The 56807-nt window shown below is 70.4% G+C and carries 56 protein-coding genes and 1 pseudogene (1 of these 57 running past the window's edge); 29 read left to right on the forward strand and 28 right to left on the reverse strand.

The features are described from left to right. Positions 1-320: 320 nt before the first annotated feature. From ACFYTE_RS13710 to ACFYTE_RS13720, 3 genes are all read right to left on the reverse strand, one after another. Positions 321-1157 (reverse strand): PrsW family intramembrane metalloprotease, encoded by an 837-nt coding sequence (locus ACFYTE_RS13710; protein ID WP_388709132.1) that lies wholly within the window; start codon positions 1155-1157, stop codon positions 321-323. Between the two features lie 185 nt (positions 1158-1342). Then, positions 1343-3703: an FdhF/YdeP family oxidoreductase gene (locus ACFYTE_RS13715; protein WP_388709656.1), complete on the reverse strand. Its 2361-nt coding sequence runs from the start codon at positions 3701-3703 to the stop codon at positions 1343-1345. 369 nt (positions 3704-4072) lie between these two features. Beyond that, positions 4073-4957, reverse strand: coding sequence for a MurR/RpiR family transcriptional regulator (locus ACFYTE_RS13720; protein WP_388709134.1), 885 nt, complete (start codon positions 4955-4957; stop codon positions 4073-4075). Between the two features lie 392 nt (positions 4958-5349). On the opposite strand from ACFYTE_RS13720, the gene ACFYTE_RS13725 reads away from it, so the two are divergent. The 4 genes from ACFYTE_RS13725 to ACFYTE_RS13740 all read left to right on the forward strand — a co-directional run bounded on the left by ACFYTE_RS13725 (position 5350) and on the right by ACFYTE_RS13740 (position 9370). Further along, entirely contained in the window at positions 5350-6471 is a 1122-nt protein-coding gene (locus ACFYTE_RS13725) for a pyridoxal phosphate-dependent aminotransferase (RefSeq protein ID WP_388709658.1), read from the forward strand. 97 nt (positions 6472-6568) lie between these two features. Further along, positions 6569-7540, forward strand: coding sequence for an amino acid ABC transporter permease (locus ACFYTE_RS13730; RefSeq protein ID WP_388709136.1), 972 nt, complete (start codon positions 6569-6571; stop codon positions 7538-7540). A gap of 95 nt (positions 7541-7635) precedes the next feature. Continuing rightward, the gene (locus ACFYTE_RS13735) at positions 7636-8352 is read left to right on the forward strand and encodes an amino acid ABC transporter ATP-binding protein (RefSeq protein WP_388709660.1); all 717 of its coding nucleotides are present in this window, start codon (positions 7636-7638) and stop codon (positions 8350-8352) included. 46 nt (positions 8353-8398) lie between these two features. Beyond that, the gene (locus ACFYTE_RS13740) at positions 8399-9370 is read left to right on the forward strand and encodes an ABC transporter substrate-binding protein (protein WP_388709138.1); all 972 of its coding nucleotides are present in this window, start codon (positions 8399-8401) and stop codon (positions 9368-9370) included. 132 nt (positions 9371-9502) lie between these two features. On the opposite strand, the gene ACFYTE_RS13745 is transcribed toward ACFYTE_RS13740, so the two are convergent. The 5 genes from ACFYTE_RS13745 to ACFYTE_RS13765 all read right to left on the reverse strand — a co-directional run bounded on the left by ACFYTE_RS13745 (position 9503) and on the right by ACFYTE_RS13765 (position 13858). After that, positions 9503-9730 carry a hypothetical protein gene (locus ACFYTE_RS13745; RefSeq protein WP_388709140.1) on the reverse strand — a complete coding sequence of 76 codons (228 nt, stop codon included), beginning with the start codon at positions 9728-9730 and terminating at the stop codon, positions 9503-9505. 276 nt (positions 9731-10006) lie between these two features. Continuing rightward, on the reverse strand, positions 10007-11584 hold the full coding sequence (locus ACFYTE_RS13750; protein ID WP_388709142.1) for an MFS transporter: 1578 nt from the start codon (positions 11582-11584) through the stop codon (positions 10007-10009). Next, positions 11581-12774: an MAB_1171c family putative transporter gene (locus ACFYTE_RS13755; RefSeq protein ID WP_388709144.1), complete on the reverse strand. Its 1194-nt coding sequence runs from the start codon at positions 12772-12774 to the stop codon at positions 11581-11583. Before ACFYTE_RS13755 ends, ACFYTE_RS13750 begins: the two co-directional genes overlap by 4 nt. A gap of 10 nt (positions 12775-12784) precedes the next feature. After that, entirely contained in the window at positions 12785-13312 is a 528-nt protein-coding gene (locus tag ACFYTE_RS13760; RefSeq protein ID WP_388709146.1) for a hypothetical protein, read from the reverse strand. Between the two features lie 21 nt (positions 13313-13333). After that, a complete protein-coding gene (locus ACFYTE_RS13765) occupies positions 13334-13858 on the reverse strand; it encodes a hypothetical protein (RefSeq protein WP_388709148.1) in 525 nt (174 codons plus the stop codon). A gap of 196 nt (positions 13859-14054) precedes the next feature. Between ACFYTE_RS13765 and ACFYTE_RS13770 the strand changes: the two genes are divergently transcribed. From ACFYTE_RS13770 to ACFYTE_RS13865, 20 genes and pseudogenes are all read left to right on the forward strand, one after another. Beyond that, the gene (locus ACFYTE_RS13770) at positions 14055-15725 is read left to right on the forward strand and encodes a class I adenylate-forming enzyme family protein (protein ID WP_388709150.1); all 1671 of its coding nucleotides are present in this window, start codon (positions 14055-14057) and stop codon (positions 15723-15725) included. Positions 15726-15730: 5 nt separating this feature from the next. Beyond that, on the forward strand, positions 15731-15982 hold the full coding sequence (locus ACFYTE_RS13775) for an acyl carrier protein (protein ID WP_388709662.1): 252 nt from the start codon (positions 15731-15733) through the stop codon (positions 15980-15982). Positions 15983-16020: 38 nt separating this feature from the next. After that, on the forward strand, positions 16021-16638 hold the full coding sequence (locus tag ACFYTE_RS13780) for an SIS domain-containing protein (protein WP_388709152.1): 618 nt from the start codon (positions 16021-16023) through the stop codon (positions 16636-16638). Next, complete coding sequence (locus ACFYTE_RS13785) at positions 16635-17261, forward strand: class I SAM-dependent methyltransferase (protein ID WP_388709154.1); 627 nt, start codon at positions 16635-16637, stop codon at positions 17259-17261. The genes ACFYTE_RS13780 and ACFYTE_RS13785 overlap by 4 nt, the downstream gene beginning before the upstream one ends. A gap of 25 nt (positions 17262-17286) precedes the next feature. Then, positions 17287-18633 (forward strand): glycosyltransferase family 4 protein, encoded by a 1347-nt coding sequence (locus ACFYTE_RS13790; RefSeq protein WP_388709156.1) that lies wholly within the window; start codon positions 17287-17289, stop codon positions 18631-18633. A 780-nt stretch (positions 18634-19413) separates the two neighbouring features. Next, the gene (locus ACFYTE_RS13795) at positions 19414-20538 is read left to right on the forward strand and encodes a DegT/DnrJ/EryC1/StrS family aminotransferase (RefSeq protein ID WP_388709157.1); all 1125 of its coding nucleotides are present in this window, start codon (positions 19414-19416) and stop codon (positions 20536-20538) included. A gap of 323 nt (positions 20539-20861) precedes the next feature. Continuing rightward, on the forward strand, positions 20862-21359 hold the full coding sequence (locus ACFYTE_RS13800; protein ID WP_388709159.1) for an NUDIX hydrolase: 498 nt from the start codon (positions 20862-20864) through the stop codon (positions 21357-21359). Continuing rightward, a complete protein-coding gene (locus ACFYTE_RS13805) occupies positions 21356-22099 on the forward strand; it encodes a sugar phosphate nucleotidyltransferase (RefSeq protein WP_388709161.1) in 744 nt (247 codons plus the stop codon). The genes ACFYTE_RS13800 and ACFYTE_RS13805 overlap by 4 nt, the downstream gene beginning before the upstream one ends. Before the next feature lie 81 nt (positions 22100-22180). Continuing rightward, positions 22181-23449 (forward strand): B12-binding domain-containing radical SAM protein, encoded by a 1269-nt coding sequence (locus tag ACFYTE_RS13810; RefSeq protein ID WP_388709163.1) that lies wholly within the window; start codon positions 22181-22183, stop codon positions 23447-23449. Positions 23450-23488: 39 nt separating this feature from the next. After that, a complete protein-coding gene (locus tag ACFYTE_RS13815) occupies positions 23489-24394 on the forward strand; it encodes a glycosyltransferase (RefSeq protein WP_388709165.1) in 906 nt (301 codons plus the stop codon). Further along, positions 24379-26232: an alpha/beta fold hydrolase gene (locus ACFYTE_RS13820; RefSeq protein ID WP_388709167.1), complete on the forward strand. Its 1854-nt coding sequence runs from the start codon at positions 24379-24381 to the stop codon at positions 26230-26232. The genes ACFYTE_RS13815 and ACFYTE_RS13820 overlap by 16 nt, the downstream gene beginning before the upstream one ends. Then, positions 26222-26716: an indolepyruvate ferredoxin oxidoreductase subunit alpha gene (locus tag ACFYTE_RS13825; protein ID WP_388709168.1), complete on the forward strand. Its 495-nt coding sequence runs from the start codon at positions 26222-26224 to the stop codon at positions 26714-26716. The genes ACFYTE_RS13820 and ACFYTE_RS13825 overlap by 11 nt, the downstream gene beginning before the upstream one ends. 27 nt (positions 26717-26743) lie before the next feature. Further along, positions 26744-28483 carry a methyltransferase gene (locus ACFYTE_RS13830; protein WP_388709169.1) on the forward strand — a complete coding sequence of 580 codons (1740 nt, stop codon included), beginning with the start codon at positions 26744-26746 and terminating at the stop codon, positions 28481-28483. Between the two features lie 42 nt (positions 28484-28525). Then, positions 28526-29491, forward strand: a complete 966-nt coding sequence (locus tag ACFYTE_RS13835; RefSeq protein ID WP_388709170.1) for an FkbM family methyltransferase — start codon at positions 28526-28528, stop codon at positions 29489-29491. A 94-nt stretch (positions 29492-29585) separates the two neighbouring features. Continuing rightward, positions 29586-30314 carry an HAD family hydrolase gene (locus ACFYTE_RS13840; protein ID WP_388709172.1) on the forward strand — a complete coding sequence of 243 codons (729 nt, stop codon included), beginning with the start codon at positions 29586-29588 and terminating at the stop codon, positions 30312-30314. A 74-nt stretch (positions 30315-30388) separates the two neighbouring features. Continuing rightward, entirely contained in the window at positions 30389-31468 is a 1080-nt protein-coding gene (locus ACFYTE_RS13845) for an NAD-dependent epimerase/dehydratase family protein (RefSeq protein WP_388709174.1), read from the forward strand. Next, positions 31461-32114: a D-glycero-alpha-D-manno-heptose-1,7-bisphosphate 7-phosphatase gene (locus ACFYTE_RS13850; protein ID WP_388709176.1), complete on the forward strand. Its 654-nt coding sequence runs from the start codon at positions 31461-31463 to the stop codon at positions 32112-32114. The genes ACFYTE_RS13845 and ACFYTE_RS13850 overlap by 8 nt, the downstream gene beginning before the upstream one ends. Next, the gene (locus tag ACFYTE_RS13855) at positions 32111-33142 is read left to right on the forward strand and encodes a GDP-mannose 4,6-dehydratase (protein WP_388709178.1); all 1032 of its coding nucleotides are present in this window, start codon (positions 32111-32113) and stop codon (positions 33140-33142) included. The genes ACFYTE_RS13850 and ACFYTE_RS13855 overlap by 4 nt, the downstream gene beginning before the upstream one ends. Before the next feature lie 218 nt (positions 33143-33360). After that, positions 33361-33630: pseudogene (locus ACFYTE_RS13860) on the forward strand (ATP-binding cassette domain-containing protein); the annotation flags it as partial. 107 nt (positions 33631-33737) lie between these two features. Continuing rightward, entirely contained in the window at positions 33738-35096 is a 1359-nt protein-coding gene (locus ACFYTE_RS13865) for an ATP-binding cassette domain-containing protein (RefSeq protein WP_388709180.1), read from the forward strand. Here ACFYTE_RS13865 and ACFYTE_RS13870 read toward each other — a convergent pair. The 3 genes from ACFYTE_RS13870 to ACFYTE_RS13880 all read right to left on the reverse strand — a co-directional run bounded on the left by ACFYTE_RS13870 (position 35042) and on the right by ACFYTE_RS13880 (position 36338). After that, positions 35042-35716 (reverse strand): beta-ketoacyl synthase N-terminal-like domain-containing protein, encoded by a 675-nt coding sequence (locus tag ACFYTE_RS13870; protein WP_388709182.1) that lies wholly within the window; start codon positions 35714-35716, stop codon positions 35042-35044. The genes ACFYTE_RS13865 and ACFYTE_RS13870 overlap by 55 nt on opposite strands. Next, positions 35682-35915: an acyl carrier protein gene (locus ACFYTE_RS13875; protein ID WP_388709184.1), complete on the reverse strand. Its 234-nt coding sequence runs from the start codon at positions 35913-35915 to the stop codon at positions 35682-35684. The genes ACFYTE_RS13870 and ACFYTE_RS13875 overlap by 35 nt, the downstream gene beginning before the upstream one ends. Positions 35916-36089: 174 nt before the next feature. Further along, a complete protein-coding gene (locus ACFYTE_RS13880) occupies positions 36090-36338 on the reverse strand; it encodes a cupin domain-containing protein (protein WP_388709664.1) in 249 nt (82 codons plus the stop codon). A 145-nt stretch (positions 36339-36483) separates the two neighbouring features. Between ACFYTE_RS13880 and ACFYTE_RS13885 the strand changes: the two genes are divergently transcribed. The 3 genes from ACFYTE_RS13885 to ACFYTE_RS13895 all read left to right on the forward strand — a co-directional run bounded on the left by ACFYTE_RS13885 (position 36484) and on the right by ACFYTE_RS13895 (position 39349). Next, positions 36484-37464, forward strand: coding sequence for a GlxA family transcriptional regulator (locus ACFYTE_RS13885; RefSeq protein ID WP_388709186.1), 981 nt, complete (start codon positions 36484-36486; stop codon positions 37462-37464). Positions 37465-37580: 116 nt separating this feature from the next. Beyond that, positions 37581-38972 carry a DJ-1/PfpI family protein gene (locus tag ACFYTE_RS13890; protein WP_388709666.1) on the forward strand — a complete coding sequence of 464 codons (1392 nt, stop codon included), beginning with the start codon at positions 37581-37583 and terminating at the stop codon, positions 38970-38972. A gap of 179 nt (positions 38973-39151) precedes the next feature. After that, the gene (locus ACFYTE_RS13895) at positions 39152-39349 is read left to right on the forward strand and encodes a hypothetical protein (protein WP_388709188.1); all 198 of its coding nucleotides are present in this window, start codon (positions 39152-39154) and stop codon (positions 39347-39349) included. Positions 39350-39440: 91 nt separating this feature from the next. On the opposite strand, the gene ACFYTE_RS13900 is transcribed toward ACFYTE_RS13895, so the two are convergent. The 12 genes from ACFYTE_RS13900 to phnG form a co-directional block, all read right to left on the reverse strand. Further along, positions 39441-39890, reverse strand: coding sequence for a hypothetical protein (locus tag ACFYTE_RS13900; protein WP_388709190.1), 450 nt, complete (start codon positions 39888-39890; stop codon positions 39441-39443). Positions 39891-40051: 161 nt separating this feature from the next. Next, positions 40052-41098 carry a hypothetical protein gene (locus ACFYTE_RS13905; protein WP_388709192.1) on the reverse strand — a complete coding sequence of 349 codons (1047 nt, stop codon included), beginning with the start codon at positions 41096-41098 and terminating at the stop codon, positions 40052-40054. Between the two features lie 57 nt (positions 41099-41155). After that, on the reverse strand, positions 41156-42229 hold the full coding sequence (locus tag ACFYTE_RS13910) for an alpha/beta hydrolase family protein (RefSeq protein WP_388709194.1): 1074 nt from the start codon (positions 42227-42229) through the stop codon (positions 41156-41158). 251 nt (positions 42230-42480) lie between these two features. After that, positions 42481-43692, reverse strand: a complete 1212-nt coding sequence (gene phnN / locus ACFYTE_RS13915; protein WP_388709196.1) for a phosphonate metabolism protein/1,5-bisphosphokinase (PRPP-forming) PhnN — start codon at positions 43690-43692, stop codon at positions 42481-42483. Next, complete coding sequence (locus ACFYTE_RS13920; protein ID WP_388709198.1) at positions 43689-44861, reverse strand: alpha-D-ribose 1-methylphosphonate 5-triphosphate diphosphatase; 1173 nt, start codon at positions 44859-44861, stop codon at positions 43689-43691. Before ACFYTE_RS13920 ends, phnN begins: the two co-directional genes overlap by 4 nt. Continuing rightward, positions 44858-45571: a DUF1045 domain-containing protein gene (locus tag ACFYTE_RS13925; protein ID WP_388709200.1), complete on the reverse strand. Its 714-nt coding sequence runs from the start codon at positions 45569-45571 to the stop codon at positions 44858-44860. The genes ACFYTE_RS13920 and ACFYTE_RS13925 overlap by 4 nt, the downstream gene beginning before the upstream one ends. Continuing rightward, positions 45568-46287, reverse strand: a complete 720-nt coding sequence (gene phnL / locus ACFYTE_RS13930; RefSeq protein WP_388709668.1) for a phosphonate C-P lyase system protein PhnL — start codon at positions 46285-46287, stop codon at positions 45568-45570. The genes ACFYTE_RS13925 and phnL overlap by 4 nt, the downstream gene beginning before the upstream one ends. A 2-nt stretch (positions 46288-46289) precedes the next feature. After that, on the reverse strand, positions 46290-47069 hold the full coding sequence (gene phnK, locus ACFYTE_RS13935; RefSeq protein WP_388709202.1) for a phosphonate C-P lyase system protein PhnK: 780 nt from the start codon (positions 47067-47069) through the stop codon (positions 46290-46292). Then, the gene (locus ACFYTE_RS13940; protein WP_388709204.1) at positions 47066-47929 is read right to left on the reverse strand and encodes an alpha-D-ribose 1-methylphosphonate 5-phosphate C-P-lyase PhnJ; all 864 of its coding nucleotides are present in this window, start codon (positions 47927-47929) and stop codon (positions 47066-47068) included. The genes phnK and ACFYTE_RS13940 overlap by 4 nt, the downstream gene beginning before the upstream one ends. Next, positions 47926-49011 (reverse strand): carbon-phosphorus lyase complex subunit PhnI, encoded by a 1086-nt coding sequence (locus ACFYTE_RS13945; protein WP_388709206.1) that lies wholly within the window; start codon positions 49009-49011, stop codon positions 47926-47928. The genes ACFYTE_RS13940 and ACFYTE_RS13945 overlap by 4 nt, the downstream gene beginning before the upstream one ends. Continuing rightward, positions 49011-49637 carry a phosphonate C-P lyase system protein PhnH gene (phnH, locus tag ACFYTE_RS13950; protein WP_388709208.1) on the reverse strand — a complete coding sequence of 209 codons (627 nt, stop codon included), beginning with the start codon at positions 49635-49637 and terminating at the stop codon, positions 49011-49013. The genes ACFYTE_RS13945 and phnH overlap by 1 nt, the downstream gene beginning before the upstream one ends. Further along, a complete protein-coding gene (gene phnG, locus ACFYTE_RS13955; RefSeq protein ID WP_388709210.1) occupies positions 49634-50107 on the reverse strand; it encodes a phosphonate C-P lyase system protein PhnG in 474 nt (157 codons plus the stop codon). The genes phnH and phnG overlap by 4 nt, the downstream gene beginning before the upstream one ends. Before the next feature lie 157 nt (positions 50108-50264). Between phnG and phnF the strand changes: the two genes are divergently transcribed. Both phnF and ACFYTE_RS13965 read left to right on the forward strand, forming a co-directional pair. Beyond that, entirely contained in the window at positions 50265-51032 is a 768-nt protein-coding gene (phnF, locus tag ACFYTE_RS13960) for a phosphonate metabolism transcriptional regulator PhnF (protein WP_388709212.1), read from the forward strand. Between the two features lie 63 nt (positions 51033-51095). Beyond that, on the forward strand, positions 51096-51956 hold the full coding sequence (locus ACFYTE_RS13965; RefSeq protein ID WP_388709214.1) for an endonuclease/exonuclease/phosphatase family protein: 861 nt from the start codon (positions 51096-51098) through the stop codon (positions 51954-51956). 154 nt (positions 51957-52110) lie between these two features. Here ACFYTE_RS13965 and ACFYTE_RS13970 read toward each other — a convergent pair whose 3' ends face one another. The 5 genes from ACFYTE_RS13970 to ACFYTE_RS13990 form a co-directional block, all read right to left on the reverse strand. Further along, positions 52111-52989 carry a MurR/RpiR family transcriptional regulator gene (locus ACFYTE_RS13970; protein WP_388709216.1) on the reverse strand — a complete coding sequence of 293 codons (879 nt, stop codon included), beginning with the start codon at positions 52987-52989 and terminating at the stop codon, positions 52111-52113. Positions 52990-53055: 66 nt separating this feature from the next. Beyond that, positions 53056-54741 (reverse strand): ATP-binding cassette domain-containing protein, encoded by a 1686-nt coding sequence (locus tag ACFYTE_RS13975; RefSeq protein WP_388709218.1) that lies wholly within the window; start codon positions 54739-54741, stop codon positions 53056-53058. Then, the gene (locus tag ACFYTE_RS13980) at positions 54738-55631 is read right to left on the reverse strand and encodes an ABC transporter permease (protein ID WP_388709220.1); all 894 of its coding nucleotides are present in this window, start codon (positions 55629-55631) and stop codon (positions 54738-54740) included. The genes ACFYTE_RS13975 and ACFYTE_RS13980 overlap by 4 nt, the downstream gene beginning before the upstream one ends. Continuing rightward, positions 55628-56629: an ABC transporter permease gene (locus ACFYTE_RS13985; protein WP_388709222.1), complete on the reverse strand. Its 1002-nt coding sequence runs from the start codon at positions 56627-56629 to the stop codon at positions 55628-55630. Before ACFYTE_RS13985 ends, ACFYTE_RS13980 begins: the two co-directional genes overlap by 4 nt. Positions 56630-56709: 80 nt before the next feature. Beyond that, positions 56710-56807, reverse strand: partial view of an ABC transporter substrate-binding protein gene (locus tag ACFYTE_RS13990; protein WP_388709224.1) — the end only. Its footprint extends 1363 nt past the window's final position; only the last 98 of its 1461 coding nucleotides appear in the window; its start codon lies beyond the right edge, outside the window; the stop codon is at positions 56710-56712.

Genomic DNA, 56807 nt, shown 5'->3' on the forward strand with positions numbered 1-56807 from the left:
AACGCTCGGCTGGGAAACCCCAGCCGAGCGCCTGCATAAACTACTCACAGCCTGACCAACACGACCAAGTGTTGCGACGATCCCTAGAAACCGCCCCCCGAGCAGGTACGAGGGTTCGTCTTCGCCGGACAACGCCCTGCACCAGCCTGATGGCGCTCCGCCGTAAGACATGCTTCCAAGCCTCGCCGATCCTGGCCAGAGCCAATCTGACGCGAACTGGTCTCTGCACCCGAGGCTGCACTCGGGCGACGCCGACCTCGACTGATGAACTGCGGGCTGTCCGCGGCCTGGTCCACGGTCAGCACGAACGCCAGCCGGTGTCATGCGGGCGCAGGGATCCGCGTGGTGGCCTCGCGACGGCTGCCCAGCAGGCGGGTGCTGATGATCAGCAGCGACAGACTGATCACCGCGAGGGCGATGTACGACACGTCGCTGTCGAAGCTGTCCCACGCGGTGTGCAGACCGACCGCGACTGCGTACACCAGCACGAACGTGGCGACGGAGCGCCGGCGCCAGTGCTGTGCCGCCGCTGACCACAGTGCCGCTGCCGTCAGCCCGGTCCACGCCATGTGGGCGGCGGGGCTCAGCAGCCCCCGGAAGACCAGCAGGTCGTCCACCGCCGTCAGGTCACCACGGGAGTTGATGAGTTCGACGAAGGCGTAGCCCATGGTTTCGAACACCGCGAAGCCGGCGCCGGACGCCACCCCGATGAGCAGGCCGTCACCGGGGTGCCGGTCACGGATGGCCAGCAGCAGAAGGAGCGGCATGATGAGCTTCGCGGCCTCCTCGATCACTCCGACGGCGACCATCGGCAGGAAGTCCATCAGGCGCAGGGTCCGGTACTCCAGGAACCCGGCCGTGGTGACCCCGATGGCACCGCCCACCAGCGCGGTGGTCACCACGACGGGGAAGCGCACACCGAAGTCGAGCCGCCGGCCGGACACGAACACGACGAACACCGTCGGCACCAGGGCCGCGCCGAAGAAGATCAGGGCGGGGACCAGGTTGGGGTTGCCCGTGGATATCAGGGTCGAGTGGATGAGCCAGAACAGCAGCAGGCCGACAGCCAGGACGGCAAGCCACCCCCAGCGGCGGCCGGCGCGGACCAGTCTGTCGCTGGTGGTGCGCGCGGGAAGCCGGGCGAAGGGCTCAGACACGGATCTCCTCCTCGGAGCGGAAGCGGGGGCCAGTCTTCAAACGACGGCGTCTGCTGGTGCGGCAGCCAACGGCACCAGGATGACGGGGAAGCCCAGCGTGAACGCCATCTGCTCGCGGGCCGGGAACAACTGCGCGGAATCCGCCTCCGCCGGCGCGGTGGGCGGCGGGAGCGGAACGGCTGGGATCAAGACGGGCTTTCGGGGCTCGGGGCGATACGCACCTTGATGTTCTTCATCAGAGGCTGGTTGCTCTGCCGGCTGTAGTCGCTTGCCGCGATCAGCACGTTCATCTCCGGCATGTAGCCCGCGGCGCAGCCACGGGGCGTGCTGTACTCGATCGCCGTGTAGCCCCTCAGATGACGCTGGCTGCCGTCGCGGGCGGTGGCGGTGATGTCGACGAGACTGTCGGGCGCGATACCGCGAGCACGCATGTCGTCGCCGTTCATCAGGACGAGAGTGCGCAGGTTGCTGATGCCGCGGTAGCGATCATTGTCGGAGTAGATCGTGGTGTTCCACTGGTCGTGGCTGCGCATGGTCTGGAGGACCAGCACGTCGTCGCGGGGCGGCACCTTGGGCAGCGGCGCGGCAGAGAACTCCGCGCGTCCGGACGGGGTGAGGAAGACCAGTTCGCGCGCCGGCTGCTTGATACGGAATCCGAGCGGCCGCCGTACCCGACGGTTGAAGTCCTCGAATCCGTTGAGGACTTGGGCCATGGTGTCGCGGATGCGGTCGTAGTCCTCGATGTACGACTCCCACGGGGTCTCGCTGCCCGGGAGGGTGGCCCGTGCCATGCCCGCGATGATGGCCGGCTCGGAGAGCAGGTGTGGGGAGGCCGGCTTCTTCATGCCGACCGACAGGTGCACCATGCTCATGGAGTCCTCCACGGACACGGACTGCAGTCCGCGCCGCTGGTGGTCCTTCTCTGTGCGGCCGAGGCACGGCAGGATCAGTGCCTTCTTGCCGTGCACCAGGTGGCTGCGGTTGAGCTTGGTGCTCACCTGCACGGTCAGCTCGCAGTTCCGCAGGCCCTTGGAGGTGTATTCGGTGTCGGGCGCGGCGAGCACGAAGTTCCCGCCCATGCCGACGAAGACCTTCACCCGGCCCTGGTTCATGGCCTCGATGGTGTCGACCGTGTCCATGCCGTGCTCGCGGGGCGGGTCGATGCGGCAGGCGTCGGCGAGCCGGTCCAGGAACTCCGGTCCGGGCCGGTGGTCGATGCCGCAGGTGCGGTTGCCCTGCACATTGCTGTGCCCGCGCACCGGGGAGGGACCGGCGCCCTCACGACCGATGTTGCCGCGCAGCAGCAGGACGTTGACGATCTCGCGGACGGTGTCCACGCCGTGCTCGTGCTGGGTGAGGCCGAGGCACCAGCTGATCAGGGTGCGGTCGGAGCGGGAGTAGATCTCCGCGGCCTTGAGGATGTCGGGACGCGACAGCCCGGACTGCTCCTCCAGTTCCTCCCAGGGGGTGGCTTCGCACAGGGCACGGTATTCCTCGAAGCCGTGGGTGTGGCGTTCGATGAACTCCTTGTCGAGGGCCTTGGGATCGGTGCGGCTCTCCTCCAGGACCGCCTTGGCCATGCCGCGCAGCAGGGCCATGTCGCCGCCCACGCGCACCTGGAGGTTGAGGGTGCTGGTGCGGGTGGCCTTGAACAGCGCCATGTCGGTGAACTCGTGCGGCACGATCGTACTGGTTGCCGCCGCCTCCACGAGCGGGTTCACATGGACGATCTGCGCGCCCCGCCGGTAGGCCTCGGCCAGCGCGGTGAGCATGCGGGGTGCGTTGGACGCGGCGTTGACGCCCATGATGAACAGGGCGTCGGCGGTCTCCCAGTCCTTGAGGTCGGCGGTGCCCTTGCCGGTGCCCAGGGCCGCTTGCAGGGCCCGGCCGGACGCCTCATGGCACATGTTGGAGCAGTCCGGCAGGTTGTTGGTGCCGAACTCGCGGGCCATGAGCTGGTACAAGAAGGTCGCCTCGTTGCTCAGCCGGCCCGAGGTGTAGAAGGCGGCCTCGTCGGGGCTGTCGAGCGCGCGCAGTTCGCGGCCGACGAGGTCGAAGGCGTCCTGCCAGCTGATGGGCGTGTACCGGTCGGTGGCGGCGTCGTAGACGAGGGGTTCGGTCAGCCGCCCCTGGTCCTCCAGGGCGAAGTCGGACCAGGTATCCAACTCGGTGACGGTGTGCTCGGCGAAGAAGTCGGCCCCTACCCGCTTGCCCGTCATCTCCCAGGTGACGTGCTTGATGCCGTTCTCGCAGATGTCGAGCTTGAGGCCCTTGGTGTCGTCCGGCCAGGCGCAGCCAGGGCAGTCGAACCCACCGTTCTCGTGGTTCATTTTGAGGATCGCACGGGGGCCGTCGAGGAGCGCGCGTTCGCGCACCAGCACCCGGGAGACGCTCTTGGCGGCCCCCCAGCCCGCCGCGGGATGGTGGTACGGGCGGTGCGACGGGCGCTTGTCGTCGGCGGGGCCGTCGCCTCCGGTGGCCGAACGGCCGACTGCGCCGCCGCCGTCGTCGGGGAACGGGGTGCGGTTCACGTCGGGTGCGGTCATCTGGCGCTCCTGGGCGGTGTCAGGTCTTCGACGGCAGCGGGGTGTGCGGCGGGGCACCCAGGTGGCCTCCGTCCTGAGTCCTCCCCTCAGCCTAGGAGGCGCCGGTCGAGGGGCTTGCCCACCAGCGCACCGCTTGATGCCCGACAGCGCGCCCGCGCCTACGTGACATATGTAGGGGAAACGGACGTGGTCCGGGGGCCGGGTGCGGAACGCGGTCAGCTGGGTGTCCAGGTCGGCGCGGATCCGGGACAGGGCTTCGTCCGCAACCCGTTCGACGGTGCCGTTGTCGGCGATGGGTGTGTCGGCCATGCCGGGGACGCCAGGTCGATGACTCGGGAGTGGTCGCGGTGGGGCACTGGCGTGTGCCCTCTACAGGGAGTGTTCGATCGTGATGTCGGCCATCACGTCGAGCGCCTTGGCCGATGCTTTGGGGCGGCGGACCGCGATGCCGACGAAGAGCGCGTCGACGATGCCCAGGTGGGCGAGGCGGCTTGCCATGGCTTCGAGCCGGAAGCCGTACTCGGGCCCTCCCGCGATCAGCGCGGCGTCCGCGACGCGGGTCAGGGGCGAGTTGATGAAGCTGGTGACGGCGACGACGAAGGCGCCCGCCGCCCGGGCCGCCTCGGCGACCAGCAGCGACTCGCGGCTGGCACCGGTGTGGCTGATGACCAGGCACACACACGAGTCGTCGAGATGCCGTGCCGCCAGATGCTGGGCCATCACGTCGGCGGGATACGCCGTCACGAGGCCGAGCGCCGACAGCCGGTAGGCGGCGTCGTGGGCCGGCGCGGCGGAGGTCCCGTTCCCGACGACGAGGACGCGGCCGGCCACCGCCATACGGTCGATGGCGAGGGACAGCACCTCGGGATCGACGGTCTGCGCCGCGTCGATCAGGGCCCGGCCGCTGCGGCGCAGGATGCGGTCCAGGATGTCACCGGCAGGTGTCCGGCTGTCGATTCCCTCTTCGTGGGCGAGTTCTTGTTCCTGTTCTTCCTGCTGGGCGAGATCGCGGGTGATGGCGAGCTTGACGTCTTGGTAGCCCCGGTACCCGATGCGCTGGCAGGCACGGACCGCGGAGGACTGCGCGACGCCCGCCTTCTGCGCGACCTCGGTCACCGAGCCGTGCACGACCGCTTCGGGCTCATTGAGGATCAGCTCGATGACCCGCTTGTCCGTGGCACCCAGGCTGGGCAGCGCGGCTTGAGCACGGGTGACGAATTCGCCGCTCACCAGGGCTGACTTGCCTGCGGCCACGGGGCCTCCATTCCTTCGTTCACACAGCACGGATCGACTGTCGATGTGAGCGGGACACTAGCACGGGATGGATTATCCATCCCACGTTCCAGCAATATCTGGATAGTTCATCCTTCGGTAACCCCGGCTTGGCTCCCCCGCCATCCCCGACTTCGAACCTGACACCGTCGGCACGGGTCGACAGGTGTTCGAACGCTCCTACGTGGGCGGCCGCACGGGATGGCAACACCGACCCCGAAGCGGCCCCAAGAGGTGGAGAGTCACTACACCTTCACAGGGCCGGTCGGGCGCCCGGCGCCGATCCCGTACCAGGTCCCGTGCATCAAGCCTTGCGTCCGCCGCGTCCAGGCGGCCGATCAACTCCGGAAACGAGGAACACCCCCGTGGTCACCATGTCGCCGACCGCCGCCTTGCGCCAACGCGCCGCGAGACTGCGCCGTGCGGGCGTCCAAGTCTTCGACTTCTCGGCAGGCGAACTCGACCTGCCGACCCCCGCCCACATCGTCGCCGCGGCCATCGACGCCGCCGGCAGGCCGGAGAACCACCACTACGGGCCGACCGGTGGCGACACCCGCCTGCGTCAGGCGATCGCCGACCGGCTCATCCCGCGGGCCACGAGACCCCTCGATGACTCGAACGTACTGGTCACCAATGGTGCCAAGCAGGCCTTGTTCAACACGTTCATGGCGCTGCTGGAGCCCGGGGACGAGGTCCTGATACCGGCGCCGTACTGGGTGACCTTCCCCTCCTCGGTCCGGCTGGCGGGTGGTAGCCCGGTGATCGTCCAGCCGTCCGCCGGCGAGCTGAAGGTCACCCCGGACAACCTGGAGGCAGCTCGGACCCCGTCCACCAGGGCGATGGTGCTGTGCTCACCGAACAACCCGACAGGACTGGTCTACGACGCGTCGGAGCTGCGCGCGCTCCTGGCGTGGGCGGCGAAGCACGGCATCTGGATCGTCTCGGACGAGACCTACGTCGACCTCGGCTTCCGGCCCGTCCCCGCGCCGGGCCAGGTCGAGCCCGGGGTGAGCGACCAACTCATCACCGTCGGCAGTGTGTCCAAGTCCTACGCCATGACGGGCTGGCGGGTGGGCTGGATGTCGGGCCCGACCAAGGTCATCGACGCGGCTGCCGCCGTACAGTCCCACACCACCTCGAACGTCAGCCGCATCGCGCAGGCGGCTGCTTTCGCCGCCCTCACCGGACCGGACGTGACGGCCGAATTCCGGGCGATCCTCCGCGACCGGCTGAAGATATGTCAGGACGTGCTGGAACCTCTCGGGCTGTTCCGGACGCCTCCTGACGGCGCGTTCTACGTCTTCCCCGACATCCGCGGTTTCGCCCCCGACGACGTCACCGTGGCCGACCGCCTCCTGGACTCCGGCGTCATCACGGTGCCCGGTGCTTCCTTCGGGGCTCCGGGGCATCTGCGGCTGAGTTTCGCCATCGCAGAGGAACACCTGCGCTGCGGACTGTCGACCATGGCCAAGCTCCTCGACGGCCGGGCCGGCTGATGCGCTCACCCGACCACCCGATGGTCTCCCGCACCGTGCTCCGCATGCTCTGTCTGCCCCGGCTACCCGAACTCACCGCCGAATCGGAGACGTCATCATGACCTCTGTCACTGACGGCAAAGCCGCGCTCGCACCACCGGGCAGCGATGCCGAGCAGTCCAAGCCCCCCAAGATCGTCCCCGTCCGGTACCCCGGCCGATGGGTGGCCGTGGCCGTCGCCCTCGTCCTGGTGGCGCAGTTGCTGCACGCCCTGGCCACCAACCCCGGCCTGGAGTGGGTGACTTTCCGGGAGTACTTCTTCGACCCCAGCGTTCTGCACGGCGTATGGCTGACCATCGAGCTCACCTTCTACGCCGCGTTGGCGGGTTTCGCGGGCGGAATAGCGCTGGCCTTCATGCGGCTTTCCCCCAATCCCCTGCTGCGGGTCACCGCCTACGGCTATGTCTGGGTCGTGCGCTCCGTGCCGCTGCTGGTGCAGGTGCTCTTCTGGTTCAACATCTCCTACCTGTACTCGCGTCTGAGCATCGGAGTACCGTTCGGGCCGGAGTTCTTCACCTTCAGCACCACCAATCTGGTCAGTTCGGTGAGTGCGGCCGTCATCGCGCTCTCGGTCAACGAGGCCGCCTTCGCCTCGGAGATCGTCCGTGCAGGGGTGCTGTCCGTCAGCCAGGGTCAGCTGGAAGCCGCCGCCGCGCTGGGGATCCCCAGGCGTCGTCAGCTCGTGCGCATCGTGCTGCCACAAGCCATGCGGACCATCGCGCCCAACGCAGCCAACCAGCTGATCTCGCTGTTCAAGAACACCTCGATCGTCTCCGTGATGGCGATCATGGAACTCTTCTACACCGTCCAGGTCATCTACGGGCGCACTTCCCGCGTCGTACCCATGCTGCTCGTCGCGACCGCCTGGTACGTCCTGCTGACCACCCTCCTGTCGATCTTCCAGTACTACGTCGAGCGGCGCTACGCCAAGGGCACGACGCGGACGCTGCCGCCGACCCCGGTCGAACGGGTGCGCCTCGCCATCGCCAATCTCCGCGCGGCTGCCGCGGAAGAAGGGACCCTACGGTGACCGCGAAATCGCCTTCCGCCGGCCGTGCCCACAAGACCGCGGCCGACCCCGCCCGGGTTGTCGTCGACATACGCGACGTCCACAAGAACTACGGCATGGTCGAGGTGCTCAAGGGAGTCGATCTCCGGGTCCGGGCCGGCGAGGTGACCGTCGTGCTGGGCCCGTCCGGATCCGGCAAGTCCACCCTGCTGCGTTGCATCAACCACCTGGAGAAGGTCAAGCGCGGCACCGTCACCATCGACGGCGAACTGATCGGCTACCGGCGGGTCGGCGACAGGCTGCACGAGCTGCGCGAGCGCGAGGTGCTGCGCCAGCGCACCCACATCGGCTTCGTATTCCAGAACTTCAATCTCTTCCCGCACCTCACGGTGCTGGACAACCTGGTCGAGGCACCCGTCTCCGCCCTGGGCGTGCCGCGGGCCAAGGCCCAGGAACGCGCCGAGCGGCTGCTGGAGCGCGTCGGCCTGCGCGACAAGGCGACCGCCTACCCCGGGCAGCTGTCCGGCGGCCAGCAGCAGCGCATCGCCATCGCTCGCGCGCTCGCTCTGGAGCCCAAGGTGCTGCTCTTCGACGAGCCCACCTCTGCCCTCGACCCGGAGCTGGTCGGCGAGGTGCTGGATGTGATCAAGGATCTGGCACGCGCCGGCACCACCATGATCGTCGTCACCCATGAGATCGGCTTCGCCCGTGAGGTCGCCGACACCGTGGTCTTCATGGACGGCGGCCGGATCGTCGAGCAGGGGGCACCGGCCGACGTGCTCGACTCCCCCCGGCACGAGCGCACCCGCACCTTCCTCTCGAAGGTCCTCTGACCCGCTTCTCCCGAATCTCCTGATTCTCCTGAAAGGCAGCACCATCATGTCCGTGCTCATCCGCCCCAAGCTCACCGCGTTCACCACCCTGGCCATCGCCGCCGCGCTCACCCTGAGCGCCTGCGGCGGCCCCGCCAAGGACGCATCCGCATCGGCATCCAAGGTGCCCTTCAACACCAGCCCCGACCAGAACCGCTACGCGGCACCCAAGGTCGACTCCATCGCCGCTGAAGTGCCCGCGGCCATCCGGTCCCGGGGCACCCTCGAAATCGGCAACTCCAAGGGGAGCACCGCGCCGCTCACCTTCTTCGCCACGGACAACAAGACCCTCATCGGCGTGGAGACGGACATGGCGTACGCGATCGCCTCGGTGTTCGGCCTCAAGGTGCACTACAACCCGGTCTCCTTCGAGCAGATCTTCGTCGGTCTGGACAGCGGCAAGTACGACGTCGGCGTCTCCAACATCACCGTCACCGAACTGCGCAAGCAGAAGTACGACATGGCCACCTACCGCAAGGACGCGCAGGCGTTCGAGGCCAAGAAGGGCGCGACGTGGCATGTCACCGGCCCCAAGGACGTGGCGGGCAGGACCATCGCCGTACCCACCGGGACCAGTGAGGAGAAGGCCCTGCTGGACTGGAACGCCCAGAACGTCAAGGCGGGCCGCAAGCCCATCAACGTGAAGTACTACCAGGACGAATCGGCCGTCTACCTGGCCCTCCAGTCCGGCCAGATCGACGCCTATCTCCATCCCAACCCCGAGGCCGAATACCACGCCAAGACCTCCGGCCAGACCCAGGTCGTCGGCGCCATCATCGGAGCCGGGGAGCACCTGGAGGGCCTGATCGCCGCGACCACCAAGAAGGACAACGGCCTCGGCAAGCCGCTCAACGACGCGATCAACCACCTGATCGAGAAGGGCGTCTACGGGAAGATCCTGGCGCGCTGGGGTCTCACCAGCGACGGGGTGAGCACCTCGCGGCTCAACCCGCCCGGCCTGCCGATCGAGAAGAAGTAAGCGGCCGACGGGCTGATCGTCAGCGCATAGCGCGCGACGAGATCCGACCGAGCCGACCGTGCTGGTCGGCCTCGGCCAGGACCTCTCGGCCGAGGCCACCCGCTTCTCTGCGCCGCCGGCACCGGCCCGGGGTCAGCTGTCTGTGGCGTCGTCCTGGAGAGAGGACGATTCCTGCCGCGATGTTGCGATGAACTCGTCGATGTTTGCTTCCGCTTGTTCGATGTCCTTTTCGTAGATGAAGAGGTGGTCATGGTCGGTCGCGCAGATGGGTCCGGCCTTGATGCCAGCATTGTTCAGGACTTCGAGAATCGGCCGCAGGAACCCTACGACCTCGAAGGGGAGTTCGCCGTCGGTGGACACAATCCGGAACGTCTTGCCTGGGTGCGAGGTGCCGAGCCGGGTGAACGAGCCTCTTGCCGAGGCCGCCCGCCGCCCGAGGTGTGCGCGGCGGGCGGGCGGCTGTACTCGCCGAACTCGGGTCGGCGCCCGGCGCGCTGCGCTGGGACGGCCGCTGTGCCCGGCGCGACCTTGACGGCAACGCCGTTGCCGTAGGAGCAGCCCACCACCTCACCGCCGAACACCGACGGCGGGCCCCGCTTTACGGTCGGCTGCCCCGGCGTCCGTGGCGGCGTTCGGTCAGCCCTTGTCCATGGTCTGCGTGGCGCGTTCGGTCACCGCGGCCTGTTCGGCCTCGGCCTGCGCGCCGGACGGCAGATGGCGCAGCCGGGTCGCGGCCAGCAGGGCAGCGGCCAGGACGATCGCGGCGGCCGCAGCCGCGGCCAGGCCGAGCCCGCGCCCGAACGCCTCGCGGGCCGCGGCGATCAGCGGCGCGGCCAGGCTCTCCGGCAGGCCGGCGGCCGCCTCCTTGGCACCGCCGAGGGTGCCTCGCGCGGCGTCCGCTGTCGCCTGCGGCAGGCCCTCGGGCAGCCTGTCCGTGAGCTCCGCCCGGTAGACGGCGGTGCCGAAGCTGCCGAGCAGCGCCACGCCCAGGGCCACGCCCAGTTCACCGCTGCTCTCCGACAGGGCGGAGGCCGCTCCGGCCCGCTCGGGCGGGGCCTTGCCGATGACCAGGTCCGTGCAGAGCGCGATCATGGGGCTCAGCCCCAGGGCCACGAACTCGTAGCCGACGATGAGCAATACCAGGTCGTCTGCGCCGACTTGGGAGAGCGTGGCGAAGCCCAGCGCCGCCAGCAGCAGGCTGCCCGTGATGACCGTCGCCGGGCGCAGCCGCCGGGCCAGCAGGGGGGCGAGCAGGGAGCCGACGATGGTGCCCACCGAGGCGGGCACCATCCAGGCGCCGGCCACGAACGGCGTCAGATCGAGGACTTCCTGCAGATAGAGGGCGATGAAGAGCTGGGTGCCGCCCATGGCCAGCAGGCCCAGGAGGTAGGTTCCCAAAGACGTGTTGATGACGCGGTCGCGCAGCAAGGACAGGTCGAGCAGCGGGTCGTCCAGCCGGCCCTGACGGCGGACGAAGAGCACACCGAGGGCCAGTCCGCCGGCGAGGGTGAGCGCGAAGGCGACGTCCGGCTCGGAGGAGCTGACGTGCTTGACCGCGTAGACGACGCCGAGGACGGCGGCGAGGGCCAGCGCTGCACTGGGCAGGTCGAGGCGCCCGCCCTGCGGGTCACGGTACTCGGGAAGGAGCACGGGGCCGACGGCGAGCAGCAACAGCATCACCGGCACGCCCACCAGGAAGACCGACCCCCACCAGAAGTGTTCCAGGAGCGCGCCGCCGAGCAGCGGCCCGGCGGTCGTGCCGACCGAGAAGCTCGTCATGATGAAGGCCACCGCGAAGCTCCGCTCGCCCGCCCGGTGGAACATCACGCGGATCAGTGACAGGGCGGAGGGCATCAGGGTGGCACCGGCCAGGCCGAGCAGCGCGCGGGAGGCGACGAGCATCAGCGGGCTGCCGGCGTATGCGGCGATCACCGAGGCGACTCCGAAGAGCCCCGCGCCGGTCAGCAGGATGCGCCTGCGCCCGATTCGGTCACCGAGCGCCCCGGCGGGAACCAGCGCTCCGGCGATCAGGAACCCGTAGATGTCCATGATCCACAGCAGTTCGGTGGAGCTGGGCTCCAACTCGCTGCTCAGATGCGGTACGGCCAGATACAGGACGGTCATGTCCATGGAGATCAGCAGCGTCGGCAGAGCCAGGACGGCGAGCCCGATCCACTCCCGTCGGCCGGCCGGGGGCGGGGTTTCGGTGGTCATTGCGCTGTTTCCTCTGTTACAGGGGTGTGCGGGTGGACGGGAGTGGGAGCCGTGCGGTAGATCCGGGACACCTCGACCAGGAACGCCGTCTCGTCGGGCAGGGTGTCAGCGCCGATCCGCGCGATGGGTATCGTGCTCCGGCGCGGACAGGCGGCGGCCAGACAGGCTGCGCGGGCTCCCTTCAGTACGACGGCGAGCACGGCGGCCGAATGGTCCTTTGCCGAGGACGACACCGCGGCGGACCCGCGCGTGCGCCGGCCGGAGCGGTCGGCGAACGCCTGCGCGGACGCGTGCAGTTCGGGGGTGACGTACTTGTCGAGCAGCAAAATGGCGTCACGGATCTCCATGAGTTTGCGGTAAAGCAGGAGCCGGCCCGGGCCCTGCGGGCAAAGGATCTCCTGCAGGCGGCTGCGCCGCGGGGAGAGCAGCACCTGGGGGCACACCTCCACCAGATCGCGCCACAGGGGCCAGATCAGCCACCAGTCCCTGAGGTCGGTGAGCGCGCGCCGGGCGGTGTGGATGCTGGGGACGGACAGGGCGGCGGCGACCAGCAGGCCGTGCAGGGCGAGGGCGAAGGGTTGCACGGGCACCGACCAGGCGTGGCCGAGGAGTTGGGACAGCGCGCCGAGCCAGTACAGGCCGGCCATGGCGGCGCCGGAACCCAGCAGGAACAGGGCGGTCTTGAGGAAGCCGTTGGTGCACTGCCGTCCGCGGCTCAGACACACCATGACGCACAGGACGTTGGCGGTCATGTGTGTGGCGATGATGAGCAGCCAGTACGCGGTGGACGGCGTGGGTGAGGAGTCCTCCAGGATCAGTTGGCCTCCGTGCGGGCGGTGCATCATGTCCAGGACCACGACACCCGCCACCACACAGCACGCGGTGCCCCGCAACCAGCGCAGCCGGGCCCGGCGACGGGCGTCCGCGGTGAGCGAGTGGACCACTTCGAGCAGCGCGAACGACGAGACGAGTCCGCACACGTTGCGCACCAGGTCCACGCTGTGCAGGCCGCCGAAGGTACGGTCGACGACGTCGCGGACGCCGTCCAGATCGAGGGTCGTGGCGGCCGCCGCCGCGAAGCCCGCGAGCCACAGTTCGCGCTGCCGACGCGACTCCAGGATGTGCGGCAGACGCAGCAGGACGGCGGCCCACATGCACACGTTGCCCACGGCCTGAGCGCCGTTGCCCAACGTGCCGAGGTCAGCCGCTAACGGAGGCATCGAGCCCCAGCGCCCTTTCCAGGGTCCGCGCGGTGCTTTCGGAGGGCCTGCCGGCCGGGCGCAGGGCCCTGCTGAGGATCAGGCTTGCAAGCATCTCGGCTTCCTGCTCCTGCCGCGTGCTGTGCGAGGCGCGTCGCAACAGGCGCCGGACCAGGCGTGGATCGAGGTCGGACAGGAGTGCCGTCACCGGCCCCGGGCCCTCGGTGAGCGGATGGTGGTGGTCGAGGAGGATGTGGCTGATCTCGTGCAGGATGATGTGGTCCTGGTGGGGGCGGGTGGTGCCCGGTTCGAAGAAGACGTGGTCGTCGGTGTCGGTGGCGATCCATGCGCCGCAGGCGCCGTCACTGCGGCCCTCGGGTGGCAGGGGGTGCAGATGGATGGGGCGGCCACGCCGCCGGGCGACGTTCCGGCACAGCTGGTGCGCTGAGACGGGTCGTGGCAGTGCGAGTTCCTTGAGGACGGATTCACAGGGCTGTCGCAGCGCTCGGTAGGGGAACAGCAAGGTCATGCGTCCTTTGTGTGTGGGGGATCATGTCGGCCTGGACGGGCCCGCCATCTCGTCACGACGGTCGGTCACCGCGTCAGCCGCTCCGTTGTCCTGCGCCGGTTCGTCGACGCTCGGGAGCCGGTGCAGTTTGCGCGCTTCGTCCACCATGGCCAGCAGAGCGTCCAGCGTCTCGCTGGAGAGCCCTTCGGCGCGCAGCGCGAGCGAGCGGACCTTGGCGTCCCGCAGCGCCGTGGCCAGCCGGAGCTGGGCGTTGACACGGTCGGCGACCTCTTCGTTGAAGAAGTACTCGGGAGGTACACCGAAGTACTCGGCCAGGACGCCGAGTTGCTCGACGGTGACGTTGTGCTTCTTGCCCGTGGCCAGCTCCCACAGATACGTGCCGGAGAGCTTTCCTCCGGTCGTCTCCCGGATCTCCTTGGCCAGTCGGGCATAGCCGGGCCTGGTGCGCTCGTCGGGATAGAGCGCGGCGATGAGGTGCGTGAGACGTTCGGATATCTTGCCCGCCAGTTGGCGGTTCGATGGTTGCTGGCGCTGGCTGTCCGTCATGGCACCTCCGTGGCTGAACGCGTCACCCCGCAAACGGGAAGACGCCCCCGTCCGCTGCAGCGGATGCAGTCTAGTGCCGCGCGACGCTCTGCGTCCGCCGCCATTGACAGGCCGTGCCAGCTTCAGCGTAGGATCCGTGTTGTGCTTGTCCGCTTTAATGTACGACGAGATCGATTGATGAGAAGGTGATCTGCTGATGGTCACCGGTGAGTTAGCCTCGTCCGTCGCTGACACGCCGCCGCTGACGATCCCCTCGGCGCTCGCACGTTCCGCTCTCACGTGCCCCCTGTCCCCCGCACTCACCGACGGCCGCACCCGTCTGACGTACCGTCAACTCCAAGAGGAGGTCCTCGGCATCGGCCGTGTTCTGGCCCAGCGGGTGAAGACCGGTGACCGTGTGGCCCTGCAACTGCCGCGCAGCGCCGAGTACGTGGTGCTCTATCTCGCCGTCCTCTCGATCGGCGCGGCCGTCCTACCCCTCTCCCACGAGCTGAGCGAGGCGGAGACCGTCACCGAACTCGCCACCTGCGCACCGGTGTTGCTGCTGCGCGACCCGGACGTCCGCGCCGCTCGCCGCCCCTTCCCCGCCGCCGGCGACGATGGCACGGCGCCGGCTCCGGCGGTCATGGACATAGCCGTGTGCGCCCACACCGACGGAGACCTGACGCGTCTGAGGTCGGCGGTGGGGCGCGCTCCCCGCGCCGGGGTGACGGGGACGCACGCCGCACCGGGCGGTGGCGCGGACCCGGAGTCGCCCGCCGTCCTGCTCGCCACCTCGGGGTCCTTCGGCCTGCCCAAGCGCGTCGTGCTGACCCACCGCGCGCTGCTCGCCAACGCGCGGGCGCATCGTGCCTCACTCGACGCCACGGCGCACCGCGAGACCGCGCTCGCTGCCGTACCGCTGAACTTCGGCTACTGCAACACCGTTCAGTTGGTGGGTCAGTTCGACAGCGCGGGGCATGTGGTCCTGCTCGGCGGCGACTTCCTGCCCAGCCGGTTCGGCCGGCTCGTCGAGGAACACCGCGTCACGTCGACCCTGCTCGTGCCCTCCATGCTCCGGCTGCTCACCTTGGGCGACTGGCACCGGACGTACGACCTGTCCTCACTGCGGCACATCGTCTACGGTGGTGCCCCCACCCCGCCCGAGATCCTGCGCGACCTCGAACGGCGCCTTCCCGGGGTGGAGTTGGTGGAGACGTACGGCCAGACCGAGGCCGGACCGCGGATCACCACCATGAGGCCACGGGACCGAGCGGCCCACCCCGGATCCGTCGGACGTCCGCTGCCCGGAGTCGAAGTCACGATCCGCGACCGGGACTTCCGTCCGCTGCCTCCGGGCGCGACCGGAGAGATCGTGGTCCGGGGCCCCGGCACGATGACGGGGTACCACGCCCGGCCCGAGGAGACCGCGCGGGTGCTGCGCGGCGGCCGGCTGCTCACCGGCGACCTCGGCCGCCTCGACAAGGACGGCTTCCTGTATCTGAGCGGCAGGCTGCGCAACATCGCCATCGTCAGCGGCATGAACGTTTCCCTTGAAGAGGTGGAGGCCTGTCTGACGGCCCATCCCGCGGTGACCGAGGCCGTCTGCGGGGTACGGGCCGATGCCCGCGCGGGCGAGACGCTGGTGGCGTGGGTACGTCTCACCGTCGCCGAACAGGCCACGGTGCTCGACGAGTTGACCGGCTTCTGCCGGGCGCGGCTCAGCGCCCACAAACTTCCGCGCCGCATCGTGGCGGTGGCGGACTTCCCCCGTACCCGCACCGGAAAGATCGACCGGTCCGCGGTGCTCGCCCGCAGCCGCGCCGCACCACCGCGGACCGACGGACCCGGCCCGGACATGCCCGAAGCCGAGGAGGTGGGCGGTTGACGACCGTGGACGAAGTGGACGCCTGGATCGTGCGGAAGCTCGCCGACATGAGCATCCCCCCGCGGGCCGCAGAGGAGATCGCGGCCCAGCAGTCCCTCACCGACGACCTCGGAGTCGACTCCCTGGCCTTCATCGAGGCCCTGGTGTCCTTCGAGGAGGATTTCGGAGTACGGCTCGACGAGGAACGGCTGCTGCTCTCCTCGTACGCCAGAGTGCAGGACCTCATCGACTATCTGCGCGCCAGTCGCGCCCGTTGACGACCGGCCGGGCAGCCCCCGGCAGAGCGGAGCACTCAGTGGAACCGGATACTTATCTCACGGCCCTGGTCGACGCGGCGCGCGGGCTCGACGTGGACGACGTGACCGCGGCCGTCGACCGGATCGCGGCGGCCCGGGCCCGGGGCGCCACCGTCTTCGTGGCGGGCAACGGTGGCAGTGCGGCCACCGCATCCCACATGGCGTGCGACCTGGCGAAGACGGCCACACCGGGCCTGTCGGCGGGGTTACGGGTCGTGCCGCTGCTCGACACCTCGGTGCTGACCGCCTGGGCCAACGACGTCTCCTACGAAGCCGTCTTCGCCGCGCAGCTCGCCACGCAGGCCAGGGCCGGCGACCTGCTCGTCGCGATCAGCGCGAGCGGTAACTCACCCAACATCGTCCAGGCACTGACCACCGCGCGCGCCCACCGCGTGGAGACGGTCGCGCTCGTCGGCTTCGACGGCGGTACGGCCCGTTCCCTGGCGGACGTCGTGATCACGGTGCCCGCCGACCACTACGGGGTCGTCGAGGACATGCATCTCGCCGTCAACCACATGATCACCGAACAGCTCGGCGCCCGTCTCGGCTCCTGCACCGTCGGCGGGCCGCGCGCGGTGCGCGCGAGCCTCCCGCCGGTCGTGGGGCGTCCGACGTGACGGGGGCGACGGATGTCTGGGACGAGCGGGCCGGACGGCCCGGGCTGCACGCGGTGCTCTCCCGCCGCTGGTCCCCCCAGCAGTGCGACCGGGTCGACCGCGAGCAGAAGGCGCTGATCGACCGGCTGCTGCCGGACCTGGGCGCCGACCGGGTGCTCGACCTCGGCTGCGGAGTCGGACGGCTGACTGCCTGGCTGGGCGACCGGGCCCGCTGGACGGTGGGGGTCGACCGGTCCGCGGAGATGGTGCGCCGGGCGACGCGCGCACTCGACGGGAAGCCGGCCCAGGCGGTGCGCGCCGGAATCGACCGGCTCCCCTTCGAAGGCGGCTCCTTCGACACCGTCCTCGCGGTCTTCACGCTCCAGCACCTCACGGACGAGGAGGTGTTCCTGGCCGCCGTACGCGAGATGACCCGGGTGGTGGTGGAGCGGGGCGGACGACTCCTCGTCGTGGACGGCCACAATCCCGCCGCCATGGCCCGTGACGTCTCCAGCACCACCACCTCGACCGTGATCCGGCCCCTGACCGCCTACCGGGGCCTGGCGGCCGTCGCCGAGCGTACGGCCGTGGAGGAGGTGACGTACGCAGGCGACCGTTACCTCGCCCAGCTCTGGCGGACCTGACGGCCCGCCGGCGGAAGGGAGCGCCGTGCACATCTGGTTCCTCACCCCGACCTTCCCACCCGTCCACGGCGGGTCGGAGACACAGATCTACACACTGGCGGCGGGCCTGACCCGACGCGGACACCAGGTCGACGTACTCACCGAGCGCTATCCGGGCACGGCGGAGCGGGAGGACCTGCTCGGCGTGCGCGTGCACCGCGTGCGCACCGACTCCACGCTCTGGGACCGGCCGGACCGGGTGCCCTGGGAGGAGCGGGTCTTCGGCCTGCTCGGTGACGCCGAACGCCTCATCGGCTCCGGTCCCGTCGACATCCTGCAGACGTTCTGCCAGGTGGGTGCCGTCCTCGGTGCCATGATGCGGGCAGCCGTCGGCTGTCCTCTCGTGGTGACGATGAACGAGACGACCCCCGAGACCGACCCGTTCGGCGCCTCCCGTTCCCGGTTCGTCTTCGGGCATCTGCCGTACGACGCGGTGGTGGCCGGCAGCCGTGCCTACCGCGAGCAGGCCATCGCCCACGGCGCGCCCCCCGCCCGGGTGCACATCGCGCGGTACGGCATCGAGACCGGCCTGTACGGCGGTGCCGACGTGCGGGAGATCGCGGACGCCCGTGCCTGGCTGGGCGTGGCGCCCGGGGAGCCGCTGGTGCTGCTGGTGGGGAGGTACAAGGAACGCAAGGGCCAGCGCGAACTCGTGTGGGCCATGGCCCGGATCGTCGAACGCCACCCTCAGGCCCGGGCCGCCCTGGTGGGCTCCCTCAACTCGGCGTCGGCCGCCTACAAGGAGCAGCTGGAGCGCGACATCGACGAGCTGGGGCTGCGCGGGCATGTGCTGCTGCGCACCTCCGACCGGCCGTTCGGCTCCATGCGCGCGCTCTACGGGGCCGCGGACGTGGTCGTCCAGCCCAGCCACGCCGAAGGTCTCGGTCTCTCCGCCATCGAGGCCGTGGCCGCGGGCCGCCCACTGGTGGCGACCGCGGTATCGGGTCTGTCGGAGGTCATGGAGTGCTGCCCCGGTACGGTTCCGGTGCCGCCACGCGACCCCGAGGCGCTGGCCCGCGCGGTCTGCGCACTGCTCGACGCCCCGGAGCGGGCCGCTGCGGCCGGCCGCCGCGCCCAGGAGGCGGCGCGACGGGAGTTCGGCGCCGACGGGATGGTCGACGGATACCTGGAGGTGTACCGGCGGCTGCGGTCAGCCGCCGATCGCCGGCCCGGGGATCCGGCGCAGCTCGGGAAGCGTGCCGACGGCGGACACCGTCCCGGGCGAGGCCAGGACGACACAGCCGCGCCGGTATCCGGTCTCCTCATGCGCGGGGCAGCTCGGCCACAGAACGTGGCTCTCCCCCAGAGCGGACCGACCGAGATAGTCGATTGACAGTTCGGTGTCGCCGTACACATCGAATCCGTAGCCGCTGTCGTCGGGCACTTTGAAATCGTCCACGACAATGACCGAGAGGGGCCATTTCTGAAGAATGAAGGCCACCTCGTCGCGCAAGGGAAGATCGGCGTTCCAGTGCGCGTCCAAATAGCAGAGGAATACTTCCGAGGACGGCACGTATGAGCCCTTGTGCAAGATCTTCAGGGCCTCGCGAGAATCTCGGTTGAGTACTTTGACTTCGGGTACATGGCGAAATTCTCGGGCCACGTACCGAGCGAAGTTCGGGTTCTTTTCGGCGGTGTAGACGGGCTTTCCCGAGACATGCCACAGAAAGCGCGTCGAGGCACCCCGGTAGCTGCCCGACTCGAAGAGCGCGGCCGGTCGCACGGCGCTGACCAGGGACCGGAACATGTGCTGCCGCGCATGCTGGCCGTTGAACGGTTCGAGCCAGGGGCCGTCGAGCCGAGGTACGTTACGGCCGATCAGCTCGGCGACCGAAGGATGCAGCGGGCGGGAAAGCGAATCGTAGCCCCTGGCCAGGAACGAGGTGGCCTGCCGGGCAATATGCTGGAGCGTCATGAAAAATTGATAAGGCAGTGCGGGAGGCGCCGTCAAGTGGGCCGGATGCGAAATAACTCAGAGCAGGTGTTGCGCGTCCGGAAGGGTCTGATGCATTGTGGAACAGGTCGCCCCGCATGCGCCTCGGAAATTTTTTCGCCGCAGTGCGCCCACGCAGGCCGTCGCATGATGAACCCAAAGATTTCGAGAGGGGTGGGCATGCCATTCGTTCCGGCCGTCGAGATCGAGGTGCCCGACGACGAGCGCCGCCAGGTCCTCGCCGAGGTCGACCGACTGCTGCGCGCCGGGAAGTTCTCCCAGGGCGCCAACGTCGAGGCGTTCGAGGAGGAGTTCGCGGCGTTCACCCGGGCCCCGCACGCCGTCGCCGTCGCCAACGGCACCACCGCCCTGGAGCTGATCCTTTGCGCCCTGGACGTACGCGGCCGCGAGGTCGTCGTTCCGGCGGGCACCAACTTCGCGACGTACATCGCGGCCGAACGCGCGGGAGCGACCGTACGACTGGCCGACGTCGACCCGGCCACCATGGCACCCACGGTCGAGCAGGTGCGCGCGGCCTGCACCCCGCGTACGGCGGCGGTGACGGTCGTACACACCGGTGGCCTGATCAGCGCCGAGACCGAGGCCGTCGCCGCCTGGTGCGAGCGGCGCGGCATCGCCCTGGTCGAGGACTGCGCACACGCCCACGGCAGCGAACGCGACGGCCGGCACGCGGGCACCTTCGGGGTGGCCGGGGCCTTCTCGTTCTTCGCCACCAAGGTCATGACCACCGGCGAGGGCGGCATGGTGATCACCGGCGACCCCCGACTCGCCGAGGAGATACGCCTGTTACGCAACCTCGGCAAGCCCGAGGCGTGGGTGAGCCGGCACACCCGCCCCGGCTGGAACGCCCGGCTCCCGGAATTCGCGGCCGTTCTCGGCCGTGCCCAGCTCGCCCGACTGCCCCGGGCCCTCGCCGCCCGCCGCGAAGTCGTCGCCGGCTACGCGGACGCCCTGCGCGGACTCCCCGTCGGTGACTTCCTTGTGGCCGACCACCCCTGCAGCGGCTACAAGGCGATGCTGCTGCTCCCGTCCGGCACCGACCGCGACGCCCTCAAAGCCGCCCTGCGCGTGCGCGGCGTACAGGCGGCGGGCGAGGTGTACGCCACCCCCCTGCACCATCAGCCGTGGCTCACCGAGCGCCACCGCGACCTCAGCCTCCCCGGAACCGAGCGCGGCTGCGCCGGCCAGCTGTGCCTGCCGATCTACCCCGGCCTGGGCGAGAAGCGGCTGACGCACGTGGTGCGGGCCCTGTCGGAGTCCCTGGCGGAGGTGGGGACGACATGACGGCCGCTTGCCGACACGGGAGCGTCCCGGCTGCCGGGTTGCCGGATGTCGTCCCTTCTGAACGGGGGCTTGGCGTCGCCTCCGTGGACGGGGGGCCGGGCGTCGTCCTGGCCGACGGGAGGTCGGGCCCTGGCTCGGCCGATGGTAGGCCGGGCGTCGTTCCCGCCGCCCGGATGCCGGGCCCCGCCCTCGCCCCCGCCAACGGAAGCCCAGGCACCCCCGTCGCCGCGGGGCCCGTAGCTCCTCCCGGTGAGTGCGACGGTGCCGCGGTCCCCCTGCGCGCCGCGTTCCGTAGGCCGTGGCTCGTCGTCCGGGAGGCGCGGGTGCCCGAGGTCGGCGGGAGCGAACGCAGTTGGTACTACCTGGACCACCCGGGCTGTGCCCTGGTGCTGCCCGTCACCGCCGGCGGAACCCTGCTGCTGATCCGGTCCTGGCGGATCGCGGTGCGCCAGTGGTGCCTGGAGGCGCCGGCCGGACGGTGCGAGCCGGACGAGAGCCCCGAGGAGACGGCCCGCCGCGAACTGGCCGAGGAGACCGGCGCCCGCGCCGGCTTCCTGCACCCCCTGGGCACCGTCTGGCCCTCCAGCGGCTCCTCCAACGAACAGGTCCACCTCTTCCTGGCCCCCGACGTCAGCCCCGGACAACCACGCCTCGACGACGGCGAAGCCATCCGCCCCTGCCCTCTCCCGGTGACCGAGGCCCTGGCCCTCGCCACCACGGGAGAGCTCCAGGACGGCCCGACCGCACTGGCCCTCCTGCGCGCCCACCACCGCGGACTCCTGTCCGCCGACAGCCCGTCGAGGGCCGGGGAGCCGCGATGACACGGCACGACGTGCGCGCCCCCGCGTCCGGCCGGCACCGCACCGGGCTCCAAGTCGCCGTCCTGGCAGGCGGAAAGGCCACCCGGCTCGGCGAACTGACCGTCCGCAGGCCGAAGATCCTGATGCCCGTCGCCGGCCGCCCGTTCCTCGATCTGCTCCTCGCCCCGCTGCTGGACGCCGGGCTGCGCCGCTTCCACTTCTGCCTCGGCCACCTCGCCCAGCCGGTGCTCGACCGGCTGGACCGGTTGCCCGCGCCCATCGAGGTGACCGCCCACGTCGACACGTCCCCGCGCGGCACTGCGGGAGCACTGCGGGCCGCCGTGCCGCACCTGGACGACGTGTTCCTGCTCGTCCTGGGCGACACCCTGCTCGACATCCCCTACGCCGACGCCGCCCGCTGGCTCGGCCCCCGGGACGAGGCCGCCATGGTCCTCACCTCCGCGGCGACCGGTGTACGCCCCAACACCCGTGTCCACGACGGCAGGGTGACCCGCTACGACAAGGACGCCGCCCAAGACCCCGACACCCTCTGGACCGACACCGGCGTGTGCGTGCTGCGCCGCGACGCCCTGCGGCACCTGGAACCGCACCGGGACCCGGTGGACCTCGGGGCGCTGTTCCGCGCCCTCGTCAGGCGCCGTGCGCTCGCCGCCCACCTGGTCGCCGAGCCCTTCACCGACATCGGCACACCCGAACGCTATGCCCGCTTCCGAGGCCGACACGAACACCCCGTTCCCTGACCTGAACCGCTCCCGCCCGCCCGGAGCCCCGGCCGGGCCCCGATGTACTGTCCGCCGATCCCCGCGACCCGAGGAGTCGCCGTGCGCATACTGCTGGTCGAACCCGCCGTCTACACCCCCGACGGCCTGGACAAACAGGAGATGCGGCCCACACAGCTGATCTCCCTCACCCTGCCCTACCTGGCCGCGATGGTCCCGCCCGACTGGGACGTCGACCTGGTCTACGAGGTGTGCGAGGACCTGGAGCGGGACTACGACCTCCCCTCCTACGACATCGTCGGCATCACCACCCAGACCATCCAGCTCAAACGCACCCTGGAACTCGCCCGCACCATCCGCAGGCTCGGTCCCCGCGTCGTCGTCGGCGGCCCCGCCACCATCGAGGACAACCACAGCCTGGTGCCGGTGATCCGCCGTTTCGCCGACTCGGTCGTCGTGGGCGAGGCCGACGTCCTGTGGCAGCGCCTCCTCGCCGACCTGGCCCACGGCGAACTCAAGGAGACGTACCAGAGCGACGAGATGGTGCCCATGACGGGCCATCCGCTGCCCCGGTTCGACCTGGTCGACTTCAGCAAGATCGAGCAGCCGCACGTACTGCCCTCGTTCACCGCGCGGGGCTGCCCGCGCAGGTGCACCTTCTGCAGCGAGTTCCTCTACAGCAAGTGGCGCTACCGCCCCGTCGACGACGTGCACGCGGAACTCCTCGCCTACCGCGACCGGTTCCACATCCCCCGCGTGGTCTTTCGCGACGACGACTTCCTCGTCTTCCCCAAGCGCTCCAAGGAACTCCTGGGCCGCCTCGCGGGCGAGGGCATCGAATGGGGCTGCCAGACCGACTTCAACCTCGCCCGCCATCCCGACGTCGTCCAGGCGGCGCTCGACGGGGGCATGCGCGTGGTCTCCTTCGGGGTGGAGAGCGTGCGGGAGAAGAACCGCGTCTTCACCGAGAAGACCTTCTTCACGATCCCGGAGGCCGAGGAACTGCTCCTTCGCCTGCACGAAGCGGGAGTGGAGACCCAGGTCAACGTCATCTTCGGGTTCGACTGGGACGACCCGGACGTCTTCGACGAGACCTACGAGTTCGCCATGCGCACCAAGGTCTCCCGCCTGTTCCTGAGCATCCTCTACCCCATCCCCGGCACGCCCCTGTACGAGCACCTGGGCCGGGAGGGACGGCTGCTGGAGAAGCGGCCCCAGGGCATCGACGACCCCCTGGCCGTGACCTTCACCCCCAAGCTGCTGACGGCGGATCAGCTCGTCGAGGGTTATCTCGACGTCGAGCGGCGCTTCGCCGAGGCGGACCTGACCGGCCGCACCTACTGGCTGGGCAAGGACCTGGTCGTCGTCTGAACGAAAGAGCCCGATGACAGCCGTGGAACGGAGTGCGCGGTGACCATCCCGCCGGACATCAGCGTGGTCGTGCCGACCCGCGACCAGGCGGCACGCCTGGACGCGACGCTGCACGCCTTCGCCCGCCAGGACGCCCCGCCGGGCTCCTGGGAACTCGTCGTCGTCGACGACGGGTCGACCGACACCACCGCCGACGTACTGCGGGCCGCCGGGGAACGGCTGCCGTTGCGCGCGGAGCACACCCCCGCGCGCGGCCGCGCCGCCGCCAGGAACACCGGAACGCGGATCAGCCGGGGAGCGGTGGTCGTCTTCTGCGACGGGGACCGCGCACCGGTGCCCGGCTTCGTACGCGCCCACGCCCGCGCCCACGACGGCGGGCGAGACCGCGTCGTGGTCGGGGACGTCAAGGAGATGTACGTCAGCTCCTTCGAGGAACGCCTCTTCGAGGTCAAGCAGCAACTCGCCACCGACGGGGAGGCGCTGCGCCGACGGTCGCGCACCCCCGCGTTCGTCAAGAAGGTCTGCGCCGTCTACGACGAGACGGGGCGCACCACCTCACCGGTGCGCTGGCTCAGCTTCCTGTCCGGCAACGTCTCACTGCGCCGGGAACTCTTCGACCGAGCGGGCGGATTCGACGAGGACTTCACCCGGTGGGGCCTGGAACACCTGGAGCTCGGGCACCGACTCGTCACGCTCGGAGCCGAGTTCCGGCACTGCGCCGCCGCCCGTAACGACCACTTCGCGCACGGCAGACCGGCCGGTTTCTACCGCGAGGCACTGGAGCGCTCGGCCGCGCACTTCGAGCGCAAGCATCCCGGGGTTCCGGCGGAGCTGCTGCTCGGCCTGACGCTGGACGGGATGTCCGTCACGGAGTTCGAGGAGTCCCTGCGGGCATCCGCCCGGCCGACCCGACGGAGGGAGCGGTCGGCATGCGACCGCGGCTGAGCCAGTACTTCCTGACGGCGCGTGGACCCGCCGACCCGGTCTGCGTGGTGCGCCACCAGCACGACGGCGCCGCCCCCACCGTCGTCCTGCTGACCGGACTCGCCATCGGGATGAGCGAGCCGCGCTACCTGTGGTCGATCCTCGCCCGCCGGCTGCGTCGCCGCGGCGTGAACGTCCTGCAGTACGACCATCCCGGTCACGCCGACAGCGCCGCCACCGGCCGCCCGGCGACCTGGTCCGGGGCACGGGCCGCCGCGCGAGCCGTGGTCGCCCATGCCCGGCAGACCGGTGCCGGCCCGGTGTCCGTGATCGGCTACGGCCTCGGCAACGTGCTCGCGGCCGAGATGCTGACGGCCGGTGAGAGCGCCGCCGGCGTGCTCGTCTGCCCCGATCTGGCGCTGTGGCGGTCCGGCCCACGGGCCCCGCGGGAACTCGCCGCTCTCCGCACGCGCGGCCGGGCGGCCCCCGACGAACTCCAGGACAGCACGGTCGCGGCGGCCCTGCTCGACGCGGCCGTCGGCGAGCCCTATCAGCCGCCGCAGCCCGCGGGGCCGGTCGACGCCGGGCTGCTCGCGGACGCCTCCGCAGCCGCCGGCCCGGCGTTCGCCGGGCTGCGCGGCACCCGCACGCTGGTCGTCGCGGCCGCGGAGGAGGACGGGTCGTGGGCCCGCGACACCGGACTGCCCGTGCGCGAGATCAGCCACCGGCCGACCAAGTGGGCTCCGAGCTGGCACTGGGAACACGAGCCGCGCGAGACCGTCATGACAGCCGCGGAGCACTTCCTGACGGGCAGGGCCCCTACGCCGACGGGTGGTGCGGACGGCGCCCGGGACGCGCCCGCGGATCCCCCGCCCGTCGGTGCGGGCCGTACCCCGGGCGTACACACGGACCACCCTGTTCCGGCCGCCGAGGACCACCCCCCTCCCTTCGGTACCTCGGCCCCGGGCCCGTACACCGGCCGGACGGCGGACTCGGTTCCCGGCCCCGGGACATCCGTCATCAGCTCCGCGCGCCTCACCTCCGAAGGCGACGAACTGCTCGGCATCCTGCACACGCCCGACGCCGGTCCCGGCCCCTGGCCCGTGTGCCTTGTCTACGAGCCGGGCAACCCAGGGCAGCGCGTGGACATCCACGAGTGCGGCACTCTTCTGGCCCACGCCGGGGCCGAGCACGGCGTGCCCGTCTTCCGGTACGACAGCCGGGGCACAGGAGTGAGCGACGGCTGCTTCACGCACACCACCTGGAGCCGCCGCCTGACGGACCTGGGCGCGGCCGTCGACCGGCTGCGCGCACAGGGAGTGGCCGAACGTTTCGTCGTGGTGGGCAACAGCGCGGGCGCCCGGCTCGCCGCGATGGCCGCCCACCACCTGCCGGCCGTCACCGGAGCGGTCCTGTGGGGACCGATCCTCAGCGAGGAAGGCGACGGGCCCGCGCCCCGCCTGCAGCGCGTCGACGGCACCCTCGCCGCCGCCTGGTGCGGCCTGTGGCTCGGTGTCGCCTACACCCGCGACGACCGCGGCCGTGACTACCCCGGACTGCTGCGGGAGAACGGAGTACCGGTGTTCGTCGTCTACGGGACCGAGGAACTGGAGCACCCCGACACCACCACCCGCCTCCTCCTCGACGAGACCGACCGGCGCCCCGACTGGACGCTGCACGTCGTCGACGGCAGCCACGGTTTCTCGGCGAACGGCCTGGCCGCCGCCGTACGGGCCACGATCACGTGGACGACCGCCACCCTCGGCCCCACCGACGGCCGGCAACCCTGCATCACCCCACCCATGCCAGCACCCCTCATGGCCTCACCCGTCTCGGAGGATCCCGCCCATGACCGATGAACGCCCCGGCCGGCCCGCCCGGCAGAGCAACGGACGCGCGCCCGCAGACCGGCCCGGCGGCGAGCCGGACCGCCCCGCGGGGCGGCGCGAACGGCGCTCAAGGACCGAGCCGACGCCGGCCCAGGAGACTCCCCGCGCCCAGCGCGTCACCGACCGCACGCGCCCTGCGCAGTGGCGGCGGCCACCCCTGCGTATCGAAGAGAGCGAGTGCATCAGCTGCGACGCCTGTGTCGAGGCATGCCCGTCCCAGTTCGGCGCGGTCTTCAACCTCGGCCACGGCATGGCCATCCTGCCCGAACTCTGCTCCGGCTGCGGCAAATGCCTGCCCCCGGTCTGCCCCGCCGACTGCATCTACCCGGACGAGACATGGCAGCCCGCTCGCGAGGAGTGGTGGGAGGAGCCGTTCGGCCCGGAGGACCCCTACATCCTGCCGGACGGCACCCGCCGTCCCCCCGTGCAGCCGACCCGTATCCGCCGCTGGTGAGCGCGGCCGGACAGCGAGGAGCCGAACATGGGCGACGCAGCCGCCGTGGTGAAGGCGTACGACATACGAGGAGTCGTGGACGACGAACTCGACGAGGACCTCGTCGAGACGTTCGGGGCGCGCTTCGCGCGCCTGGTGCCGGAGGGCGAAGTGATCGTCGGGCACGACATGCGCCGTTCTTCGCCACGGCTCACCCGGGCCTTCGTCCGGGGCGTGCTCGGCCAGGGCAGCGACGTCGTACGCATCGGCCTGGCCAGCACCGACATGCTCTCCTACGCCTCGGCGGCCCTGGGCCGTCCCGGCGCAATGATCACCGCGAGTCACAACCCGCCCCACTACAACGGCATCAAGCTGTGCCGCGCGCACGCCGAACCCGTCGGCTGGAACACCGGACTGCGCACCTTGCTGGACATGGCGCGCGCCCCAGCGCCCGCGCGCACGACGGGTACCGGAACCGTCCGGGACCATTCGGTGCTCGCCGGCTATCGGGACCACCTGCTCGCCCTCGCTGCACCGGCCACGGCGCCCGCGCGGCGGATCACCGCCGTGGTCGAGGCGGGCGGCGGCATGGCCGGACTCAGTCCCTGCGCGCCGATGTCCTCGGCCTCGTCCAGTCCGCACCCCCCACCCCGTCCGACCCGCCGCACGCCCCCGCGGCACCGGCGCACTGAAGGAGAGGGACCCACCATGACCACCCACGACCCCGCCCCGCAGGCAAAGACGCCGCAGGACGACGAGCAGACGGCCCGTCTGTGGCAACTGGCCTTCGGCTCCATGCCCGCCCAGATCATCCACGCCGCAGTCCGTCTCGGCCTGCCCGACGCCCTGGCCGACGGTCCCCGCACCTGCGCCGAACTCGCCCGCAGCAGCGGCGCCGACGAGATGTCGCTGCGTCGCCTGCTGCGCGGCATGGACGGCGCCGGCATCGTCGCCCCGGCGGGCCCCGACCGCTACGCCCTCACGCCGATGGGCCGTCCGCTCCGCTCGGACGTACCGGACTCGCTGTGCGCCATGGTGCTGCTCTTCGCCGGTGAGGCCATGTGGCGAAGCTGGGGCGACCTCGCCGAGACCGTCCGCACGGGCCGCAACGGCTTCGAACGCATCCACGGGGTGCCCTACTTCACGTACTACGCCCAACGTCCCGAGGACTACGCGGTGTTCAACTCGGCGATGGGTGAGGACACCAAGGCCGTGGGCCCCGCCCTCGCCCAGGGCTACGACTTCTCCTGGTGCAAGACCGTCGTGGACGTCGGCGGAGGCAACGGAGCCCTGCTCAGCTGCGTGCTCGCCGCCCACCCCGGCCTCCAGGGCATCGTGTTCGACCGGCCGGAAGGCGTGGCACAGGCGGGACGGCTGCTCGCCGAGGCCGGTGTCGCCGACCGCTGCACGGCCGTCGCCGGGGACGCCTTCGATGAGGTGGTGCGCGGCGGCGATCTGTACCTGATGAAGAGCGTCCTGCACGACTGGGACGACGAACGGGTCAGCACACTCCTGCGCAACTGCCGTGATGTCATCCCCGACGACGGCCGGATCCTCGTGATGGAGCCGCTGATGCCGCTGGGGACCGACGACCTCGGGCCCGCCCACGGCATCGTCACCACTGACATGGATCTGCTGGTGACCACGCGCGGACGCGTACGCACCGAGGCCGAGTTCGCCCAGCTGTTCGCGTCTGCCGGGTTCCGGCACACGATGACGCGGAAGCTGGCCGACCACGGCTACCTCGAAGCCCACTACCACAGCGTCGTCGAGGGCGTACCCGTCTGACCCCACCCAGCCCCGTACATCCGAGAAAGGACCCGGATCCGCATGACCGAAACCGGAAACCGTGCCCCCTACGGCGGCCCCTCGCCCGCCGACTACGCACTCACCGTGCAGCGCGCCGCCGCCGCGGCGATCGCCACCACCAACGGAGCCTCCCCTCAGGACGCACGGGCGGCGGGGGCGACCACCGCGCGGCTGTGGCGGCCGATCGTGGGCGGCGCCTTCGCCGAACCCGGCGCCGCGGCACCGCGCTGGCGGCTTCCCGCCCACCTCGACTCGGACGTCGGCGCCCTCCAGATCGACGGCGACGACACCATCATCCGGCCCGAGATCGCCGAGACCCGCCGCTGGGAGGCCGACGAGGACGCCGCGATCCGCAAGACCGTCACCGCCGGCACCACTGTCCTGGACATCGGCGCGCACATCGGCTACTTCAGCCTCCTGATGTCCCAGCTCGTGCAGTCCCACGGCCGGGTGATCTCCGTCGAGGCCGACGCCTGGAACCACCAGCTGCTCGTGCAGAACCTGCTGCGCAACGGCGCCTCCAACGTCACCCCGGTGTTCGCAGCGGCCGGCGACCGGCCCGGCATCGCCCACCTGCGCCGGGACAAGGAGGGCAACACCGGCGACCACCGGGTCCTCGACCAGCCGAGCGAACTCGGCCACCCCGTACCGGTGATTGCCCTGGACGACATCCTCGACGACGTGCCAGGGATCGACTTCGTCAAGGTGGACCTCCAGGGCGGCGACCATCTCGCGATCCTCGGCATGCGGCGCACGCTGCACCGCTGCCGCCCCCGGATGCTGGTCGAGTTCTGGCCGCCGGGCATCCGCGAGCGCGGCGCGGACCCCGTGGAGGTGCTGCGGGTCTACTCCTCGCTCGGCTTCACCCGCGACATCGTCGACGACCTGGACATCGACCCGGGCCTGCCGGACGAGGAGTTCGTCGAGGCCGCGCAGAGCACGGAACGAGAGTTCGTGAACCTGTTCCTGACCCCGGGACCCCGGTGACCCCCACGCGCCGCAACTGACCACCGCGGCCCGTAGCGGTCACGTCCGGTGCCCTTCGGCCCCGGCCCGGGACCGAAGGTGGAGAGGAGCCACCATGAGCACCGCACAGCCCCGCGCCTCCGCCACACCTCCCGACCCCGCCCGGCCCCGCCCCCCGAGGAGCGCGACAGCGCACCCCCCGGCGCTGCTCCTGGACTCAGGGGGCGTCCTGATCCTGCTCGACGGCGAGGTCATCGCCCACCACGGCAAGCGGTTCGGGCTGCGCATCGATCCCGGCACCGCACGCCGCGCCGTCGCTCTCGCGGCCCGCGACCGCGACCTGGAGAGCGAGCCGGACACCGGCCCGCTCTCCTTCGCCCACCGGTGGTCCACCCACGCCGGATGCCCACCCGACGCCGCCGAATCGCTGTGGCGGGCAGTCCGGCACGAGGTGGACGACACGGTGCTGTGGAGCGTCGTCAACCCCGAGGCCGTGCCGTTCCTGGACGCCCTGCCCCGGCACGTCCAGCGCTACGTCGTCAGCAACGCCGACGGCCACGCCCACGCCGAACTGGCGCGGGCCGGACTGCTCGACCGCCTCGACGGCGTCCTCGACTCGTACGCCGTCGGCATCGCCAAACCCGACCCCAGGATCTTCCGGATGGCGGCCGTCGCCCTGGGCCGGCCCCTGGACCAGTGCCGCTATGTCGGCGACACCCTCGACGGAGCCCCACCGCACCTGCCCCCCACGATCCTCTACGACCCGCTGGGCATCTACCCGGACGACACCGTGCGCTACACCCGCATCCGCAGCCTGTCCAAACTCCTCGACGCCGTCCGCTGAGACACCAAGGACCGGCGCCACCCCGCCCGGACCACCACCGCACCCTCACCCGACCAGCCACGGAAGGCCAGGACATGGACGTACCAGAGGACATCCCCGGCGACGTACCGCACGCCGTGGTCACCGGAGCCGCCGGATTCATCGGATCGCACCTCGTGACGAAGCTGCTGACCGGACCCTGCCACGTGACCGCCGTGGACGTCGTCCCGTGGTCGGCGGCGCACCGGCTGCGCGGCGCCGGCCCCGACCCGCGTCTGCGCTACCACGAGGCCGACCTGCGGGACACCCGGACGCTGCGCGGGCTCACGGACGGCGCCCGCTGGGTCTTCCACCTGGGTGCCAACACCGAGAACCGCTCCTGGGCCCAGTCCGGCCGCGCCGATCTGGACACCACCGTGGCCGGCACGGTGGCCCTCCTCGAAGCGCTCGCCGAACACCCGCCGCGGTGCGTGGTGATGGCCTCCAGCCAACTCGTCTACGGCGACCAGGACGGCCACGGCACACCACCGGACGGGGCTTTGTCGCCGGCACGCCCGCCGCGCCCGACGACCCGGTTCGGCGCGGGCAAGGCCGCGGCCGAGGCGTTCCTGTGCGCCGCCGCCCACGAGACGGGATTCCGCGCGGTGGCCGCGCGGCTCTCCAACATCGTGGGCGCGGGCATGCGACGCGGCATCGTGCACGACTTCGTCGGCCGGCTGCGACAGGACTCCGGCCGGCTCACCGTCCTCGGCGACGGCAGCCAGACCCGCAGCTACCTCCACGTCTCCGACTGCGTGACGGCCCTGACGACGCTCGCCGAGGCGCCGGGCGAGGCGCGCTGCGCCGTCCCGCAGGCGTTCGAGGCGTACGACGTGTGCAACACCGACGCCACTTCGGCCGCCGACGTCGCCCGCATCGCCGTCGCCGAATTCCCGGGCGCCGACAGCGAGATCGCCTACGGCACCGGGGAGCGCGGCTGGCGTGGCGACATTCCCACCGTACGGGTCAGCCCCGGGCGGCTGCTCGGCCTCGGCTGGCGGCCCCGGCTGACCTCGGCCGCCGCCGTCCGCACCGCGGTCCGGGAACTCATCGCCGAGAGCACCCCCGCGCCCACCGCCGACCCGGAATCCGGCCGCCCCGGGACGTCCGCCCTGCTGAGGCCGGGCCATGGCTGACCGCCGACCACGGCGCCCGGCACGCGCGGCGCCGCTCCAGGCGGTGCTCCTCGACCGCGACGGCGTCCTCAACGTCAACCGCCCCGACCACGTGACCCGCGCCGACCAGTGGCGGTGGCTGCCCGACGCGCTCGACGCCTGCGCGCGTCTCACGGAACTCGGCCTGCGCCTGGCCGTGGTGACGAACCAGTCGGCCATCGGCAGCGGCCTGCTCACCGAGCACGAACTCGGCCGCATCCACGACCGCATGGCCGAGGACTTGGCGGCCGTCGGCGTGCCCCGCCCGGTGATCCGCCACTGCCCGCACAAGGCCGACGTCCGCTGCCCCTGCCGCAAACCCCGCCCGGGGCTCCTCACGGGCGCCCTGGCCCACCTGGGAGTTGACCCGTCCCGGGCGCTGCTCGTGGGCGACCACGACACCGACCTGATGGCCGCCGGTGCGGCGGGCTGCTGCTCGGTCCACGTCCGCAGCGGACGCGGCGGACCACCCGCCCGGCACCCCGGCTGCCTGGGCAGCGTCCCCACGCTCGCCGAGGCGGCCGAACTGATCGCGACACTCGCCACGGCCGACTGGCGGCCACCGCTGCCCCATCCCGGGGACGAGCATCCGCCCGCCGCCCGGCCGAAGGAAGGAGCCAGACCGTGAAACGCGCACTGATCACCGGCATCACGGGCCAGGACGGCTCCTACCTCGCCGAACACCTCCTGGAACTCGGGTACGAGGTGTGGGGCCTGGTCCGCGGCCAGGCCAACCCGCACCGCCCCCGCATCCAGCGGATCGCCGCCGAACTGCGGTTCGTGGAGGGCGATCTGCTCGACCAGAGCAGCCTGGTCGCCGCCGTCGACCAGGTCCAGCCCGACGAGGTCTACAACCTCGCGGCCATCTCCTACGTCCCGCTGTCCTGGCAGCAGGCCGAACTCACCGGCGAGGTCACCGGCATGGGCGTGCTGCGCATCCTGGAGGCCATCCGCATCGTCAGCGGCATCGGCAAGTCCGGCGCCGCCCCGGCCGGCACCATACGCTTCTACCAGGCGTCGTCCTCCGAGATGTTCGGCAAGGTCACCGCGGTGCCCCAGGACGAGGACACCCCGCCGCGGCCCCGCAGCCCCTACGGCGTCGCCAAGACGTACGGGCACCTCATCACCCGCAACTACCGTGAGTCCTTCGACATGTTCACCACCGCCGGGATCCTCTTCAACCACGAGTCCCCGCGGCGCGGACGGGAGTTCGTCACCCGCAAGATCTCCCGGGCGGCCGCCAGGATCAGCCTCGGCCTGCAGGACGAACTGCGCCTCGGCAACCTCGACGCCGTACGCGACTGGGGCTTCGCCGGGGACTACGTACGCGCCATGCGGCTGATGCTCGCCCAGCCGGAACCCGGCGAGTACGTCGTGGGCACCGGGCACATGCACTCCGTACGCGACGCGGTGCGCATCGCGTTCCAGACGGTGGACCTGGACTGGCGGGAGTACGTCGTCAGCGACCCCCGCCTGGTCCGCCCCGCCGAGGTGGACCTGCTGTGCGCCGACCCGAAGAAGGCCCGCACCCAGCTCGGCTGGGAGCCCCGGGTCGGCTTCGAGCAGCTGATCCGGATGATGGTCGAGGCCGACCTGGAACGGGCGCGCAGCGAGCTGCGCCACTCCTCGGCACCGAGGGACGTCCATGACTGGTGAACCCGGGCCGCTGCCGCCGGGCGCGCCGGGGAGGAGCCGGCCGCCGTCCCTGACGGTGCTGTGCTTCCCCGCCTCGCTCGTGGTCCTGGCCCGCCACCACTGGTCCCGCCCGCGGCCCCGCCCGGTACGCCCCGCGAGCACAGCCGCGGCCCCGGACTCGGCGCCGACCCGGTGGCCACGGATGATTCCCGCCCCGATGTCGACCCGATACTGGAGCCATGGAGCACACCGTTCACCTCCCCGACGGCGCCGATGTCCTGGCGGGCAGCCGCGGCGCGGCCCACCTGGCGGCCGAAGGCGTCTCCCGCACCCTGGGCGACCGGCCCGTGCTGCGCGACATCTCGCTGACCGTCGCGGCGGGCGAGCGCATCGGCCTGATCGGTGAGAACGGCCTCGGCAAGTCCACCCTGCTGCGGATCCTCGCCCGGGGCCTGGCCCCCGACCGGGGCACCGTGCTGCGGGCCGTCACCGGCCGCGTCGGGTTCCTGCCGCAGGAGCCGGACTTCCCGGCCGACGGGCCGTCACCGACGTACTGGACCGCGCGCACGCCGAACTCGACGCGATCACCGCACGGTTACAGGACCTCGAACAGCGCATGGCACACACCGAGGAAACCGACCCGGCCGGCCTCGACGCCCTCCTCGCCGAGTACGGCCGCGCCCAGGACGCCTTCGCCGACCGGGGCGGATGGGAGCGCGAGGCACGCACCGGGGAGGTCCTCGCCGTCTTCGGCCTCGGCGGCGTCGCGCCCGCGCACCCGGTGGGGCGGCTCTCCAGCGGTCAGCGGGCCCGGCTCGCGCTCGCCGAACTCGTCCTCGCGCAGCCGTCCGCGCTGCTCCTCGACGAGCCCACCAACCATCTCGACGACCGCGCCACCGACTGGCTCACGGACTGGCTCAGCGGCTACCGCGGCCCCTGCGTCATCGCCTCCCACGACCGCTGCCTGCTCGGCGGCGCGGTCACCGCCATCGTCGATCTGGACGGCCCCCGCGGCTCGGCCGTGCGCCACGGCGGCGGCTACCACGACTACCTCGCCGAACGGCGCGCCGCCCGTGCCCGCTGGGAACGCGAGTACACGCGCTGGCGCGAGGAGACCGACCGCGTGCGGGAGCGACTCCACCGGGCGGGCGCCGCCGGTGACCGCGGTGGCCTGATGCGGGACCGCGACAAGATGGGCTACGACCACGCGGGCGGCGGCGCCCAGGCCGCCATCGCCCGCCGGACCCGGGCCGCCCGCCTCCACCTGCAACGGCTCCTGGAGCACCCCGTCCCGCGCCCGCCCGAGCCACTGCGCTTCCGGCCCCCCGCCACCGCGGCCGCGCCGGACGACGCCGCGGCCCCCGCGGAGCAGCCGGGGCGCACCCGGCCGCCGCTGCTGAGTGCCAGGGGCATCGGCTTGGCCGACGTGCTCCGCGGCGTGGACCTCGACCTCCGCGAGGGCGACCGCGCCGTCGTCGTCGGCCCCAACGGCTCGGGCAAGTCCACCCTGCTGCGGGTGCTCGCGGGTGTCCTGCCCGCCCACCGCGGCACCGTCACCCTGCGGGACGGAGCGTGGGTGGGATACCTGCCGCAGGAGACGGTGTACGAGGACGGCCACCGCACTCTCCTGGAGGTCTACGCACAACGCCGGGCTCTCGACCACGAGAGCGCGCACGCCGAACTCGGCCGCTTCGGGCTCTTCCGGCGCGGCGACCTGGCGGTGCCGGTGGACCGGCTGTCGACGGGCCAGCGCCGCCGCCTGGGCATCGCGGAGCTGTTCGCCGCCCGCCCGGACCTCCTGCTGCTCGACGAGCCCACCAATCACCTCAGCCTGCCTTTGGTGGAGCAACTACAGGAGGCGATCGAGGAGTTCACCGGGCCGATCGTCCTGGTCACCCATGACCGCGCCCTGCGCGAACGCTACGCGGACAACGTACTCGAACTGACGGACGGCCGTCTGCGCCGCCCCGGCTGAGCAGCCCGCGCATGGGGCGGCGCCCCCGTCAGCCGCGTGCAGGAACGGCTCGTCGTGGCCGACGACGACGAACGCGCCCTCGAAGGCGTGAAGGACGTTCCCCGGACGGAAGCACAGGCGGTCGACACGACGAGACCGGGTCCATGGAGGCCCAGATCCATCGCAACAGCCCCCGCGGCCATATTGGCAAGGCCAAGGGGCACAGTGAGCGGGGACATCCACCGGCTGCCCCGGTCCCGAAGCCGATACGCCTGGTCCTGCCAGACATCGATACCGCCGAATGCGGTGCCCAGCACCACACCGACGCGGGCCGCATCCCACCTGCCAGGGCCCAGCCCGGCATCACGAACGGCCTGACGCGCAGCCGCGACCGCAAACTGGGTGAACCTGGCCATCCGGCGCGCGTGGTCGCCGATAACCTCATGCCCGTCGAAGTCGGCCGGGACGGTGCAGGCGAAGTCCACCCTCTGCCCGGCGAGTTGGGCAGTGCGCGCGGCTGTGGGCAGACCAGCGCAGACGGTGCGCCAGTTCGCCGTACTGCCACACCCGGCGGGTGTGATCATCCCGATGCCCGAGATGACGAGCTCAGTCCTGAGCCTGGACACCGGGAACGACCGCACCTTTCGATTCCAGCAACCCTGCCAGCGCGCCCAGCTTCGTGGCCGCCGTCAGTTCCTCGTCGGCCACTTCTACGCCGAGTGCCTCCTGCAGAGCAGCGCCTATCTCGGCGATGGTCAGAGAGTCCAGTCCAAGTTCCTTGAACGATTGGTCGGGGGTCATGTTCTGGTCGACCTTGAACGCGGTGGTCAGCTGATCCACAAGGTATTCGTACATTTCCTCTGCCCTTCGCTGTCATGCATGAGGAGTCGTTCGTCGGCCGTGCCGCGTGCTTGATATCGCCGGCCAATTTCACTCCACCAAGGGCCCGCGCCCGGTGCGCTCATCCGGCGGATGAGCGCACCGGGCTGCTGGCTCACTCGATGGGGTCCATCCCTACGGGTAGACGGCGAGCACCGTGCAGCCGACATCGCTCTGCGGCACATGCGAGGAGCCCTTGGCGCCGTAGATGAAGGTCCCCGCCGGGTGTCGGGTGGTCCCGTCGCAGAAAACCCCGTCCAACACGTAGAGGAGTTCGGGACCCTCACTGTGTACGTCGACTCCTTCGAAGCATGAGCCGGCATCGAATTCGACGACCAACGCCTTGGTGCCATCCGCATGTTCCCACAAGGGTCGGATCCGGATTCCGGCAGGCCGCCCGCGGCCGTGTCGGCCTCCCTCCCGCCCCTTCCGCCGGCCCGTGGGTCGGCGCCTTTGAGTGCCAGATCTGTCCGCTGTATGTCGTTGGGGGACCTCGTACGTGCGGTTCGTTGCGGCCTACCGTTGAGGGGTGAGCGATCAGACGAACGGGTGCACCGGCCGGGTGTGGGTGCTGGTGCTACCCGAGGTGAATCTGCTGGATCTCGCCGGTCCTGTGCAGGTGTTCGACGCCGCAGCGCATCTCGGCGGTGGCTACCGGCTGGAGTACGTTGCCGAGACGGACGATCTGCGGTCCGCCCAAGGACTGCGGCTGGCAGAACTGGCACCGCTGCCGACAAGCCGGGTGGGCGCCGGTGATCTAGTGCTCATACCGGGACCTCGACTGACCAGATCAGACCAGTTGGTGGCGCCTGGCGTGGTGCGCTTGGTACGCGATGCCTACGACGCAGGCGCCCGGGTGGCGTCGGTGTGCAGCGGTGCCGCAGTCCTGGGGGAGGCGGGCCTGCTGGACGGCAGGGCGTGCACGACGCACTGGTCGCTCACCTCGGCGATGCGTGACCGGTACCCCCGCGCCCGGGTGCGCGAGGCCGCCCTCTACGTGCACGACGGACGGATCAGCACCAGTGCGGGCATCTCATCGGGGATCGATCTCGCGCTGTCTCTGATCGAGCAGGAGCACGGCCCGGAACTGACCGCGGCAGTCGCGCGCGAACTGGTGCTGTACTTGCGGCGGGACGGAAACGCGGCACAGATCAGTCCGTTCCTGCGGCACCGCGACCATATCCACCCCGCCGTGCATCGAGTGCAGGACCATCTGGCACAGCACCTGGACGCCGCCTTCACCTTGCGTGAACTCGCCGACGTCGCGGGGCTGTCCCCGCGCGGACTGACGCGGGCCTTCACCGCGGCCACCGGCATCACCCCGTTCGCCTACCAACGGCAACTGCGACTGGAGCGGGCCCGCACCCTGCTGTCCGGCACCGATCTGACGGTCGATGCGGTGGCGCTCCGTTGCGGCTTCAGTGACGCTCGGCAACTGCGTCGAGTGGTGGCCGACGCTTTCGGATCTTCGCCCTCGCTGCTGCGCGCGTCACCGCGGCCGACCGCCTGACGGACCCGGCACCTGTTCCTCCCCCACTTCTTCCCTGTTTCCCGTTCCCACGAGGGCCGACGGCACCGCCGCACTGCCGACTCGTGTCCGGATTGTAGAGGTATGTCTTGTCCAAGGTGAGTCCCGATACGCGCAAGAGGCACCGGGTGCTGCGCCGCGTCGGCTGGATACTGCTGGGTACAACTCTGTCGGCTACGTCCTTTGCGGGGATCACCTTCGCCGGGGTGAGCACGTCGATGGCCGACAGCTTCGCCGCCGCGCCCCGCGGATCCGATGCCAGGGCATGGCCGACCGCGCGATCGGTGCCCGAAGGCCGGATCACGGTGGCGGTCGCCATCAGCAACGCGGGCTCCGTCGCCACCGACGTACTCGCGCCCTACCAGGTGTTCGCCGAGTCGCGGAACATGTTCGTCTACACGGTGGCCGCCGAGCGCCGTGTCGCCCCACTGTCCGGCGGCGCCCATCTGCTGCCCGACCACACACTGGCCGAGGTGACGGACGGCACCATGCCGGAACCCGACGTGGTGGTCGTCCCCGCGGTGACCGACCCCGCCGGCGCGAGCGAGGAACCCCTGCGCCGGTGGATCGTCGAACGCCACCGCAAGGGCGCCCGGATCCTCGGGGTGTGCGCGGGCTCCGAACTGCTGGCGGCCTCCGGCCTGCTCGACGGCCGCAGCGCCACGTCGTTCTGGTCCAACCTCGGTTCCCTGAAACGTAGTTACCCAAAGGTCGACTGGAGGCGCGGGCAGCGCTACGTCGAGGACGGGCGGGTGACCACCACCGCGGGCGTCACCTCCGGCACTGCGGGCGCCCTGCGAGTGGTCGAGGAACTGGCCGGGGAGGCGGAGGCAACCCGTATCGGCACCGGTCTGTCCTACCCCGGCTGGACTCCGGACGGACCGACCGCGATACCGGCCAACCATCTCGCCCTCGGCGATATGCCGTACGCCCTTAACGCGGCGTTCCCATGGCTGCGCCCCACCACGGCCATCGGCCTGGTCGACGGCGTCGAGGAGATCGACGCGGCCGCCGCGTTCGAAGGATACGGCGGTGTCTCCTTCGCCACCCGGACCATGGTGATCGGAGCCCGCGACACCGTCACCACCCGCCACGGCCTGGTTCTCGTCACCAGGCCGGCGAAGGGGGATGCCCATGGTGCGGACCGCTTCGTGGTACCCGGCGTCAAGGACGCCTCCGGCATCGGCACCGCGCTGCGCGGCTGGGCTCGCCGCAATGGGCTCACCGCCGAACTGCCCGACGGGGGACGGCGGCCCGGGGAGTTCGGCTTCGATCCGGTACTGCGGGACCTCGCCGAGCACAGCGACCGCCGTACGGAGCTGACCACCGCGAAATTCTCGGAGTACCCCTCGGCCCACCTGGAGCTTACAGGCGCATCGTGGCCCTGGCGGTCCACCCTGCTGGCCGCGGCAACGCTCATCCTGAGCATTGGCGTGGGCCTGACACCGGCGGCGATCCGGCGCACGGTACGACGACGCCCGACGAGGTAGCCCTGGCGTCACGGCACGCTGGTTGGCCGGTGATGAGGTCTACGGCGGCCTGGAACTGCGACGCACCGCCCGTGCGCTCGGCTTCGACTACGCCCTGGCCGTCAAGGCCGGCCACACCGCCGCCACCCCCGCCGCCCGTCTCACCCCACCCGTCTCGCTGCCAGGGTGCCGACACACTCGTGCCCGCACCCCCGCATCGGCCCCCGGAATCGCACTCGTCCCCGGTCGGTTCGCCGGCCCACAGCCCTGACGGCTGCAAGGTCCCCGCCCATGGCACCGGAGAAGAACAGGCCGGACGGCTGTACGGCGGCACACCCGACCAGGCCGGGCCGATGCCCTCGGCGCGTCTGGAGACCATCGAGGACGAGGCGGCCTGACCGGTGCGTATCGCGCGGGCGTTCACCCGCGTAGTGCGCGACATCCGCGACCGGGTGCGCGCACAGGTCGCGGTGGACTGAACCGCGCCGGTCACATGCCGGCGAGGCGCTGGACCTTGGCGAGTTTGCAGGTGACGTCCGAGGTGACCTGGGCCGTCCCGTCGGCCGTTGCCTTGGCCTGTTGATTCGCCGCCAGACTGTTCACGATTGCTGCGCCCTCCGCCATCCTCGTCCCGCCGCCGTCGACGAACTCAAGCTGAACGGTGTAAGTCGCCGTGTCGCTGCCGTGGTTGGTCACCGTGAGTTCGGCCTTGGGGATCTTCGTGGCGGCGTCGACCGCGCAGGAGTCGATCGTCACATCAGCCGAGCCCGACGCGTCCTCACCGACGGTTGCCGTCGGAGCGCCGGTGGCGGCAGTGACCGACGGGGGAATGGCGGTCGGGGTGCTTTTGTCGCCGCCGGTGACAGCGGGACCGCCGCTGGACGAACACGCGGTGACAGCGGCCAGGGCGGCCACGGCAAGCAACGCCGCCGTGGACATGGTCCTTGTTCGGATGTGCAACGGACCTTCTCTTCCTCTGGAGGGGCGACGAGCACAGACAGGATATTAGCCCATATGGATAATGGAATATAGACCATCCACATGAGCTGATATCGGATGGCCGGGTCGGGTGGTCAGCGGCCGGCGCGTTCCCAGGGGGCCTATCGAACCGAGACCTCGGGGTCGGGTTTCGCGCCGGTCAGCAGTGGTCCGAGGTCCCCGCTCGTCCAGGCGTCGAACAGCGCTCGCGTCGAACCGGTGAGCCGCGCGGTCAGTCGTACGACGTGGGAGGGGCCGCCGATGACCTTGGCCCGCGGCTGGGCGAGGAGGTTCGACCAGGGCTCGGCGGACAGGGCGGAGGTCGTCGACTTCACCCGGCCCGGCCAGGCCGACGCGAGCCTTTCTGCCTCCTCTTGGCTCGCCGTCGTCATACAGACGACCTCCGTGGCATCGGTCCCGGACGCCCCCGCGACGCCGATGCCCAGCGGCGTGGCCGCGATCTTCAGGTCGAGGCCGATCCGTGCGGCCTTGACCTGGCCGAGGCAGTCCGCGATCCCGCCGACAGCCTCGTTGTCGGCCAGTGGCTTGGTGCCGGCGAGCGCCTGGTCGATGTCCGCGCTCGCTCCTCCGTAGACGATGCGTTGCGGTGAGACCCGCACGACGTTCAGCGCGGTGACGATGCCCAACTGCGCGAGCGGGTCCTTCTCGTCGATCTTGTGGTGGTCGCGGATGATCCAGGTCGTTTCTCCGCCGGCGAGGTCGTGCTTCGTGTAGCCGAGCTTCCGCAGCTTCGAGCCGATCGTCGTCGTATTGAAGGATCCGTACAGGAAACCCACCGGGTCGAGCGGATAGCCGACCGACAGGGCGGTCCGGGCCGCGAACGGATCGATGCCGGTCAGATCGGGCAGCAGCGCCGCGGCATCGGCCAGCTTCGGCTCGCCGTATCCGAGCAGTGGGTCCGGCTTCGAGCCGGACCCGCCGTCGCTCCGGGAGCGGACCCCGGCCACGTCGCCGAACTCGATCCAGTCTCGCGTCAGATGGGTGTCCTGTACTCGGCTCAGCGCGGTGATCAGCGCGGTTCGCGGTCTCTTGCCGTCATCGTCGCCCTTCGCCGCGCCGCTCGTACCGCAGCCGCTCGCGACGACGACCGACAGGACCGCGCATGCGCCGCTTCCCCACCGCGCCGCGTGGGATCGTCCTGGCTTCAAAAATCTGCCCCCGACCTCGATGATGCGAACTCAGATTCATGAGGTTACATCACCCATTCATATGAGCTGACTCTGACGGCAGACGGCAGCGGTCACGGTAGTGCCGGGCGAGCGCAGGGCCTCCACCAGGGGGCCGGTCGGGTGCTGCAGGAGGTCGTAGAAGGCGGGCGTGAGCAACTGCTTCACCGAAGGGGCGAGGCCCTTGACCACCTCCTCCTCGTCGTGCCGTCCGTCGAAAAGTGACTCCACACGGCTCGCGTACGGCGCGCGGAAGACCTCGCCCGGGTCCTTGTAGAAGTGATGCAAACGGTTCTGGGCGACCAGCCAGTACGAGATGTAGAAGACGCCGCTGGTGTCGTTGACCCGGCCGTCGAACAGGGCCGGCATCTCCTGGCCCGCCAGGTCGTACGGCCCGCTCACCGGGGCCAGCGCCTTCAGCCGGAAGGATCGCTCCGCGCCGCCTTCCAGCGCCCGGCCGAGCGCCATCGCGACCTGGCCGCCCTGCGAGAAACCGGTCGCGTAACCGTCACCGGTGAGCGCCCGGCCGAGCCGGTCCGTGGCTGAGCGGGCGGCGCGCAACATGTCGACGGAGACGGCAACGGCGGAACGGGTGTCCATGTACGGGTGCAGGCCCGGCCCCTCGCCGAGCCCCAGATAGTCGGGCGCGGCGACCGCACGCCCCGCCGAGGCGTTCAGATACGACGGCACACGGCCGAAGTCCTCGCTCGCGGAGGGCGCGTAGGCACGGTTGACCATGGTGCCGTGCGTGTCGGAGACGAGGTCGAGCCGCTGGGCTCCGCCCTTGGGAAGGGTGAGGAGACCGGTTGCGGTCGTGGGTTTCCCGTAGGGGTCCACGGTCCGGTACGTCAGCCGGTACGCCCGTACGCCGTACCGCACCGGGTCGGTCGCGATGTCCCGCCCGGCCAGGAACTCCCTGACCTGCCCGGCGTCATGGTCGGCGACCGGGGTGGCGGAGACGAGGGTGCCGCGGTGTTCGGTGTGCCGCTCCCCCGCAGCGGCGACCGGCGCGACGGCGACTCCGCCGAGGAGCAGGGCCGCCGCTGCGGAGAGCCCCTTCTTCGTCCACCAACTGATCTGTTTCACATGGAACTTGCGCGTCTCATCGCTCATGCCGCAGACGTTACGGACGCACTGTCCGCATCGACATCCGGAACGCCCCCGTGCCCGTGGTGCACTCAACCCCACTAGGGGTGTAGGTGAGGCAGACGGCGACCTGGGCGTTCTCGGTCCGCTCGGCAGTTCCGGTGTGCTGGTGTCGTCGGCCAGGTGGCCGCAGCCGTTCCCGTGCCGGTGCCCACCAGTACGCGCTCCGGCCATCGTGCGGCTTCGGTCCGTAGTCGCTGAGCCGACCGCGCCAAGCATCAGAACTCGTAGCGGTCAAGGAGATCGACCGCGTTCAGTGTGCGGAAGTCGCCGAGCCGCTCGCGGAGCGTGGCGTGGTCCCAGTTCCACCAGGCGAGCCGCTGCAGCCGCTCCGCGATCTCGGGCGGCTGCCGGAACCGGATGACCCGCGCCGGCACACCTGCGACGATCGCGTACGGGGGGACGTCCTTCGTGACGATCGCGCCCGACGCGATCACCGCCCCGTTCCCGACGACGACGTCCGGTTTCACCTGCGCCCCGTGCCCGATCCACGTGTCGTGCCCGATCGTCGTACGGCGGGAGCGACGCTGCGCGAACCACTCCGCGTCGTCCTCGGCGTCGGGCCAGTACTTCGCGGAGCGGTACATGAAGTGGTGCAGACTCGCCCGGTCGAGCGGGTGGTCGGTCGCGCCGATCCGCACGAAGCTCGCTATGTTCGAGAACTTCCCGACGGTCGTGTTCGCAAGGTCGCAGTACCGGTCGCAGTAGCTGTAGTCACCCAGTTCGACGTCGGCGAGCCGAGAGCCCTGACCGACCTCCGTGTACCGGCCGAGCGCGCCGGCGACGACGGTCGAGCCCTCGTGCACGATCCCTGCCGCCGGCAGCGCGCCCGGTCCGATGACCGATGCGGAGACGGCGGCCGACGCGGAGGTGCGGCGCGCAGTCGTCCGGATGACGCGCAGCAGAGCGGCGGCCCCGGCCTCGATGGTTCCGTCGTTGCGGATCTCCGCGTCCACCGCGTAGTCGGGGGCGGGGTCGGGACGGTGGAGCCGTCGGGAGATGTCATCCGCGTCCTCCCGGCCCCTGGTCCGCAGGCGGCTCGCCCGGACGGCGTCGGAGACCGTGACGCGGACGACGACAACGTGCTCGTAGCGTGCCGCCAGCTCGGCGAGCACGGATCGGGACACATTCGCGACGACGGAGCGTCCGTCTTTGATGTCGTCGTCGATCTCGATCGGAATTCCGTACCGCAGGCCATGGGCGTTCCACTCGATCGCGAAACGGCCCGCCTCGGAGGCGATGCGGAACGTGTGCGCGGACACCGGGAGGTGGTCTTCGCCCGGCCCGGGTGCACGCGTGATGTGACGCTGTGGCAGGGATACGTCCGGACCCGCATGGCGCCGGACCTCCGCGATCAGCGCGTCCTTGCCGACGCCGCTCGCCCCGACGACCGCGACGAACCTGCCCGGACCGATCTTCTGGGGTGTCATGCGACGCGCACACCCTGCCGGTACACGGTGCGGACGACCGGCACGCTCAGCCCCGCCGGGTGCTCCGGGGTGCCGGGCAGCATGTGTGTGCGGACGCGGACCAGGTCACCGCGCTTGCCGACCGTGATGTCACCCCGGTCGTCCAGACCGACGGCCTTGGCGGGATTGGTGCTGATCAGCTTGACGGCATCCTCCAGACGGATCGTCCCGTCGGTGACGAGCTGGAACGCGGCCTGCAACGGGCTGGCGGGCACGTAGTCGGACGACAGGACGTGGAGCAGTCCGCGTTCGAGGAGCGCCGACGCGGCGACATTTCCGGACTGGCTGCCGCCGCGCACGATGTTCGGCGCGCCCATGACGACTGACAGGCCGTGGGCGACGGCGGACTCGGCGGCCACGATCGTGGTGGGGAACTCGGCGATGCGCACTCCGAGTCCGGCGGACTCCTCCACGTGCTCGGTCGTCGCGTCGTCGTGCGCTGCGAGGGCAATGCCACGCCGGCGCGCCGCCGCGGCGACGGCGTGGCGGTTCCGGTGGGCGTGGAGGCGCGCCTCGCGCAGGAGTTCGTCGGCGTAGGCGTCGACGTCGCTCTCGGACACCAGCCCCTTGCCGATGTAGTACCTCTTGAACGTGGCCAGGTCCGCGAACTGACGCTGGCCGGGGGTGTGGTCCATCAGCGACGCCAGTCGCACGAGCGGGTTGTCCGCGAACTCCTCGAACCGGTCCAGGCAGTCCTCGCCGGACACCTCGCATCGCAGGTGGATCGCGTGGTCGGCGCGGAACGCTCCGGCTGTTGCCGCGGCCATGATGGCGTCTGTCAGTCGCCGGGCCGACCGGGTCACCGTCTCGCGGTTGCTCGGCTCGGATCCGAGCCTGACCGCGTCGAGCACGGTGGTGGCACCGGCGGTCGTCATCTGAGCGTCGTGCGCGAGCACGGCGGGCATCGCCTCCCAGTGCACGCCGGGCCGGGGACGGAGATGGTACTCGGCGTGGTCGGTGTGCACTTCGACGATGCCGGGCAGCAGGTAGTCGCCGTCCAGGTCGTTGCCTGTCGGCACGGTGCCCGTGCTGATGTCGGCGATCCGGCCGTCGCGGACGACCACCGAGCCGAGTATGACCTGGTCGCCGAGCACCAGGCGGGCATTGGTCAGGACGAGTTCCTTGGTCATCGGGTGCCTTCCAGCGGATGGAGTGAGTGGATGCGGAAAGGTGCGCCGGGTTCCGTTTCCACGAAGAGGGCGAGCGCACGGAGGGTGACGTTCCGGTCGACGCAGTCGCGGAACCAATGCCGCAGCGTCTGTTCGACCTGGTCCTGCCGGTCGTCCGGCACGCGATCGGTGAGGGTGAGGTGGAAGCGGAACTCGTCGAGCACGTAGGGGTATCCGAATCCGGTGAGCAGGGCCCGCTGGCGCTCGGTGAGCGTGTGTGGATTTCGCCGGGCGATCTCCTCGGGTGTCACCGGCGCCCGGAACTGGTCCAGCTCCGTCACGACGGACGCGGCAAGCGCGTGCAGGGCCGGCGCGTCCTCGCCGGGGGTGAGCGCGTAGAACCGGCCGATCCGGCTGATCGTGAGCCGTGGAATCGTGACTCGCGCGGTCGATGCGGCCAGTCGTGCGGTGGCCGTGGCGACGTCGTCGACGGTGTGTCCGGGGGCGAGACGGAAAGGTGGTTTGAGGGTGCCGTGGAAGCCGTACCGGCGCGCGTCCTCAGTGATCCGGTCGACGGCCGTACGCGTCCATCCTTCTGGCACGCCCCGAGGGGTGGCGCGGCCGGTGACGCTTCGCCCGAGCCAGGATTCCGCGCGCTCACGGAGAAGCACTTCTGTGGCGTCGGTGCTTCCCACACCCGGTGCGGCGTAGATCGCGTACCGGTGACTCACGCCGCCACCTTGCTCATCGGGGTGAAGTCCTCGACCGGCACGACGCGGTCCGCGACGGTTTCGCGAACCTCCGCGTCGTGGAAGATGCCGAGCATTGCCGTGCCCGCTTCGATCTTCTCGGCGATCAGCTCCACGACCACGCGGCGGTTGTGGGCGTCGAGGGAGGCGGTGGGCTCGTCCAGGAGCAGCATCGGCAGATCGGCGATGAAGCCGTGCGCGATGTTCACCCGCTGCTGTTCGCCACCGGAGAACGTCGCCGGCGGAAGCCCCCACAGGCGATCCGGAATGCCGAGGCGGGACAGCAGCTCGGCGGCACGCTCACCCGCCTCCGTGGCGTCGACGCCACGCGCGACGAGTGGTTCGGCGACGACTTCGAGGGCGGGCACACGGGGCACACAGCGCAGGAACTGGCTGACGTACCCCATCGCGTGGCGACGGGCGGCGAGGATCTCTCTGGGGTTCGCGGTCGCGATGTCGATGTCGATGTTCCCGGCGCGAAGGCGGACACTGCCGCGATCTACGGCGTAGTTGCCGTACACCATCTTCAAGATCGAGCTTTTGCCGGCGCCTGACGCGCCACCGAGGACGACGCACTCCCCGGCGTGCACGTCGAAGTCGAGCCCGCGGAGCACGGCGAGTCGCTGCCCGCCCTGCAGATGCATGGTGAAGGTCTTGTCCAGGCCGGAGACGGCGAGGGTCGGCTGGTCGGTGGTCATGGTCACCCTTGCAGGATTGAGGAGACGAGCAGCTGCGTGTACGGGGCCTGTGGATCGTCCAGTACTCGGTCGGTCAGACCGGACTCGACGACCCGGCCGTCCTTCATCACAAGAGTTCGATGGGAGATCAGGCGGGCGACGGCGAGGTCGTGCGTGACGATGATGACGGCCAGTCCCAGGTCGCTGACGATCGAACGGATGAGGTCGAGCAGGCGTGCCTGCACGGACACGTCCAAGCCGCTGGTCGGCTCGTCCATGAACACCAGCCGTGGCGAGACGACGAGGTTTCTGGCGATCTGCAGCCGCTGCCGCATACCACCGGAGAACGCGGCGGGGGTGTCGTCGACCCGGTCCCGGGGGATCTCGACGCGTTCGAGCCAGTCAGTCGCTTCCGCGCGGATGCGCCCGTAGTGACGCCACCCGTTGGCCATCAGCGGCTCACCGACGTTGCCGCCGGCACTGACGTGCATGCGGAGCCCGTCCGCCGCGTTCTGGTGCACGAAGCCCCACTCGCTGCGCCACAGCCGGCGCACCGCACTTTCGCTGAGTTCCGCGAGGTTCGCGACTTCGCCATCGCCGAGCCGGTACCGGATGGTGCCCTCGCTGGTTTCCAGGCGCTGCGAGAGTGTGCCGAGCAAGGTGGACTTCCCGGACCCGGATTCGCCGACGACCGCGAGCACCTCGCCCGGCCACAGGTCGAAGTCGACGCCGCGGCAGCCGAATCGGTCGCCGTATCGATGGCTGACGTTGCGCACTTCCAGGAGCGGACACTCGTTGCTCATGCGGTCGCCTCTTCGTTGTCGGCGCGAGCGGCCGCCCGCTCACAATGATCGCTGTCCGAGCAGGCGTACATGGCGCCGCCGGCGTTGTCGGTGATGATCTGGTCCAGATACACGCCGGTGGACCCGCAGATCGCGCACGGCTCGTCGAAGTTCTGTGGTTCGAACGGATAGTCCTCGAACCCGAGGCTTTCGACGTCGGTGTGCGGAGGGATGGCATAGATGCGCTTCTCACGGCCGGCTCCGAAGATGTGCAGTGCCTGGCTCTGGTGCAGCTTCGGGTTGTCGAAGCTCGGCGTCGGCGACGGCGCCATCAGGTACCGGTGGTTCACCAGCACCGGGTAGTCGTACGTCTTGGCGATGTGCCCGTACTTGGCGATGTCCTCGTACAGCTTGACGTACATCAGCCCGTATTCGTTGAGTGCGTGCATGCGCCGGGTCTCGGTCTCGCGGGCCTCAAGGAATCGCAGCGGCTCCGGGATCGGCACCTGGTAGACCATGATCTGCCCTTCGCCGAGGGGCGTCTCGGGGATGCGGTGCCGGGTCTGGATGATCGTCGCGTCCTCGGTGCGGGTCGTGGTCGGCACGCCCGCCACCAAGTTGAAGAAGGCACGGATCGACACTGCGTTCGTGGTGTCGTCGGCGCCCTGGTCGATCACCTTGAGCACGTCACCGGAGCCGATGATCGCCGCGGTGAGCTGCACGCCGCCGGTGCCCCAGCCGCGGGGAAGCGGCACCTCGCGGGAGGCGAACGGGACTTGGAACCCGGGGATCGCGACTGCCTTGAGCAGCACCCGGCGGATCATCCGCTTCGTCTGCTCGTCGAGGTAGCCGGTGTTGTACTCGATCTGCTGGGCGCTCACGCGTTCGTCTCCTGCTTGCTTCCGGCGTGGTCGTGGAAGTCGCGTTGCAGCCGCCGGATGAGGTGCAGCTCGGCCTGGAAGTCGACGTAGTGCGGGAGCTTCAGGTGCTCCACGAAGCCCGCGGCCTGCACATTGTCGGCATGGCTGAGCACGAACTCCTCGTCCTGCGCGGGGGCGACGACCCGCTCCTGGAACTCGTCCGCCCGCAGGGCACGGTCGACCAGCGACATGGACATCGCCTTCCGTTCTCCGCGCCCGAACACGAGCCCGTAGCCGCGGGTGAACTGAGCGGGGGTGTCCGCGTTACCGGTGAACTGGTTGATCATCTGGCATTCGGTGACCTCGATCCGCCCGAGCGGCACCGGGAAACCCAGCTCCGGTGCGTCGAACTCGACCTCGGCCTGCCCGACGCGGATCTCACCGGCGAACGGATGTGTGCTCCCGTACCCGCGCTGGGTGGAGTACCCGAGGGCGAGCAGAAACCCTTCGTCGCCGCGAGCCAGTCCCTGGAGGCGCTCCGCCCGGGTCATCGGGAACACGGTGGGTTCGCGCGTCAGGTCGGCCGGTTCGGGGTCCGTCCAGTCCGCGGCGCGGTCCGGCTCAAGGAGAGCGTCCGAGCCGAGCAGGTCGGACACGCGCGGCATCGGCGTGGCGTCGGTGTCGGCGTCCGTCGGGCCGTCGCCGGTGGGGTCGGCGAACAGCCGGTGCGTGTAGTCGAACGTGGCACCGAGTTGCTGCCCGCCGGGGATGTCCTTGAACGTCGCGGACACGCGGCGCTGCGGGGCGAGCCCGGCCGTATCGATCGGTTCGGAGTAGCCGAACCGCGGCAGAGTGGTCCGGTAGGAACGCACCAGCGTGATCGCTTCGAGCACGTCGCCCTGGCACTGCAGGATCGCTCGCGCCGCGAGATTCGGGTCGTAGAGCGACCCTTCGGTCATCACCCGGGACACCAGGACCGGGAGCTGGCCGGCGACAGCGTCCTGGCGGATCGCCGGGATGTCTGGATCACCGCGGCCTTCCTTGGCGAGCAACGCGTGCGCGTTCGCGATCGCCTTCTCTCCGCCCTTGACTGCGACGTACATCAGGCCTCCTGATCCTGATCGGACACCGCGCGCAGACGCGTGGTGCGAGGGAGCGCGACGACCGAGTCGTCGCTCATGACGAGCAGGTCGACGCCGCGAGGGAACAGCGCGCCATTGCGGCTCCACGCGGCCGAGAACCCCTCAGGTGCCCACGGGGCCTCGATCTCGACCCGGCCGTCGATGCCGGGGCCCGTCGCGGTGAAGCGCGCCCCGACGCCCGGGGTCCGCGCGTCGAGGACGATGGTCGCCGACTGGTGAGGCACCTCATCGGTGCCGAGCGCGAGCGCATCGAGCGCCGGGAGGGTGTCCGGGGTGGCGACGACGAAGTTCGCCGACCCATGGTCGTTCGTCACCCGCGCGCCGGTGTGGAACGCCAGGTACGTGGTCACGTCGGGGTCTTCCGCCAGCGCCCGGTGCAGCCACACCGACACCTCCTCGTCGAACAGAGTCAGTGCGACGGCCGCGAGCCCCGTGCCGAGCGCCTTCGGCGCCTGAGCCGGACCGGCGATCCGATACGAGCGGCCGGGGTGGGCGAGCGCGTCGAGGACGGCGCGGAACACCCGCTGTCCTTCCCCCGTCGGATCGGCGAACCCGGGCGCCGGCGCAGTGGTGGACGTGGTGTTCATTCGTGTTCCCTCGCGACCGTGAAGAAGTCGACCTTGGTGCTGCGTGCTTCGGCGTGCCGGGCCTCGTCGTGGGCCGCCTGGCTACGCTCCAGCGGCGCGACGACATCGGCGAGCACCCGTGCGCGCAGTTGCTCGTCCGCCAGCAGACCGTCGAACGCCGCCGCGAACCAGGCGTGCTTGAGGTCGGTCCCGAGCACGTACGCGCTTCCGACGGTGTCCGCCGCGAGCGGGGCGCCGTGCAGTCGGAGTGTGGCGCGGGTCACCGTCGCCTCACCGAGGTTGAACCGGTCCCCGCCGGCACCCACACGACCACGGACCATGACCAGCCCTGCCTCGGGGCCGCGGATCGCCTCGATCTCGGGCTTCGCTTCCCAAGCACCCCAGGCGCCCGCGAGCTGACGGGGCGACGCCTGCGCGAGGGTTCGCATCCACCGCCTTCGCGCCGCCCAGGCCTCAGTCGGACTCGTCACTCCAACCTCCAAATTTGTCTGGCTCTTTGGATGAATCGAACGTAACGAGCCACCCGAGATTTGTCCACCTAGCTAGACGACTATCGGATGGACGCGAGGTGAACTCGCGGCCGGGTTGGCTGCGAGGTGACAGGCAGGCGGTAGTGTTCGGTGCACTATGCCTCGCGTCACACGTTCTGCCACGGGTTACTCGACGTGGCGCCTCATTGCCGACCAGCTCCGCAGCGAAATCGTGGACGGCTCGTTCCCACCCGAAGCGAAACTGCCCACCGAGGGCGAGCTCGCCGACCGATTCGGCGTACACCGCAACACCGTGCGCCAGTCCGTCGCTGCTCTCGCCGCCGAAGGTCTCGTGGCAACGCGCCAGGGCAGCGGCACGTTCGTCGTCCCGCACACGCTCCTGGTGCACCGGATCAGTCTGCGCACGCGCCTCAGTGACAGCATCGGCCAGGCGGGCACGGCGTCACACCGGCCGATAGCCGCGGAGATCGTGGCAGACCCACCACACGAAGCAGCCACCCGTCTGCGACTCGACGGACGGCCCGCGCTCCAGGTCGAGACAGTCGCCGACGTGAACGGGACTACGGTCGCGCGGTCGACCTCCTGGTTCGACGTCGCACTGACGCCGGACCTCGACATCCATCTGCGGCAGACCCGGTCCATCACCAAGGCGCTTCGCGCAGTCGGCATCGACGACTACGTCCGAACCTGGAGCGCGGTCAGCTCCCGCATCGCGAACGGAACGGAAACCGAGGACATGAACCTTCCGGCGGGATCGATCGTCCTGGTCGTACGGTCTGTCAACACGCTGGTCGACCGCACGCCGCTGCAGTACACGAGCACGCGCTTCCGCGCCGACCGCGTCGAGCTGGACATCTACTTCGACGAGCTCGACAACCCGAGCGGGCACGAACAAGGCCGCTGAACCTGCTTCCATCGTTTATTTGCGGGTGGAAGATTGTTCATCCCAGGCTCCTAGGGTGGCGACATGGCCAAGAAAATGAACCTCCGCGTACTCACCCTCAACATCTGGCTGGACCCGCGGGACCGTGAGAAGCGGGACTCCCTCCTGCTGGAGGGCCTGCGCAGCTACGACGCCGACATCGTGTTCCTCCAGGAGGTGGTGCGCACCCCGGAACGTGACGCGTTCAAGCTCGTGTCCGACAACTCGCCGCTGCACTGGCACCACGCCTCCGACTACACCCAGGCGGGCTGGCCCGCCTGGGGCACCGCCGTCGGTACCCGCTGGGCACCGAAGAGCATCGACGTGCACCGGCTCCCGGCTGAGGACGGCCCGTACGTGTGGGAGGCGGTCGTGCCTCTCCCGATCGGCGTGGACATGCTCTTCCTCGGCGCCCGGCCGAGCTTCAAGTTCACCCGCGAGGCAGCCCGCGTCGAGCAGGCGCTGTTCATCACCGAGTTGGAGGAGAGGCGGCGACAGGCGGCGCCGACGATCCTCGCCGGCGACTTCGACGCAGCCCCCGATCAGGACTGCATCCGCTTCTACACCGGCAAGTCCGCGGTCAACGGCCGCAGTGTGGCGTTCCGCGACAGTTGGGCGATCGCCGGGGACGGCACCCCCGGGTACACCTGGACGACCGACAGCCCGTGGGTGGCACGCAGCGTCGTCGATGCGCAGGGCATCGTCCCGAACTACTGGGTACAGGAGCCGCACCACCGCCGCATCGACTACGTGTTCGCCGGTTCGACGGAGAACCACCTTGAGGTGGAGAGCGTGATCAACGACAGCAGGGTCGTGTTCAACGAGTACCCGACCGCCAGCGACCACTACGGCGTGCTCGCCGAGTTCGAGTTCAACGCACTCGACAAGCCCACTGCGTGGGCGTAGACGTCAGCCTCGACCGACGGCGCGGTCCCCTTGTCCATGGGCCGCGCCGTTTCGCTGCGTCTCGGCGCCCGACGGACGGCGCCCGACTCACGACGCATGGCGCCGACGAAAACGCTCCCGCTCCCGGCACCGGCCGGGCAGCGGGAGCGAGCGGTCAGATGCGGTGCGTCTCTTCGGCGCGCGCGGTCAGAGCCGCGCCGCGCAGGGTGCGTTCGGCGTTCTCTGCGGTCACCGCGGAGTAGAGCGCGTCCAGGACCGCGAGATGGATGAACCGGCTCATCATGGCCTCGATCTGGAACCGGGTCTCGCCCGAACCGGCGACGAGGGTCACCGATGAGGCCGCGACCAGCGGTGACCGGAAGAAGCTCGTCACCGCGACGACCGTTGCGCCGGCATCACGGGCCGCTTCCGCTGCGGCCACCGTCTCGCGCGTTCTGCCGGTGTGGCTGATCGCCAGGCACACGTCCCCCCTGGTGAGCATCGACGCGGCAATGTGCTGCGAGATCGGGTCCGTGGGATTCTCGATCGGCAGACCGACGCTGCGGAACCGCAGGGCGGTGTCCATCGCCAACGGCGCGGACGGGCCGGTCGAGACGAGCACGATCCGCTGGGCGGCGTCGAGCGCGTGGACCGCGCGCTCGAACTCCTTTGCATCGATGCTGGATTGGGCCGCCGCGATCGAACGGGACGTGGACTGGAACACCGACGCGATGATCGAACTCGGTGTTCCGTCCTGTGCCTCGTCGTGATGATCGGCGTCGGCCGATGCCTCCGACGCGAGTTGCAGCTTGAACTCGTGGAACCCCTTGAGGCCGAGGTCCTTGCAGAACCGCACCACGCTGCCCACAGAACTGCGGGACACCGTGGCGAGGTCGCTGACCGTCATGCGGACGACACCTGAAGGGTTCGTCAGAACGACGTTCGCGACGGCTGTCTGGGTGGGTGACATCGACGGCAGGAGCGCCCGTATCCGTGCGATGAGCGTGCCGCGATCGAGGCTTGAGTGCGGCGCCGGTGTCAGGTCAGCGGACATGGTCATATCCAAGCATTGTCGCCACTGGGCGCGCGAACGCCGCGCTCGGTGCAGTTCGGTTCACGGCTACACGTCGGTCGGTTCCACCGTGCGGGCCCGGGTTCGCGGGTCCGCGTCCGGACCGGGGGCGACGTTCGGTGCGAGCCAGGGGTTCGCGGACACCAACTGCCGGGTGTAGGGATGGTGCGGCTGGAAGAGAACCTGGTCGGTCGGACCGGCCTCGACGATGCGCCCCCGTTCCATCACCACGATGGTGTCGGAGAGATGGGAGATCACCGCCAGATCGTGCGATACGACGACAAGGCCGAGTGGACGCTGCGTGGTCAGCGTGAGCAGCAGGTTCACGATCTCCGCCTGCACGGACAGGTCCAGCGCCGACGTCGGTTCGTCGGCGACGAGGACGGACGGATTCGCCGCCAGGGCGCGTGCGATCGAGACGCGCTGGCACTGCCCGCCGCTGAGACGGCCCGGTCGCCGGTGCAGGAGATCACCGGTGATGCCGACCGCCTTGAGCAGTTCGAGGGCGCGCTCGTGCGCTGCCCGACGCGATGTCTTCTGCACCGTCCGGCATGCCTCCTCGACGGACGCGAGCGCGGTCTGTGTCTCGGTGAGGGATGCGAACGGGTCCTGCAGGATCAGCTGCACCTCGTGCCGCTCCGGCTGCCGGCTGCCGAAGCGACGCCACGGCTTGCCGTCAACGGTCACCTGGTCCGAGGGGAGGACGCCGGTGAGCAGCCGGGCGAGCGTGGACTTTCCGCTGCCGGACTCGCCCACGATCCCGAGCCGCTCGCCGGCCCGGACGCGTACGGAGATGTCGTGCAGGATCTGCCGGTCGCTGTAGGAGAAGTCCAGCCGACGAGCCTCGACCGTCGACACCTTCCCGGTCGGCACCGCTCGGGCCGGAACCGGTACGTACCCGCCGTCGGTGACGGCCTCCGAGACCTCGCCCGAGCGGCGCGCCAGCAGGTAGTACCCGCGAGGCGTGCGTTCCGGAAGCGCACTGACGAGCGTCTGCGTGTACGGATGCCGCGGGTTCTCAAGCACCTCGGCGGTGCGGCCGGTCTCGACCACCCGCCCCTCGTTCATGACCACAACGCGGTCGGTCGCGGACGCGATCGCGTTGATGTCGTGCGAGATGACCACAAGCCCGAGCTGACGCTCGAACCGCAGCTCGGTGAAGAGGTTCAGCACACTGGAGCGGACGGATGCGTCCAGAGCGGTGGTCGGCTCGTCGGCGAGCAGCAGGCGCGGTTCGGACGCGAGCGCGAGCGCGATCATCACCCGCTGCCGCATCCCACCGGAGAGTTCGTGGGGTCGCGAGCGCAACAGCACTTCGGTCGGGGTGAGCCGCACCGCCTCAAGCGCTTGGCGGACATCGTCGTCGGTCGCCCGGGTGCGCCGGGTCAGCTGCAGGGCTTCGCGCACCTGACTGCCGATGCGCTGCAGCGGGTCGAGGCTCGACATGCTCGCCTGCGGCACCATCGCCACGATCCCGCGGAGGGTGCGCTGCCGGCTCCGCAGGGACTCACGGGTCACGTCGCGGCCGTCGACGTGGATCGCGCCGGACTCGATCCGGCCGCCGACCGAGGACAGCAGCCCCGTGATGGCGCGCAGGGTCATGGTCTTTCCCGAGCCGGTCTCACCGATGATGCCGAGCGCTTCGCCGCTGTCCAGCGCGAGGGACACGTCGGTGAGCACCTTCGTCCGTGCGATGGTGACGTTGATGTCGCGTACGTCGAGCAGAGCGGTCATCGGGAGTTCCTTCCACCGGCGGAGTCGGCCATGAGGGCGAAGCCGACGCCGAGCACGAGCACGACAAGGCCGGGAATGATCGGCGCCCACCAGGCGATCGGCAGCAGGGCGATGTTGTCGGCCATCATCTGACCGAGTTCGGGTGTCGGCGGGGCGATGCCGACGCCGAGGAACGCGAGCGAACCGACCAGCGCGGTCGTCGCGACCGCCTGCGTCGCGGCGTAGGACAGGTTCATCGACACCAGCGCCGGAGCGATATGCCGGAACAGGATGCGCATCGGTCCGTATCCGAGGACGCGGGCGGCGACGACGGAGTCCCGCTCGCGCAGCAGGATGGCGCGGGACATGGTCAGCCGGGTGTAGGGGGGCCAGCAGGCGATCACGATCGCGATGCTGATCGCGGCGGCGCCGCGCGGCAGGCCGGGTATCAGCTCACGGTTGCCGAGCGTTGCGGCGAGCCCGATCACGAGCACGATGTACGGGAACGCCATCGTCGCGTCGGTGATCCTGCTGATCACGGCGCGGCCCATGGCCGGAAGGTAAGCGGCGATCAGGCCGAGGAGTGCCCCGCCGACCGCCGCGGCGGTGATGCTGACGACGATGAGCCCGAGGTCGATCCGGCCGGCTTCGAAGGTGCGGACGAAGAGGTCCCGGCCGAGTTGGTCGGTTCCGAACGGATGGTCGGCGCTGGGTGCGGCGAGCGGCATCGAGGCGATGTCGGAGGACGACACCGGGCTGAGCATCGGAACGATGACGAACGCCAGGGCGAGGATCAGCACGAGCGTCAGCCCGACCAGCCGCTCCGCGCGGATGTTCACCGTGCGACGGCGACGGGAGGAAGCGGGCTGGGGCTTCGCCGTCACGTCGGGCGGCTCGACGACGGCGGTCACCGGGCGGTCCTCGGGTCGATCACGCGCGAGGCGATCTCGGTGATCAGGTTGAGCATCACGACGACTGCGCCGGTGAGGAGGACGATGCCCTGGATGACGGGAAAGTCCAGCGCTCCGACTGCGGTCGTCATCGCCCGTCCGATGCCCGGGAGACCATAGACGATCTCGACGATGACCGCACCGCTGATCAGATAGCTCAGGCTGACGCCGATGACGGCCAGCACCGGACCGGCGCAGTTCGGGGCGACGTGGCGGAGCATGAGCCGTGCCCGCGACATGCCGCGCGCCGCGGCGGCTTCGGCGAAGGGTTCGTGCAGCACCTCGCCGGCACGTTCGCGCACCGCACGGAGGATGATCGGGGTCAACCAGAACGACACGGTCACCGCGGGCAGGATGAGGTACTGGACGTTGTCGGGGTAGCCGCTGCCCCACCCGCCGGTGGGGAACAGCCCTCCGCGGAGCGCGACCGTGAGGATGAGTACGAGCCCGACCAGCGCGCCCGGTGCCGCGAGACCGAGCAGCGAGAGCACGCGGATGATGTTGTCGAACACCGGCCAGTTGCCGCCCGCGGCGAGCAGCCCGACGCCGATGCCGACGACGGACGAGATCAGGAGTGTCACGCCGACGAGAGCGAACGTGACCCCGGCACCGTTCATGACGACGCTCGCGACGGTGGTGGTCGGGTGCTGGAAGGAGTTGCCGAGGTCGCCGTGGAGGAGACCGGTCGCATAGTCGAGGAACTGGGCCAGGAGCGGCTTGTCGAGTCCGATTTCGGTGCGCAGGGCCGCCATCCGCTCCGGGCTCGCGCCGGTGTTCCCTCCGATCATGACGACGGCCGGGTCACCGAGCAGCGTCCGGATGAGGAAGAACGTGATGATCATGACGAGCAGGGTCACGACGATCGCCTGGACGATCGGACTCACCGTGGCGGCCAGGCGCTTGCCTGCGCGGCTACCGGTCCGGCGGGCCGCCGGACCGGGCCAGACTGCTGAGGACATCTGCGGTGCTTTCTCTCGGGAACGGCAGGAGCCGTGGGAAGGGGGCGGGAGGGGCCCGCTGTGCGGGCCCCTCCCGCGGGTTACGGCAGGACCAGGTACGAAGCGCCCACGCTGTGGATGACGTCGCTCGGGAACCGGGACACACCCACGTAGCAGAGGGTCGTCAGCGGGATCGACG

The organism is Streptomyces sp. NPDC004629 (assembly GCF_042873595.1).
Taxonomy (GTDB): domain Bacteria; phylum Actinomycetota; class Actinomycetes; order Streptomycetales; family Streptomycetaceae; genus Streptomyces.

Excerpts from the sequence above, each read along its gene's own strand:
- ACFYTE_RS13825 (WP_388709168.1), top strand. The coding sequence starts at position 26,222 with ATGACCGATGAACGCCCCGGCCGGCCCGCCCGGCAGAGCAACGGACGC.
- ACFYTE_RS13830 (WP_388709169.1), top strand. The coding sequence starts at position 26,744 with ATGGGCGACGCAGCCGCCGTGGTGAAGGCGTACGACATACGAGGAGTC.
- ACFYTE_RS13725 (WP_388709658.1), top strand. The coding sequence starts at position 5,350 with ATGTCGCCGACCGCCGCCTTGCGCCAACGCGCCGCGAGACTGCGCCGT.
- ACFYTE_RS13965 (WP_388709214.1), top strand. The coding sequence starts at position 51,096 with ATGGCCAAGAAAATGAACCTCCGCGTACTCACCCTCAACATCTGGCTG.
- ACFYTE_RS13805 (WP_388709161.1), top strand. The coding sequence starts at position 21,356 with ATGACACGGCACGACGTGCGCGCCCCCGCGTCCGGCCGGCACCGCACC.
- ACFYTE_RS13975 (WP_388709218.1), bottom strand. The coding sequence starts at position 54,741 with ATGACCGCTCTGCTCGACGTACGCGACATCAACGTCACCATCGCACGG.
- ACFYTE_RS13970 (WP_388709216.1), bottom strand. The coding sequence starts at position 52,989 with ATGTCCGCTGACCTGACACCGGCGCCGCACTCAAGCCTCGATCGCGGC.
- ACFYTE_RS13920 (WP_388709198.1), bottom strand. The coding sequence starts at position 44,861 with ATGACCAAGGAACTCGTCCTGACCAATGCCCGCCTGGTGCTCGGCGAC.
- ACFYTE_RS13985 (WP_388709222.1), bottom strand. The coding sequence starts at position 56,629 with ATGTCCTCAGCAGTCTGGCCCGGTCCGGCGGCCCGCCGGACCGGTAGC.
- ACFYTE_RS13765 (WP_388709148.1), bottom strand. The coding sequence starts at position 13,858 with ATGACGGACAGCCAGCGCCAGCAACCATCGAACCGCCAACTGGCGGGC.
- ACFYTE_RS13865 (WP_388709180.1), top strand. The coding sequence starts at position 33,738 with ATGGCACACACCGAGGAAACCGACCCGGCCGGCCTCGACGCCCTCCTC.
- ACFYTE_RS13740 (WP_388709138.1), top strand. The coding sequence starts at position 8,399 with ATGTCCGTGCTCATCCGCCCCAAGCTCACCGCGTTCACCACCCTGGCC.
- ACFYTE_RS13770 (WP_388709150.1), top strand. The coding sequence starts at position 14,055 with ATGGTCACCGGTGAGTTAGCCTCGTCCGTCGCTGACACGCCGCCGCTG.
- ACFYTE_RS13835 (WP_388709170.1), top strand. The coding sequence starts at position 28,526 with ATGACCGAAACCGGAAACCGTGCCCCCTACGGCGGCCCCTCGCCCGCC.
- ACFYTE_RS13850 (WP_388709176.1), top strand. The coding sequence starts at position 31,461 with ATGGCTGACCGCCGACCACGGCGCCCGGCACGCGCGGCGCCGCTCCAG.
- ACFYTE_RS13840 (WP_388709172.1), top strand. The coding sequence starts at position 29,586 with ATGAGCACCGCACAGCCCCGCGCCTCCGCCACACCTCCCGACCCCGCC.
- ACFYTE_RS13795 (WP_388709157.1), top strand. The coding sequence starts at position 19,414 with ATGCCATTCGTTCCGGCCGTCGAGATCGAGGTGCCCGACGACGAGCGC.
- ACFYTE_RS13845 (WP_388709174.1), top strand. The coding sequence starts at position 30,389 with ATGGACGTACCAGAGGACATCCCCGGCGACGTACCGCACGCCGTGGTC.
- ACFYTE_RS13730 (WP_388709136.1), top strand. The coding sequence starts at position 6,569 with ATGACCTCTGTCACTGACGGCAAAGCCGCGCTCGCACCACCGGGCAGC.
- phnN (WP_388709196.1), bottom strand. The coding sequence starts at position 43,692 with ATGACACCCCAGAAGATCGGTCCGGGCAGGTTCGTCGCGGTCGTCGGG.
- ACFYTE_RS13910 (WP_388709194.1), bottom strand. The coding sequence starts at position 42,229 with ATGAGCGATGAGACGCGCAAGTTCCATGTGAAACAGATCAGTTGGTGG.
- ACFYTE_RS13900 (WP_388709190.1), bottom strand. The coding sequence starts at position 39,890 with ATGTCCACGGCGGCGTTGCTTGCCGTGGCCGCCCTGGCCGCTGTCACC.
- phnL (WP_388709668.1), bottom strand. The coding sequence starts at position 46,287 with ATGACCACCGACCAGCCGACCCTCGCCGTCTCCGGCCTGGACAAGACC.
- ACFYTE_RS13760 (WP_388709146.1), bottom strand. The coding sequence starts at position 13,312 with ATGACCTTGCTGTTCCCCTACCGAGCGCTGCGACAGCCCTGTGAATCC.
- phnK (WP_388709202.1), bottom strand. The coding sequence starts at position 47,069 with ATGAGCAACGAGTGTCCGCTCCTGGAAGTGCGCAACGTCAGCCATCGA.
- ACFYTE_RS13945 (WP_388709206.1), bottom strand. The coding sequence starts at position 49,011 with ATGTACGTCGCAGTCAAGGGCGGAGAGAAGGCGATCGCGAACGCGCAC.
- ACFYTE_RS13820 (WP_388709167.1), top strand. The coding sequence starts at position 24,379 with ATGCGACCGCGGCTGAGCCAGTACTTCCTGACGGCGCGTGGACCCGCC.
- phnF (WP_388709212.1), top strand. The coding sequence starts at position 50,265 with ATGCCTCGCGTCACACGTTCTGCCACGGGTTACTCGACGTGGCGCCTC.
- ACFYTE_RS13750 (WP_388709142.1), bottom strand. The coding sequence starts at position 11,584 with ATGACCACCGAAACCCCGCCCCCGGCCGGCCGACGGGAGTGGATCGGG.
- phnH (WP_388709208.1), bottom strand. The coding sequence starts at position 49,637 with ATGAACACCACGTCCACCACTGCGCCGGCGCCCGGGTTCGCCGATCCG.
- ACFYTE_RS13735 (WP_388709660.1), top strand. The coding sequence starts at position 7,636 with ATGGTCGAGGTGCTCAAGGGAGTCGATCTCCGGGTCCGGGCCGGCGAG.
- ACFYTE_RS13715 (WP_388709656.1), bottom strand. The coding sequence starts at position 3,703 with ATGACCGCACCCGACGTGAACCGCACCCCGTTCCCCGACGACGGCGGC.